At 45.5% G+C, this 57,671-nt stretch carries 45 protein-coding genes, 1 other RNA gene and 2 pseudogenes (1 of these 48 running past the window's edge); 26 read left to right on the top strand and 22 right to left on the bottom strand.

Annotated features, from left to right (window positions below):
* Together holA and QUA01_RS17295 are read left to right on the top strand one after the other, a co-directional pair.
* Window positions 1-391, top strand: the final stretch of a protein-coding gene (gene holA / locus QUA01_RS17300) for a DNA polymerase III subunit delta (protein WP_333091234.1). 587 nt of this gene lie to the left of the window's left edge; only the last 391 of its 978 coding nucleotides appear in the window; its start codon lies beyond the left edge, outside the window; the stop codon is at window positions 389-391.
* A 373-nt stretch (window positions 392-764) separates the two neighbouring features.
* Window positions 765-1,778, top strand: coding sequence for a hypothetical protein (locus QUA01_RS17295; RefSeq protein WP_333091229.1), 1,014 nt, complete (start codon window positions 765-767; stop codon window positions 1,776-1,778).
* Window positions 1,779-2,315: 537 nt separating this feature from the next.
* On the opposite strand, the gene QUA01_RS17290 is transcribed toward QUA01_RS17295, so the two are convergent.
* From QUA01_RS17290 to rpmI, 6 genes are all read right to left on the bottom strand, one after another.
* Complete coding sequence (locus tag QUA01_RS17290; protein WP_333091226.1) at window positions 2,316-4,508, bottom strand: sensor domain-containing diguanylate cyclase; 2,193 nt, start codon at window positions 4,506-4,508, stop codon at window positions 2,316-2,318.
* On the bottom strand, window positions 4,505-5,113 hold the full coding sequence (locus tag QUA01_RS17285) for a chemotaxis protein CheC (protein WP_333091225.1): 609 nt from the start codon (window positions 5,111-5,113) through the stop codon (window positions 4,505-4,507). The genes QUA01_RS17290 and QUA01_RS17285 overlap by 4 nt, the downstream gene beginning before the upstream one ends.
* Window positions 5,110-5,487, bottom strand: a complete 378-nt coding sequence (locus tag QUA01_RS17280; RefSeq protein ID WP_333091223.1) for a response regulator — start codon at window positions 5,485-5,487, stop codon at window positions 5,110-5,112. The genes QUA01_RS17285 and QUA01_RS17280 overlap by 4 nt, the downstream gene beginning before the upstream one ends.
* Before the next feature lie 239 nt (window positions 5,488-5,726).
* Window positions 5,727-6,257, bottom strand: coding sequence for a tetratricopeptide repeat protein (locus tag QUA01_RS17275; RefSeq protein ID WP_194009997.1), 531 nt, complete (start codon window positions 6,255-6,257; stop codon window positions 5,727-5,729).
* A gap of 265 nt (window positions 6,258-6,522) precedes the next feature.
* On the bottom strand, window positions 6,523-6,879 hold the full coding sequence (gene rplT / locus QUA01_RS17270; protein ID WP_333091222.1) for a 50S ribosomal protein L20: 357 nt from the start codon (window positions 6,877-6,879) through the stop codon (window positions 6,523-6,525).
* Window positions 6,880-6,898: 19 nt separating this feature from the next.
* On the bottom strand, window positions 6,899-7,096 hold the full coding sequence (gene rpmI / locus QUA01_RS17265) for a 50S ribosomal protein L35 (RefSeq protein ID WP_194009999.1): 198 nt from the start codon (window positions 7,094-7,096) through the stop codon (window positions 6,899-6,901).
* A gap of 262 nt (window positions 7,097-7,358) precedes the next feature.
* Here rpmI and QUA01_RS17260 point away from each other — a divergent pair, with 262 nt between their 5' ends.
* Complete coding sequence (locus QUA01_RS17260; RefSeq protein ID WP_333091220.1) at window positions 7,359-8,357, top strand: MrcB family domain-containing protein; 999 nt, start codon at window positions 7,359-7,361, stop codon at window positions 8,355-8,357.
* 76 nt (window positions 8,358-8,433) lie between these two features.
* Here the strand turns inward: QUA01_RS17260 and ssrS are convergent.
* From ssrS to QUA01_RS17245, 3 genes are all read right to left on the bottom strand, one after another.
* Window positions 8,434-8,621: non-coding RNA, 6S RNA (ssrS, locus tag QUA01_RS17255), on the bottom strand.
* Window positions 8,622-8,671: 50 nt separating this feature from the next.
* Window positions 8,672-9,988 carry a 5-(carboxyamino)imidazole ribonucleotide synthase gene (locus QUA01_RS17250; protein ID WP_333091219.1) on the bottom strand — a complete coding sequence of 439 codons (1,317 nt, stop codon included), beginning with the start codon at window positions 9,986-9,988 and terminating at the stop codon, window positions 8,672-8,674.
* Window positions 9,989-10,070: 82 nt separating this feature from the next.
* Complete coding sequence (locus tag QUA01_RS17245; protein ID WP_333091218.1) at window positions 10,071-10,208, bottom strand: hypothetical protein; 138 nt, start codon at window positions 10,206-10,208, stop codon at window positions 10,071-10,073.
* Window positions 10,209-10,325: 117 nt separating this feature from the next.
* Here QUA01_RS17245 and purD point away from each other — a divergent pair, with 117 nt between their 5' ends.
* The 3 genes from purD to QUA01_RS17230 all read left to right on the top strand — a co-directional run bounded on the left by purD (window position 10,326) and on the right by QUA01_RS17230 (window position 14,156).
* Complete coding sequence (purD, locus tag QUA01_RS17240; RefSeq protein WP_333091216.1) at window positions 10,326-11,609, top strand: phosphoribosylamine--glycine ligase; 1,284 nt, start codon at window positions 10,326-10,328, stop codon at window positions 11,607-11,609.
* A 58-nt stretch (window positions 11,610-11,667) separates the two neighbouring features.
* Complete coding sequence (locus QUA01_RS17235) at window positions 11,668-11,835, top strand: hypothetical protein (protein ID WP_333091215.1); 168 nt, start codon at window positions 11,668-11,670, stop codon at window positions 11,833-11,835.
* Window positions 11,836-11,990: 155 nt separating this feature from the next.
* A complete protein-coding gene (locus tag QUA01_RS17230; protein WP_333091213.1) occupies window positions 11,991-14,156 on the top strand; it encodes an ATP-binding protein in 2,166 nt (721 codons plus the stop codon).
* Between the two features lie 247 nt (window positions 14,157-14,403).
* Here the strand turns inward: QUA01_RS17230 and QUA01_RS17225 are convergent, their stop codons facing one another.
* Window positions 14,404-15,750 (bottom strand): O-antigen ligase family protein, encoded by a 1,347-nt coding sequence (locus QUA01_RS17225; protein ID WP_333091212.1) that lies wholly within the window; start codon window positions 15,748-15,750, stop codon window positions 14,404-14,406.
* A 34-nt stretch (window positions 15,751-15,784) separates the two neighbouring features.
* On the opposite strand from QUA01_RS17225, the gene QUA01_RS17220 reads away from it, so the two are divergent.
* Window positions 15,785-17,215: an SLBB domain-containing protein gene (locus QUA01_RS17220; protein ID WP_333091210.1), complete on the top strand. Its 1,431-nt coding sequence runs from the start codon at window positions 15,785-15,787 to the stop codon at window positions 17,213-17,215.
* A gap of 21 nt (window positions 17,216-17,236) precedes the next feature.
* Window positions 17,237-19,474 carry a GumC family protein gene (locus tag QUA01_RS17215; protein WP_333091209.1) on the top strand — a complete coding sequence of 746 codons (2,238 nt, stop codon included), beginning with the start codon at window positions 17,237-17,239 and terminating at the stop codon, window positions 19,472-19,474.
* Between the two features lie 305 nt (window positions 19,475-19,779).
* On the opposite strand, the gene QUA01_RS17210 is transcribed toward QUA01_RS17215, so the two are convergent.
* From QUA01_RS17210 to QUA01_RS17200, 3 genes are all read right to left on the bottom strand, one after another.
* A complete protein-coding gene (locus QUA01_RS17210) occupies window positions 19,780-20,679 on the bottom strand; it encodes a S1 RNA-binding domain-containing protein (protein ID WP_333091208.1) in 900 nt (299 codons plus the stop codon).
* 166 nt (window positions 20,680-20,845) lie between these two features.
* Window positions 20,846-21,592: a dienelactone hydrolase family protein gene (locus QUA01_RS17205; protein WP_333091205.1), complete on the bottom strand. Its 747-nt coding sequence runs from the start codon at window positions 21,590-21,592 to the stop codon at window positions 20,846-20,848.
* A 169-nt stretch (window positions 21,593-21,761) separates the two neighbouring features.
* Window positions 21,762-24,218 (bottom strand): ATP-dependent helicase, encoded by a 2,457-nt coding sequence (locus QUA01_RS17200; RefSeq protein ID WP_333091203.1) that lies wholly within the window; start codon window positions 24,216-24,218, stop codon window positions 21,762-21,764.
* Between the two features lie 165 nt (window positions 24,219-24,383).
* Between QUA01_RS17200 and QUA01_RS17195 the strand changes: the two genes are divergently transcribed.
* Complete coding sequence (locus QUA01_RS17195) at window positions 24,384-25,400, top strand: DUF4349 domain-containing protein (protein ID WP_333091202.1); 1,017 nt, start codon at window positions 24,384-24,386, stop codon at window positions 25,398-25,400.
* A 445-nt stretch (window positions 25,401-25,845) separates the two neighbouring features.
* Here the strand turns inward: QUA01_RS17195 and QUA01_RS17190 are convergent, their stop codons facing one another.
* Window positions 25,846-26,940: a RuBisCO accumulation factor 1 gene (locus QUA01_RS17190; RefSeq protein ID WP_333091201.1), complete on the bottom strand. Its 1,095-nt coding sequence runs from the start codon at window positions 26,938-26,940 to the stop codon at window positions 25,846-25,848.
* A 156-nt stretch (window positions 26,941-27,096) separates the two neighbouring features.
* On the opposite strand from QUA01_RS17190, the gene QUA01_RS17185 reads away from it, so the two are divergent.
* The 7 genes from QUA01_RS17185 (at window position 27,097) to QUA01_RS17155 (ending at window position 35,392) form a co-directional block, all read left to right on the top strand.
* On the top strand, window positions 27,097-28,041 hold the full coding sequence (locus tag QUA01_RS17185; protein WP_333091200.1) for a response regulator: 945 nt from the start codon (window positions 27,097-27,099) through the stop codon (window positions 28,039-28,041).
* A gap of 288 nt (window positions 28,042-28,329) precedes the next feature.
* Complete coding sequence (gene ubiE / locus QUA01_RS17180) at window positions 28,330-29,031, top strand: bifunctional demethylmenaquinone methyltransferase/2-methoxy-6-polyprenyl-1,4-benzoquinol methylase UbiE (protein ID WP_333091199.1); 702 nt, start codon at window positions 28,330-28,332, stop codon at window positions 29,029-29,031.
* A 143-nt stretch (window positions 29,032-29,174) separates the two neighbouring features.
* The gene (locus QUA01_RS17175; protein ID WP_194010015.1) at window positions 29,175-30,407 is read left to right on the top strand and encodes a DUF445 domain-containing protein; all 1,233 of its coding nucleotides are present in this window, start codon (window positions 29,175-29,177) and stop codon (window positions 30,405-30,407) included.
* A 201-nt stretch (window positions 30,408-30,608) separates the two neighbouring features.
* Window positions 30,609-30,914, top strand: a complete 306-nt coding sequence (locus QUA01_RS17170; protein ID WP_333091197.1) for a DUF3493 domain-containing protein — start codon at window positions 30,609-30,611, stop codon at window positions 30,912-30,914.
* 452 nt (window positions 30,915-31,366) lie between these two features.
* On the top strand, window positions 31,367-31,942 hold the full coding sequence (locus tag QUA01_RS17165; protein WP_333091196.1) for an alpha/beta hydrolase: 576 nt from the start codon (window positions 31,367-31,369) through the stop codon (window positions 31,940-31,942).
* Window positions 31,943-32,558: 616 nt separating this feature from the next.
* A complete protein-coding gene (locus QUA01_RS17160) occupies window positions 32,559-33,767 on the top strand; it encodes a DegT/DnrJ/EryC1/StrS family aminotransferase (RefSeq protein ID WP_333091194.1) in 1,209 nt (402 codons plus the stop codon).
* A gap of 497 nt (window positions 33,768-34,264) precedes the next feature.
* The gene (locus QUA01_RS17155) at window positions 34,265-35,392 is read left to right on the top strand and encodes a glycosyltransferase family 4 protein (RefSeq protein ID WP_333091192.1); all 1,128 of its coding nucleotides are present in this window, start codon (window positions 34,265-34,267) and stop codon (window positions 35,390-35,392) included.
* Window positions 35,393-35,501: 109 nt separating this feature from the next.
* On the opposite strand, the pseudogene QUA01_RS17150 reads toward QUA01_RS17155, so the two are convergent.
* Together QUA01_RS17150 and QUA01_RS17145 are read right to left on the bottom strand one after the other, a co-directional pair.
* Window positions 35,502-36,221: pseudogene (locus QUA01_RS17150) on the bottom strand (IS1 family transposase).
* 151 nt (window positions 36,222-36,372) lie between these two features.
* The gene (locus QUA01_RS17145) at window positions 36,373-39,252 is read right to left on the bottom strand and encodes a CBS domain-containing protein (RefSeq protein ID WP_333091191.1); all 2,880 of its coding nucleotides are present in this window, start codon (window positions 39,250-39,252) and stop codon (window positions 36,373-36,375) included.
* 559 nt (window positions 39,253-39,811) lie between these two features.
* Here QUA01_RS17145 and psbZ point away from each other — a divergent pair.
* The 5 genes from psbZ to QUA01_RS17120 all read left to right on the top strand — a co-directional run bounded on the left by psbZ (window position 39,812) and on the right by QUA01_RS17120 (window position 45,723).
* Window positions 39,812-40,003: a photosystem II reaction center protein PsbZ gene (gene psbZ, locus QUA01_RS17140; RefSeq protein WP_333091190.1), complete on the top strand. Its 192-nt coding sequence runs from the start codon at window positions 39,812-39,814 to the stop codon at window positions 40,001-40,003.
* Between the two features lie 220 nt (window positions 40,004-40,223).
* Window positions 40,224-40,808: a 6,7-dimethyl-8-ribityllumazine synthase gene (gene ribH, locus QUA01_RS17135; protein WP_333091188.1), complete on the top strand. Its 585-nt coding sequence runs from the start codon at window positions 40,224-40,226 to the stop codon at window positions 40,806-40,808.
* 426 nt (window positions 40,809-41,234) lie between these two features.
* Window positions 41,235-41,858: a Uma2 family endonuclease gene (locus QUA01_RS17130; protein WP_333091187.1), complete on the top strand. Its 624-nt coding sequence runs from the start codon at window positions 41,235-41,237 to the stop codon at window positions 41,856-41,858.
* 160 nt (window positions 41,859-42,018) lie between these two features.
* Window positions 42,019-43,335 (top strand): 30S ribosomal protein S12 methylthiotransferase RimO, encoded by a 1,317-nt coding sequence (gene rimO, locus QUA01_RS17125; protein WP_333091186.1) that lies wholly within the window; start codon window positions 42,019-42,021, stop codon window positions 43,333-43,335.
* Window positions 43,336-44,268: 933 nt separating this feature from the next.
* Complete coding sequence (locus QUA01_RS17120) at window positions 44,269-45,723, top strand: DEAD/DEAH box helicase (protein WP_333091184.1); 1,455 nt, start codon at window positions 44,269-44,271, stop codon at window positions 45,721-45,723.
* Between the two features lie 328 nt (window positions 45,724-46,051).
* Here the strand turns inward: QUA01_RS17120 and QUA01_RS17115 are convergent, their stop codons facing one another.
* Window positions 46,052-46,612, bottom strand: coding sequence for a hypothetical protein (locus QUA01_RS17115; RefSeq protein WP_333091183.1), 561 nt, complete (start codon window positions 46,610-46,612; stop codon window positions 46,052-46,054).
* 215 nt (window positions 46,613-46,827) lie between these two features.
* On the opposite strand from QUA01_RS17115, the gene QUA01_RS17110 reads away from it, so the two are divergent.
* Both QUA01_RS17110 and QUA01_RS17105 read left to right on the top strand, forming a co-directional pair.
* Window positions 46,828-48,027, top strand: coding sequence for a Coenzyme F420 hydrogenase/dehydrogenase, beta subunit C-terminal domain (locus tag QUA01_RS17110; RefSeq protein ID WP_333091182.1), 1,200 nt, complete (start codon window positions 46,828-46,830; stop codon window positions 48,025-48,027).
* 181 nt (window positions 48,028-48,208) lie between these two features.
* Window positions 48,209-49,030 carry a leucine-rich repeat domain-containing protein gene (locus tag QUA01_RS17105; protein ID WP_333091180.1) on the top strand — a complete coding sequence of 274 codons (822 nt, stop codon included), beginning with the start codon at window positions 48,209-48,211 and terminating at the stop codon, window positions 49,028-49,030.
* A 116-nt stretch (window positions 49,031-49,146) separates the two neighbouring features.
* On the opposite strand, the gene QUA01_RS17100 is transcribed toward QUA01_RS17105, so the two are convergent.
* The 4 genes and pseudogenes from QUA01_RS17100 to QUA01_RS17085 all read right to left on the bottom strand — a co-directional run bounded on the left by QUA01_RS17100 (window position 49,147) and on the right by QUA01_RS17085 (window position 52,928).
* Window positions 49,147-51,336: an alkaline phosphatase D family protein gene (locus QUA01_RS17100; protein ID WP_333091178.1), complete on the bottom strand. Its 2,190-nt coding sequence runs from the start codon at window positions 51,334-51,336 to the stop codon at window positions 49,147-49,149.
* A gap of 337 nt (window positions 51,337-51,673) precedes the next feature.
* Window positions 51,674-51,823 (bottom strand): annotated as a pseudogene (locus tag QUA01_RS17095) (ABC transporter ATP-binding protein); the annotation flags it as partial.
* A 123-nt stretch (window positions 51,824-51,946) separates the two neighbouring features.
* Complete coding sequence (locus QUA01_RS17090) at window positions 51,947-52,318, bottom strand: DUF2237 family protein (RefSeq protein WP_333052718.1); 372 nt, start codon at window positions 52,316-52,318, stop codon at window positions 51,947-51,949.
* 49 nt (window positions 52,319-52,367) lie between these two features.
* Window positions 52,368-52,928 (bottom strand): GNAT family N-acetyltransferase, encoded by a 561-nt coding sequence (locus tag QUA01_RS17085; RefSeq protein WP_333091176.1) that lies wholly within the window; start codon window positions 52,926-52,928, stop codon window positions 52,368-52,370.
* Between the two features lie 82 nt (window positions 52,929-53,010).
* Here QUA01_RS17085 and QUA01_RS17080 point away from each other — a divergent pair, with 82 nt between their 5' ends.
* Window positions 53,011-53,643, top strand: coding sequence for a Vat family streptogramin A O-acetyltransferase (locus tag QUA01_RS17080; RefSeq protein ID WP_333091175.1), 633 nt, complete (start codon window positions 53,011-53,013; stop codon window positions 53,641-53,643).
* Between the two features lie 174 nt (window positions 53,644-53,817).
* On the opposite strand, the gene QUA01_RS17075 is transcribed toward QUA01_RS17080, so the two are convergent.
* On the bottom strand, window positions 53,818-55,050 hold the full coding sequence (locus QUA01_RS17075; protein WP_333091174.1) for a methionine gamma-lyase family protein: 1,233 nt from the start codon (window positions 55,048-55,050) through the stop codon (window positions 53,818-53,820).
* Between the two features lie 81 nt (window positions 55,051-55,131).
* On the opposite strand from QUA01_RS17075, the gene QUA01_RS17070 reads away from it, so the two are divergent.
* Both QUA01_RS17070 and QUA01_RS17065 read left to right on the top strand, forming a co-directional pair.
* On the top strand, window positions 55,132-55,944 hold the full coding sequence (locus tag QUA01_RS17070) for an acyl-CoA desaturase (protein WP_333091172.1): 813 nt from the start codon (window positions 55,132-55,134) through the stop codon (window positions 55,942-55,944).
* Window positions 55,945-56,585: 641 nt separating this feature from the next.
* Window positions 56,586-57,401 carry an acyl-CoA desaturase gene (locus QUA01_RS17065; RefSeq protein ID WP_194070899.1) on the top strand — a complete coding sequence of 272 codons (816 nt, stop codon included), beginning with the start codon at window positions 56,586-56,588 and terminating at the stop codon, window positions 57,399-57,401.
* Window positions 57,402-57,671: the final 270 nt, after the last annotated feature.

Here is a 57,671-nt window from a genome sequence, read left to right as displayed (position 1 = left end):
GCACTGTCACGCCCAGAATACCTTCCAACTAGCCGATGCAATTCGCGAGGGCAATACGGGAGGTGCTTTGGAGTTATTGGCGGGCTTAGCGGCCAAAAACGAGCCTGGTTTGAGGATTGTGGCAGGCTTGACTGGTAAGTTTCGGATTTGGCTGTGGGTAAAGGCAATGATCCAAGCGGGCGAGGGCGACGATAAAATTGCTCGATCTCTAGACCTTGGCAATCCCAAACGGGTATACTATTTTCGTCAAGAAGTCAAGAACGCCAGCTTAGAAAAACTGCAAAAAAGTTTGCCGTTGCTCCTAGAATTAGAAGCTTCTTTAAAACGGGGGCGGGAAGAAGTCTCAACTCTGCAAATCAAAGTTATAGAACTTTCTAGCTTGTTTCACTGATGTCTTATTTTTCCTGCATCTGCAGCCCGAAGCGTCGTTTTTAGATTTTATTTAGATTTTCAATGCACTCCACAAATGAATCAAGGGAGCTTGCAGGAAATACTAAAAATTGGGGCGGATGGCGACTCTGTGACAGCAAATATCAGTGTTGGGCGGGATGAGTGTAAATTTTTACAACAAATTTTGCTGGCGCGTAGGTGCTTAATGCCCGATCGCAGGTCAAAAGGTTTTGAATAGATACGAGAAATAGTCTCAGAATGCCACACTAGAAGCTAATGTGGTAAATAAATATTGTCCGCGGCCTAACGCCGATCGGTTAATAATATTATTTGCCGGCTCTCCACCCCCCCCCAAAAAAAAAAGAGCGCTACCCATGACACAACAAAACCTGCAGGAACTTCTCAAGCAGGGCGATCCAGATACGATCGCATCTAGCATCAACCGTACACTCCAACCCAAAGGCATCAAAGCCGACGTGACGCGGGACAACGGCTGCCTCCACATAATTTTGGAGTCCAGCAAAGTACCGAGTCAAATGGCATTGGTCGATTTCATCCGCAACGGGATGACGAATTTGGGAGTCGAATCAATTCATACTGTCAAGGTTTACGGACGTCGAACAGGTGACGGCTCGGCTGCGTGGGAAGATGAAATAAATCTAATGCCCGAAGAGTCGCTTTACCCCTCCGAGAGTGGAATACCTGATGATTCTATAGGTTTAGATGATGTCGAACCCGAAGACGAAGACTATTATCAAGAATCAGAATTCGATCGAGATGACGGCGACGAAGACGAAGACGAAGACGAACACGAAGATATAGCCACGCCTGCGAAAAAACAATTCCCCAAATGGGTAATACCTGTGGGTATCTTAGTGCCTGTGGTGGCGATCGCAGGGCTTTACTTCACGGGAAATTTGCCCTTCGGCGGCTCGAACCCAGAACCAAGCGTCCCCGAAGCTGCTTCCCCCTCCCCCAAAGCCTCATCTGGCGCATCAAAAACCCCCACCGCACCCTCTCCAAACGCATCTGGCGCAACTCCAAAGCCAGTCTCTCCTGTACCCAAAGCCTCTCCCACAGCAGCGCCCGCCAGCCCAGCTCCGACATCTCCAGCGCCCAAGGCAGCTTCTCCTGCACCAAAAGCCGTCGCGCCTAAGCCAGATCCTTGGAGAGAAGGCGTTAACAACGCTCAGAAGGCGGCTGTGTTGGCCCAGACGGCTCAGTCTCAAAATGAGTGGATTGCAGTAGCAAGCGAGTGGCAGAAAGCAGTTGGGCTGATGAGAGCCGTGCCGTCAACTAGCCCGAACTATCAAAAGGCTCAGCAAAAAGCGACAGAGTATCAGGCTAATCTGATTGTGGCCAACCGCAGGGCGGCGGCAGCGCCTTAAGCTTTTCTGTTTCAAGATGCACTCGTTGGGTGGGGGATTTCTTGGGATGATGTGAAAGCCCAAAATTAGACTGGGTATGGGCAGACGGGGATACTGTTAAATGTATCAATGGGTAGGAGCATCTGGTGTTTTGCAAAAAGCATTTTTTGATGATAGTGCGATCACATCAAGTGCTCGCACGCTAAAATGCAAAACACCAGATGCTCCCCAATGGCTTTACTGGATTTAAATCCTATATTTCTGGAATCCATCAAAAATTGTTAAGCCCGCTCCCGATCGCCATTTCGATCGCCACACACAATCTTTCTGACGCAACAGCTTATATGGTTTCCAATCGATTGACCGAGCTCGCGATTGGTTCCTAGGCTCACACCAGGATGCACTACGAACCGTTTTTGTTATGTTAAATCGATCGCCCAGGATATTATTGCCAATTATTCAATTATTTAATTTTTAATCTAAAGTCTTCAATCTCAGACGGTATTGCTCCGGCATTCTTGCCAGTGTCTCTTCCCAATGCACAAATATTGGCAGAAGTCAAACGCTTGTGGGTGACGGGAAATTAGTATTGGGCCGGGAAAACTCCTCCCGGTGCGCGGGAGTTGCTGTGCCGTTGGTTTTGGGTGAGGCAGGGTCTACTTGGTAAACTTGGATGCGATCGCGCCCAAGTCGTTTAGCTTCATATAGCGCTCGATCGGCTGCGGCAATCAGAATCGAGGCCCCCGATTCAAAGGCAGGAACCATACTCGCTACACCCAGACTGACGGTGACGTATTGGCTCACCTGAGAACCAGCGTGAGGAAGCTGCAAAGCTGCGATTGTGAGCTGTATGTGTTCCGCTACTCGCACGGCTCCTTGAATCTCGGTATTTGGCAAAATTACGGCAAATTCTTCGCCTCCGTAGCGAGCTACTAAATCGGCGGGACGATCGACTGAACGGCCGATCGCGCTGGCGACTTGCCGCAAACATTCGTCTCCCCCTGGATGTCCGTAGGTATCGTTGTAACTTTTAAAAGAATCAATATCGCACAGAATCAGCGACAGAGGCGTTTGTTCCCTGGCTTGTCTGCGCCACTCAATGTCTAAATACTGATCGAACCGGCGGCGGTTTGCTAGCTGGGTGAGTGCGTCCAAAGTAGCCAAACGCTCTAACTTGAGGTTGGCTGCTTGCAATTGCTGGTAGAGTTCTGCTTGCTTGATCGCGATCGCCAACTGGGCGGCCAGATTCGACAGCAACTCCACCTCTAACTGCATCCACTGTCGGGGACGAGACTGGTGCGCCATCAGCAGCCCCCACAACTCCTCTCCTTGTACTAGTGGCACTACCAAATAAGCTTTCACGGCGAATTGTGCGAGCCAGTCAATTTGATATGGCGGCAAATCGGCCGCCGAGACATCGGCCACGGGTCGGATTGCTCGATGTTGGTACGCTTCGATATAGAACTCGTCAAAAGAGAAATTGTCTAGGGTTTCGCCCAGCATCGGCTTGCAGTTGGGAGCTACCGATTCTACTGTTACTGACCCCGTGGGTGCAGCGCAGAGATTGCCACTACAGGGGTGGAAGCGGACGATCATCACTCGATCGGCTTGAAGGAACTGGCGTACTTCGTTGACAGTCGTGCTGAGCACTTCGCCCAAATCCAGAGACTGGCGGATGTGCTGAGTAATTGTCGCCATCAGCAGTTCCCGTTCGTTTTGCTGTCGCAGCGCTTCTTCTGCCCGCTTGTACTCGGTAATATCTTGAGCGGTGCCGAAAATTTGTTCGGGTTCACCTGATGCTGTGCGGGCGAACACTTGATCGCGACAGCGGAACCAGCACCATTCGCCCGATCGATGTTTCAGTCGGTACTCCAACTCAACAATGCTGCCGTCTTGAGCCTGGGGAAATTTTTGCAGGTGGGCGGAAACCTTCTCCAAATCTTCTGGGTACACCAAACTGGAAAACAAAGCCGTTTCCATCTGTAAAATTTCTTGGGGATGGTAGCCGAGCAATTTAAAAGCCTGACCGTTAACGTAGACGTTACGCTGTTCAGTCAAATCGTAGATGTAGAGCAAATAAGGTGCCGCGTCTGCAATCTGCTGGATGAAATGTTGGCTCTCGCGCAATTCTTCCTCGACGCGCTGCCGCACTTGCACTTCTTCCAAAGCTTGATCCCGCATCGTGCGGTAAGCTTGGATGCGGTGAGTGAGGTCGGTCACGTCTTGAATCACCAACAGGGCGTAAAACGATTGGCCGTTCGATCCCAAAAAGTCGTAAGGCCAAATTGAACTCCCACTCTTTGAGGGCGCTGGAGAACCAACTGCTTCTGCTGGTGGTGCGATACCTTCTGGTTCCAACTCCACAGTCGATCGAACCAAGCCGATGACATCCAGTTCGGCAACGCCCGGTGGGAGTGCAGGGACAGCCGTCACAGTAGTTTGCTGGATGCGCTGCTGGCCGTCTTGCCAAGTTGCTGGAATCAGGTGCTTGTGAATTTGAGAAGAAAAAATTGTTGGCGGGCCTCCTGCAAAGATTTGCTCGAAGCGAGTTGCGTACTTTAGCTGGCTTAGGTGAGGAAAATGAGTTTTGATATTTGTTCCCAAGATTTGGTCGCGGGGAATTTTCGTCCAGTCTTCGAGACAGACATTCCAAAACAGCACCACAAAATCGTCTCGCAGCAAACACGCGCCGACTGGTACGCTGTCGAGAACTCCAAACTTTTCCTCAATAGTTTTGCTCTCTTGGATCATAGACCCCCGGCAAGTTGATTGATTGCAGTCAATAAGGTGTCAAAGGAATTGACATTGAAAATGAGGATGATATCTCCTTCAACGTGGAGTCTTTCAATAATGAAACGGGTCTGGGCTAATAAAACAACTGTATCAGTAGCCACACCGCCAGATGTCAGCAAAGTAGCGATCGTCCCTTCCATGTAATTGGGAATTGAGTAATTCAGGCGTTGTTGAAGTACGTTGCTGATTGCACCCATTACCCCGTTAATAACAATATTTCCCACTTCACTCAGCGTACCAATTTTGACTGCATCTAGGTCGTGAGTTCCGGCTTCTTCCCCGGTCAGCATGGTGACTAGACTGGCTGCGCTGTTGGTAGGAAAGACTAGCTGAGCAATGCCTCCAAAGGAGCCTGTAAATTTGAGCTGGACGGCGGCGATTTGTTCGCCATTGAGGTGTCCCTCTAATTGTGCTTGTACATCGGCGGGACAAAGGATTTGGAGGGAGGGGATTTGCAAGCGAATGGGAGATTCGATCATATCGTTCAAAATCCCCGCAGCTTGACCGATACCGATGTTAACAAGTTCTTGCAAAGCATCGATCTGTCGATCGGTTAATTTCATTGGGTACTCTCCTCGCTGGGACTGAGAGCTTTTTTGATCCACCCGAGCAGTTCGTCTGAGTTGGGCATTTTGTGTATGACTGCTAGGGCTCCGAGATCGATACACTCGCAACGGGTGGTGGATTGAATGTCTGCGGTAATTACGATGACTGGAATTTTATATCCTCGATCGCGCATGGCTTGCAGGACTTCCCTACCTTCCATTTCCGGCATCAACAGATCCAAGAGCATACAGTTTGGGGTTTTAGTGGCCAGCACTTCTAGAGCTTCCGGGCCGCTCGATGCTTCCCAAGTCTCGTATCCTTCTGCTCGCAGGATTTTGCAGATTACCCTGCGAGTCAACCACGAATCTTCGACAACGAGAATTGATGTCACTACGTTCTCCTCCTTCTATTGTTTAGGACTGACCGGCGTTGCAGGTACTGTTTTTATCTTGACAGTAGTTTAAACTGCACCGAGGGCGCGCGATCGAGCGATCGGTCGAATTGCTGTTCTTAAAAATTAACGCATTAATGTATTGAATAGTTGAGTATCTTTTTCTCTGAAAATAAAAAACCCGGTTTCTGAGAGAAACCAGGTTTGCGGGAACTGTATTGCTCCGTGCGAACCGGCGCTCAGTTATAGATTACCAAACGCTTTTTGAGGGACTCTACTCGTCCTTTAGCAGTGGCATTATCTGGATCGCAGGCGAGAGCTTGTTCGTACATTTCCAAGGCTTGAGATATTAATTTTTTGCGCTCGTAAGCGTGACCCAGATTATTGAGAGATGTAACGTATTCGGGATCCAACTTCAGGGCTTCTTTGTAATTGCGGATCGCGATGTCGTACTGTTCTTGGCCGAAGTGTGCAAAACCCAGAGCGTTGTAAATAAACGCTGGATTTTCATCGCCTTCTAATTCTTGGGCTTTCAGAGCTTTTTGAAACAGTACGGTAGCCTGCGAATAAAGCTTCTTATCTACATAGATACTTCCTAGTTGGTAGTATTCCTGTGCTGTGCCTTTTTCGGTGGTCAGCTTATTTTCTAAGCGTTCCAGAGACATTTCCAGCTTCCGAGTTTTGAGAATTTGGCGGACAATAAACCAGGAACTGCTGCCAAGTATAGCCAGCAGAACTGACAGGTAAACAATCAGCAAATTACTATCCATGTTTTTTTTAAATTAGGTAGGTCTGTGGAGGGTTTTATTTATTTTAATGCGCCAGCAATCTTGAAAATTTGCTGCAACTGTATAAAAAACACGTAGCGATCGAATAGGGCGATCGCGATGGCGGAGAAAGCAAGAATTCAGAAGTAAGAACAAAGAAGGAAAAGTTAGTCTCAACCTCCTAAATTTATCAGGAGTTTTCCTTCTCTGGCAGATAGCTAAATCTTTCCTACTTCTGCTTTTTTCCTGCTCAAAACCGATCGAGCTTTCAAGCAGCAGCTCGGTTGGCCATTTCTACCACTTTACCGAAAGTTGCCGGGTCAATGATTGCCATTTGTGCCAGCATTTTGCGGTTGATTTCGATATTAGCCTTCTTCATGTTGCCGATCAGCTTGCTGTAACTTGTACCGTGTAGGCGAGATGCGGCATTGATCCGAGCAATCCACAGGCGGCGGAAATCGCGCTTGCGTTTTTTGCGATCTCGATAACTGTTACGCAGGGCCTGCATCACCCGCTGGTTAGCTGTGCGGAACTGTTTCGACTGTGCGCCTCGGAAACCCTTGGCCAATTTGAGAATTTTTTTGCGGCGCGCTCTGGCGACATTACCGCGTTTTACCCGTGTCATTTTTAATTTCCGTTAAACTTTACAAGTATGGAAGCATTAACCGGACGTTAGCGTCGTTGGTCTCATCAATGACGACCAGCTTAGATAGACGGCTTTTGCGAGCTGAACTTTTGTGTTGCAGCAAGTGGCTTTTGTAGGCTTTGCGGCGCACAATTTTACCGGTGCCGGTCGCTCTAAAGCGCTTTGCGGCTGCTTTGCGAGTTTTGAGTTTTGGCATGAGCTGGTGTTATTTGGACACAAGGCTCAAAGGTATCACGTTTTTGGTACTTTCTGCAAGGGAGATTTGCGGCGATATGTCAGGATGGGCGATCGGCTAATCTTGCAGTTGTTGGTGGCAGTTGACACCGCGCAAACGAATGTGAGACCGCAGTAGCGGTATAATTAAGGGTTATACCCCTGGGTTATCCGCAGGGTTAATATTTGAAAGCTGCTGGTGAGGCACGATAATTAAATTGAAGATGCAACATTAATTATTGATTATGGCGCTTAGAGAGTCCCTTGAAAAAATCATGTTTGAATATCCAGTGGTCAGTAACGACAACTTCAAGGGACATTCATTTGCTCGTTATGTCAGAAATGTAGTGCCGAAATCAATAAGTGGTTCGTTAAAATTACCAGAAATCTATAGGGTAAAAGCTTCTGCAGGTAATGGCTCTTGGGCTAAAGTTCCTTGGATAGCAATATTTAACAAGCTTGTGACTGAGAGTGTCATGTCGGGGTTTTACTGTGTTTATTTATTTCGCGCTGACTTCTCTGGCGTTTATCTTTCTCTCAATCAAGGAATAGCAGATAAAAGAGATCAGTTCGGACTTGGGGTGTCGAGAGAAATTTTAAGGGGTCAAGCAAAACTATTTAAAGATAAGCTTGGTTCTGACAAGCTCAGGGAATTTTCAGATCCTCTCGATCTTAAGCTTGATTCGATTCCAAAGACAACTACTGCTCGAAGGCTTGGAGTTGCGTATGAAGCAGGAAACATAGCATCGAAGTTTTATTCAAGGGAATCACTTCCTGACGATAAGAAGTTGGTAGGCGATGTTATGAAAATGCTTGAAATTTACTTCTCCCTGTTTGAGGAGGTTTCTTTGAAGAAGGAGGCTGATTCTGATTTGTTCCAGGAGGTTTCGTTGAAGAAGGAGGCTAAGAACAATGAAGCAGAAAGAGAATGGTTTGAAGATCCGACAAAGTATAGACTTCATCGAGTAACAGAACGAAATCAGACGTTATCTAGAAAAGTTAAAGAGTTGCAAGGATATGAGTGCAAAGCTTGCGGTTTTGATTTTGAGTCTCGATACGGAGAAATAGGCAGAGGATACATAGAAGCTCATCATAATGTTCCAATTTCCAACTTGAGCGGGGCAAAGATTCAACTAGATCCGCTTAATGATTTTACTGTGCTACGCTCAAATTGCCATAGTATGATTCATCGAATTAAACCAACGCCAACCGTAGAGGAGTTTAGGCAAAACTTGAAGATGTAGTATGAGTAAAGGCGTTTATATCAAAAAAAAATAGGCTAGCCGTATTTCACAGCGCCTATCTCAATCAAAATTATAATGGCTCCCCGCAACGCCGTCTTACCTCAGCTTTTGACCTGGTATTTTACCAGGTGGGCACCGTTGGCTCGGACTTAAAGTTTCTGGGTACAAGCCCAGTTTACTGCTGTCCAAACATCTTGATTCCCGAGAGTTAAGAGTTATAGATCAAAAAAACATTATTGGCAGTCACCAACGTCGCAGTAGAACCTTTATTTAATATACAGCAACTAACCACATTTTGGCAAGCTTCGAGCAATTTAAGCTGCATACCAGATGGATTCTACGGTTTGAGCGATCGCACTCGCGGACGTTTCCCCATTTTGCACCGATTCTGCGTCGAGTACAACTGTAACGTGACCGAGTTTGCGACCGGGACGCGATAGTTTCTTACCATACCAATGTACAAAAGCGCCACTAATTTGTGCCAGTTGTTTTCGTTTTTCTACATAATCGGACTCGGCAGACTCGTAGCCGAGCAAATTTACCATTACAGCACCTGCACATTTCAAATCGCAATTGCCTAAAGGGAGTTGACAAACTGCGCGCAAATGCTGTTCAAATTGTGAAGTTTCGCAAGCATCGATGGTGAAATGTCCCGAGTTGTGGGTGCGGGGGGCAATTTCATTGACTAACAGCTTATTGTCGGCGGTTAAAAATAATTCTATGCCGAATACGCCGACAGCTTCCAAACTGTTGAGGAGAGTGCGGGCGATCGCACCAGCTTCGGCTTTCACATCTAAACTAATATCGGCGGGCGCGATTACCACCCGACAAACCTGATTTTGCTGTTGGGTTTCGACAATCGGATAGATCGCTATTTCTCCAGCGGGCGATCGAGCAGCAATCACGGCCAACTCGCGATCGAACGGCACATACTCTTCTACCAGTAAAGACTGACCTTTAAGTTTAGCACTAATCGACTCAAAGCTCTCCCGATCCTTGACAATAAAAGTACCTTGGCCGTCATAACCGTGGCGGCGAACTTTGACGACAAAGGGAAAATCTCTCGCCCAAAAATCCGAGTCTCCTTGCATCTGTGCGCTGTCGGAAACAGAAATTGCCAAATTGTCGATCGCCACTTCACTCAGGATGCGATCGTCCCCCGCACCCGTTTGCATCTGCTTCCCCTGCGATTTCCGCCTCAAATCTAGGTGCAAAGAAGCCAGATTGTCGATCGCCATAAACCTCGGAATTGGCAAACCTAAATCTTTTAAATAACAGCGCTGCACGTACTTATCCAACAACGGAGACAGTGACAACAAACCAGGCAAGAATAACACACCTTGCTGTTCCAAAACACGCAAACCATCCAAATCTACAAACTCATTTTCAAAAGTAACAACATCACAGTCATCCGCCAAATGAGCCGTAGCCAAAACATCATCAACAGCCGCCAAAACAGCACCCGCAGCCACAGCAACAGCCGGGTCAGTAGCCTCGGGAGTTTGCACTACCAATTCCACGCCAAGCGCCCTAGCAGCATCCCCCATCATCGCAGCTAGCTGGCCGCCACCGACAACGCCCACCCGCTTAAATTTGGCAGGCGAACTTGCAGCGGTTAGATTTGATTTCATCTGAATAAAATTCCTTGTATCAACCTGACTATTTTATCCCAATTTGTCCCCAGATGAATTACATTAATTGAACATTTGATAGCTAGAAAATAGTTTGATTTACTAGCTGTTTTAGAAGTTCTACCTCTAAAATATCTGCGGTGAAACTCTTTAAATATTGCACGAACCCAGCCGTTGGGAAACAGCGGTTGAGTCGCAGCATTGCAGGAAAGTGCCACATCTAGCAATTGCCTAGCGCCAAGCATGGCATAATTGAGGGCGCTGCAAAAAGCAGATAGACAGGTGCAAACACTGAAAATCAAACATTCAGAGAACAAAATTTATAGGTGAGGATGCTGTGAAAGTTTTGGTTGTGGGGAATGGAGGTCGCGAACACGCGATCGTAAAAAAACTGCTAGAATCTACGCGGATTAAACAAGTCTTCTGCGTACCGGGCAACGGTGGCACAGCTACCACCAAAGGCTGTCAAAATCTGTCGCTCAACATCGACGACTTCCAAGGCATCGAACGCTTTGTGATGGTCAACAACATCGGATTAGTGATCGTCGGGCCCGAATTGCCCCTATCGCTAGGCATCGTTGACTACTTCCAACAAAAAAAAGTGATGATTTTTGGCCCCACTAAAGCCGGTGCCCAAATAGAATCGAGCAAATCCTGGGCCAAACAATTGATGCTCGACGAAGGCATCCCCACACCCAAAGCTGCCGTATTTACAAACGCAGAAGCCGCCAAAGCCTACGTTGTGGAGCAAGGAATTCCCATAGTCATCAAAGCAGACGGACTCGCATCAGGCAAAGGAGTCACCGTTGCTACTACCATCAAAATGGCTCACAGTGCCATCCACACCATTTTCCGCGGCGAATTCGGCAGCGATAACATCCGAGTCGTTGTCGAAGAATTTTTAACAGGTCAAGAAGTCTCGATTCTCGCCCTCACCGACGGAATCGTAGTAGAACCCCTGCTGCCGGCCCAAGACCACAAAGCCATCGGCGAAGGCGACAAGGGAGCCAACACAGGCGGTATGGGAGCCTACGCCCCAGCCCCAATTGTCACCCCGGAACTGATGGAAAGGATTCAAACAGAAATTCTTGAACCTACCGTCGCAGCGCTGCAAAAACGCAATATCGACTACCGGGGCGTTCTCTACGCAGGTTTAATGATTACAGCGGAAGGAGAACCGAAAGTCTTAGAATTTAACTGCCGTTTCGGAGATCCCGAAACTCAAGCGGTTTTGTCCCTCTTGGAAACTCCCCTGGAAGATTTGGTGCTGGCTTGCTGTCAGCAGCGTCTCGGCGAATATCCCAACATTCGCTGGAAGTCGGGGGCTGCTGTGTGCGTAGTTTTGGCTTCGGGGGGCTATCCTGGAAGTTACCAAAAAGGCAAAGTTATTACAGGTATTGAGGAAGCTGAAGCCAAAGGTGCAGAGGTGTTTCACGCCGGTACTCAGTTGAAGCAGCAGTTAGTTACCGAGGGCGGCCGCGTTTTGGGCGTGACTGCGACGGGGGAAACTTTGGAACAAGCTATAAACAAAGCTTACACAGCGGTAGATTGCATCCAATTTGAAGGTGTCTACTGTCGCCGCGACATCGGCCGTCGAGCGCTGGGCGATAGCAGCAATTAGGCATTGCGCGATCGACCGCCATCGGAAAGCCAAGCATTCTCAAAGTAGAAGTGTAACAATGAAGTTTGGCATCTCTGCGGTGGCGGTAGCGGACAAGTCGCAGCAGAAAATTCGATCGACCAAAAACTCTATTAAGCAAATTTACCTAATTAAACGTGAAATATCGATCGCTAAAAAGATTGCTGTGTATATCTTCTTCCCTTTTACCTTGTTGCCCGATCGCTAATGACCCATGACCCATGCCCCATGACGAAAAGCGAGCGGGGACACCCGCACTACTGTTAACTGTTAACTGATGACTAATGACTACTGACTACTGACTACTGACTACTGACTAATGACTTAATCTTGTTTTTAATATTGAACTGGTGAACTGGTAAAATGCTGGCCATACTAAACAAAATCGGAGAAATTATTGCCCGCTGGTGGTCGGATTTTACCCTCCAGACTCGCCTGATGGCTGCTGCTACCCTCGTAGTTTCGTTAATTATGAGCGGCTTGACTTTCTGGGCCGTGAATACTATCCAGGAAGATGCCCGACTTAACGATACCCGCTACGGTCGCGACCTCGGCTTGCTGTTATCGGCAAATGTGGCGCCAATGATTGCGAAGAACGATCGCTCCGAAGTCGCCCGCTTTTCCCGACAATTTTACAGCAGCACCTCCAGCGTCCGCTATATGCTGTACGCCGACGAAGGAGGAGATATTTTTCTGGGGATACCTTTCTCCGAATCCGAGGTGCGTACTTCCCTGACACTGCGCCGCCAAATTAAACTCCCGGATAATTTTATCGCCGACATTGAGGCGAGAAATTTGACTTCTGTGCCTTTGGTGCGGCAGCATTTGACGCCCGATGGAGAAGTTACCGACGTATTTGTGCCGCTAATTCACGAAGACAAGTATTTGGGAGTTTTGGCGATCGGCATTAACCCCAATCCCGCAGCAGTTATCTCTTCAAATCTGACTAGGGATGTCACATTAGCAGTATTTGTCACGATTTGGGTGATGGTAATTTTGGGCGCTGTATTTAATGCCCTGACCATAACTCACCCGATCAAACAATTAGTTTTCGGAGTCAAAAATATCGCGGGCGGGAATTTCAAGCAGCGAGTTGACCTGCCTTTAGGAGGAGAATTGGGTGAGTTAATCGGCAGTTTTAACGAGATGGCTGAAAAACTCGAAAGTTATGAAGAACAAAATATTGAAGAGTTGACAGCGGAAAAAGCGAAGTTAGAAACTTTGGTTTCAACTATTGCTGACGGGGCGCTGTTGTTGGATGCGAATTTGCAGGTAATTTTAGTCAACCCAACGGGCCGACGGATTTTTGGATGGGAAGGTAAAAATGCGATGGGAATTAATGTCCTGCAGATTTTACCAGCAGAAGTGCAGCGCGATTTGGCAAGACCCCTGCAGGAAATAGCTGCGGGCGATCGCGAAGGCGGCGAATTTCGGATTTCTCTAAAAGAACCAGTCAACCGCACAATTCGGATTCTGCTAACCACCGTAATTCTCCACAAAGCCCCTGGTGCAGAACCGCTTTGCAAAAGCTGCGTCCGTGACGAAGAAAATACCTGTACCGAGTCGCAACGCCCGATCGCAGTAGAGTGTACTTTCTACGAAGAAGCCTCCAAAAATCAAGGTTCTGGACAGTACCGAGAAAGTCTCAAAGGCATCGCCATGACAGTTCAGGACATCACCCGCGAAGTAGAATTAAATGAGGCTAAAAGCAATTTTATTAGTAATATTTCTCACGAATTGAGAACGCCTTTATTTAATATCAAATCTTTTATTGAAACTCTCTACGAGTACGGAGAAGACCTGCAAGAAAGCGAACGCCGGGAATTCCTAGAAATTGCCAATCGAGAAACCGATCGACTCACCCGTTTAGTCAACGACGTGTTAGACTTGTCGCGCCTGGAATCCTGCCGAATCTATGAATTAGAGGCGGTTGACCTCCCGCAAGCAGTTGAACAAACCCTGCGGACTTATCAGTTAAATGCCAAGGATAAAGGCATCGAATTAGAGCAACAAGTTGACCCGTGTTTGCCGCCCGCTTTAGGTCATTACGATTTGCTGCTGCAAGTATTTGCAAATTTAGTAGGAAATGCCTTAAAGTTTACCGAGGCTGGCGGCAAGGTGGCAATTCGAGCGTATTTGATAGAGTCGGAGGAGACAACCCACAAAGACGACACATCCGGGAATCACAACTTATTACCTAATTCCATAGATTTTCCGGTAGTGCGGATAGAAATTTCTGATACTGGTATTGGTATAGATACCGCAGACCAAAAAGCAATTTTCGAGCGCTTTTTCCGGGTAGAAAACCGAGTTCACACTCTAGAAGGAACGGGATTAGGTCTTTCGATTGTCCGCAACATTATTGACAAGCACCACACTAAAATTAATTTAGTGAGCGAAGTTAATGTGGGTACGACTTTCTGGTTTGACTTAGCAGTTTATCAGCCGAAACAATCACTAGATATGGAAAATACTTGGCCGGTGCAAGCACAGGTTGAGACTGAAACAACTTCGAGTCATGTTAAGTAAACTAGACCTACGCACACCATTCTATATATAACAGTTCTCAAAAAAATGAGGTCTTGACTGACCGATATACGTCAGGTTCGATCGTTCGGAATGCGAGTTTTTTCTACATCAGACTCGCATTCCGCACGTGCGATCCGCTTTTGTTATGGTAATTAACCGGACATGGTATTAGTTATTATTGGAGTTCAGGCTAAACGTTGTGCGATCGAGTCTCCGGATTAATCAGTCTGACAAAATACGGACATCATCATTTTTTATGATCCTTATCTGTCGTATCTAAGCTCAATTTTACCGATAAAACTACATACCAACACCAACAAGTCCCAATCCCAAATAATCCCGTCTCTGTCAAATTAGTCATTAGCATAAATGTTAATAAATACAAAGGCAAAGCTGACTCGGGAAAACTTTCTTTAACTAGGTACTTTATACCTCTAAATATATTATTAAAAAATGATAAAATAAACAACAACAATCCGACCCAACCCAGTTCGCAAAGTAGATCGATAAAACCATTGTGAGAGTGGGGTGGCACAAAACCAGTTTTAACTACCACAATTCCGTAAGCTGGATTGTCCAAGCCACGCCAAGGCTGCCAAAATCCTGCCATCCCATAACCAAATAGGGGATTATTTTGATTAATTCGATCAATAATTAAAGGCCAAAAATCGGTTCTACCCGTTAAAGTCATATCTTTTTGCAAACCATCGACAACAATAGCCTCTAAATTATTTAATACTAAAATACTTATACCTATACTCGTCACCAAAAATAATATAAAGCAGACAAAAGCCCATTTTACAGGTAATTTTTTTAATAGGGCTAGATAACTCCACAAACTGATTAATACCACTGTCAAAATTCGACTAGCACCACTACAACCTTTTTGCAACCCCACTAAAGCTATTAGGGTTATAAATAAGGAGAAATATCGATATTTCTTTTCTTTAAAAGCATATAATATCCATAAAGAAGCAGTATTAGCCATTTGAAAAGAAAAAGGGTTTTTATGACCGACAACTCCTCTCCAACAACCGTCCGCTGCTTGATTTGTTTTCACAACTCCCCACAAAGCTAATATAGCACTTAGCCATCTCAATAATCCATAAATTTCCGACCAACTATACTGTTTACCGACATAAATAGAAACCAGTGTTATTTGCCACAGAGCACAAACAGCCCGTAAAGTAATTTCAGGAGTTTGTGACCACAAGCCAGATAGAGTCACCATCAACAAAAACAAACCCAAAAAAGGGTCTCCTGATATCCATTTAATGACTAGATAAACTGTTTTATGGAGAGTTTTAGTTAAGCGAGGAAATAACATTAATATCATCGCACTATAAATAGCAATTTGACCAATAATTGTTGGGGGTGTAGTGTTAAAGTTATATAAAACGCTAGGATGGAGTTTAGGAAAGGGCATGGCAGTGATACCAGTGAAGGTTAAAAAAAATATCACCACAAAAATCTTTTCTAATGTGACACCAAATTTGGGATAGCGTGCGACTAAAATATAAAGAGTTACACAGAAGATGGCCGCTAAACAGAAAAGCATCAACGCAAACATCGGCACCCTTAAAATATCTTTCATGGCTTTACCTCTATCATCAAATGTGTTACTACCTATGAAATGGCTTACCGTTCGTGCCTTAAAAGTGCCACTGCTGGTGCTGGTACTCACTCTCTCCTACCCTCAAACCAACTTCGCTCAGTCCGGCTCCCCCGCAATCAGGATTAATACTGACTATTATTTAGGTGGTGGAGACAATATCAAAATTGATATCTACGATTTGCCCCAGCTTAGTGGGGAGTATCAAATTCCCGCTGGGGGAGCTATTCAAATCCCGATTATTGGTAGTGTTTCCCTTCAAGGATTAACTTTAGAACAGGCCGCCCAAGTTATCACTAAAGCTTATGGTCGCATCGTCAAAAGACCTTTAGTTACCATCAGCTTACAAGCTGCCCGCCCGCTAAATATTTGGTTGTCTGGTGAAATAAGTCGTCCTGGCTCCTACTTATTACCTCTAGCTAATGGAGGTGGAACTAGCCCATCGGTGCAGTTTCCCACACTTCCTCAAGCTTTAGAAAAAGCTGGGGGTATTCGAGCTAGCGCCGATATCCGCCGAGTAATTGTCCGACGTCGGGTCAATGGCAACCAACAAATAACTATAACTTATAACCTATGGGATTATTTACAAACTGGTCAAACAACCCAAGATATAACGTTGCGAGATGGAGATCAAATATTGGTTCCCCCTCAAGAAACAATTAACTTAGCAGAAGTAAATCAAGTTAGTGAATCTAACTTTTCTCAACCAGCAGAGCAACCCCGTACTGTGTCAGTATTCGGAGAGGTGAAGCGCCCGGGTAGGTATGTAGTGATCGGTGGTGATACCCAAAATGGTCAAAGAACCAACGGACAACCGACCATCATTCGAGCTTTACAACTAGCTGGGGGCATCACATCAATCGCTGATATTCGCCAAATCCAACTTCAACGTTATACTAGAAGCGGCAAACAACAAATCAGCACTATTAACCTCTGGCAATATTTGCAAGAACAAGATACATCTCAAGATACTATGCTACAAGAAGGGGATATTATTTTTGTCCCGACCGCGACGGCGATCGACCCAGGAGAAGTTTCTGTTCTAGCTAATGCTAGCTTTGCTCCGGGGACTGTGCAAGTGAGTGTTATCGGAGAAGTCAATACTCCGGGGGGACTCAAATTACCTCCTAATACTACTTTAAATCAAGCAATTATGAGTGCGGGGGGTTTCAGAGCAAGTCGCGCTAACTCTAGAGCTGTGGAACTGATCAGGCTGAATCCTAATGGCACTATATCCCGTTCCCAAATACAAATTAATTTGAATCAAGGAATCGATGCTCAAACCAACCCACTTATTCAAGATAATGATATAATTATAGTGGCACGTTCCAGGGCTGCTATCTGGGGGGACAATATTAATACGATTCTCGCACCATTTGGTAATATCATTGGTGGAATTCTCGTTCCTACCAGGCTCATAGAGCTGTTCAAGCTATTAGGAAATTAGTAATCAAATAACATTTGTCTTATGGATAAAAAACTGTTTTCTTCCATCAAGAATGACCTTAATGCTCAATATCTGTCTGTCCCCTCCGCTAATTACCTAGCTGGTACCCCAGAAGAGGATGACCAAGTCCTTGATATGAATTGGGTAATAGCTGTCGTCAAGCGTCGTCTTATGGTGATGACCATAGTAGCTGCTAGTATAGCTACTTTGAGCGGTAGTTTCATTATCTGGAATGCCAAAAAGATTGTTTCTGATTACGAAGGAAAATTTACTGTTTTAGTAGAACCTCTTACGACGGACGATCGGCTATCAAAGCTCTTAGTCCAAGCTCAAAATAATAGTTTAGGTATAACAGACTTGAACAAAATCAAATCATCAGCGGAAGACGGTTCCTCAGTGGATTATCAAAGTTTGACGCGGGTTTTGAAAACTGCAGAAGTGCTAATGCCATTAATTAATAAATTACAAAAAAGATATCCAAATATTGAATATAAAACTCTCAAAAATCGCTTAACTATCGAACGTGTGACTTTCTTGCGAGATGGAAAGCAGGGGGGTACTAAACTCCTAGATATTAGATACCGCGATCCAAACCCCAAGCGCATAAAATATGTGCTGGAAGAAATGGCCAAATATTACGTAGAATATATGGGCCAAGAGCGTTTAAGAGTTGGCAAACAAAGTATAGATTTTATTGCTAAACAAATATCACCCCTCCAGCAGAAAGTAGATAACTTGCAACAAGAATTACAAGTATTAAGAGTTAAGTATAACTTTAATCAACCAGAACTACGCAGCCGCAGCCTATCAGATCAACTAGATAGTTTAGCTAATCGTCGCCTCGAAGTACAAGCACAACTAGCAGAAAGTAGGCAGCAATATGAAAGCTATAAAAAAATATCTTTAACGGGCGATAATCGCTGGATTGTTGATGTTAGACCAAAGTCTTATGAAAGTTTAATGAGCAAAGTAAATGAAATAGAGTCGCAATTAGCTTTAAGCTCTACTCAATTTTATGAAAATAGCCTTCCCATTCAATCTTTGCGGGAAAAACAGCAAAGTTTGCGCGATTTAATGCAAAAAGAAGCTGAGTCTGTCCTCCTTCAGATGAAATCACAACTAGAACAGTTGGAAGCTCGCGAGCGATTGATAACTAATAGCCAAAATTCACTGCAAGCAAAAATCACTCAAATGCCCCAAGCTCAACGTGGCTATGATGACATACAATTAAAACTAGAACTAGCTAAAGATACTCTCAAACTGTTCCTAGAAAAACAAAAAACCTTACAACTAGATGCTGGTCAAATTGATGGCTCTTGGCAAATTATATCTAAACCACAGTTACTCACGGAAGACAATGGCGATCTCCATGTAGTCATACCAAAACCAACCAAGCGCCACTTAGCTATAGCGATCGTGATTAGTAGTTTACTAGGTATTGCTGTAGGTTTCTTAGTAGAAGTTTTAAATACTGTTTTCCATACTCCCGAAGAAATTAAATCCTTAGCTAAACGTCCCCTTTTGGGAGTTATCCCGATCGCCAAAGCAATGAAAATTAAATCTCGTAGGAGGCAAAGGATATCAAGTAAGTTCACTAGCGTAAATTCAACAACTCACAGCGCAGGTTTAAGACAAATAATAATGTCTAATGATAAGGATTTTCCTTTAATTGAGGCATTTCATTACTTATATGCAAATATTCAGTTATTAAATGCTGAAGATCCGATAAGTTCTTTAACTATCACTTCGACTGCTAAAGGTGAGGGTAAATCCACTGTAGCAGTTTATTTAGCTAAAACTGCTTCTGCTGTAGGTAAGCGAGTATTATTAGTAGATGCTAATATGCGTTTCCCTCAACTGCACACATACCTTGGCATATCAAATATGAGAGGTTTAAGTGATGCTTTGACTTCTGATTTAAGTTTAAATGAGGCTATTCAGCGATTACCTGACGATGAGAATCTTTTTGTCCTCACTGCTGGTACTATTCCCCCAGATCAAATTAAATTACTTTCTTCAAAAAAAATGCACTATTTAATGGAGCAGTTCCTGGTATTATTTGATTTAGTAATTTACGATACGCCACCTTTAATTGGTTTAGCTGATGGTCATTTAGTAGCTTCTCAAACTAATGGTACAGTGCTGATAGTAAAAATAGAAAAGACCGATAGAGACATGGTAAGCAAAGCTTTAGATCAACTAAATGCAGCCGATATTAAAGTATTTGGAGTAGTAGCTAATGGGGTTAAGGGAAGATAAATGAGAGCCCCGACTGCTTTAAAAAGTGGGGTGATAAGCAGGGCTGATTCATTCTACAAAAAATGATAATTTTGTAGGGTCGTGTCCCGTGCCGACCCTCTTCACCGACGATTTGTCCTCATTTCATGGGCTGGAGTAACCACGGGGTGATTACCCCTACAAGAGAATAAATCAGTCCTGGGGTAGTAAGCTGTCGCCCATTTAAATTGCATATTCGGGACGCTGCTCAGAGCAACATCCCACTAATGGTTTGATTGATTCTTGACACACAATTTAAATGGAGAACAGCTTAATTATATTAAGACCTAAGAAAGAGTCTTTCTAGCACGTTCCGATCGCTCTTCTGCGGTATCCATCACATCAGCCATTTTATCCACCATTTCCCCTGGATAATTTTCCAGTACCCGAGTGGAAAGGGAAATCCGCCCGCGACCTTCGTCGAGGTCAACTACCAGCGCCTTTATAGGTTGACCGGGAGCAAAAACCTGTGCCAGGTTATCAATATATTTTTGGCTGATTTGCTTGATGTGGAGTAAACCGCTAACTCCTTCCAAGTCCACAAACACGCCAAAAGGCTTGAGGCTGCTAACTTTTCCTTCCACTAACTGACCGATTTGCAACTGACTGAAGGCGATCGATTGAGCGGCCATCCGCTGGGAAAGTACGAGTTTGTCTCGATCGCGATCCACTTCCAAAAAATTCACCGTCAAAGATTGACCAATTAACGATTCTATGTTATCGCGTTGAGCTAAGTGCGATCGGGGAATAAAACCGCGCATTCCCTCAACGTCCACCGTCACCCCGCCCTTATTCGCGCCAGAAACCCGCACCTGAAGCACTTTACCGGTTTCCTGCAATGCAACTAAATCTTCCCAAGCTTGCTGAACTTGTAACTGTTTCAGAGACAGAGTAACTTGGCCGTCTGCGTCTTGTTCCCGGATAATTAAAAAGTCCTGTTCCTCGTTTAGCGGAACCACTTCCGACAAATCCGTTACCGTTCTCAAAGCAGCCTCTGCGATCGGCAAAAAAGCCGAAGACTTGCCACCGATATCAACATACGCACCGTTTGAGTCGTACTCGAACACTTTGCCGCGCACGACTTGTCCCTTTTGGAACTCGTAATTGTGCTGTTCGAGGGCTTTAGCAAAATCATCCATTGAAAAAGATGCTTTTGCGCTTTGAGAACCTGTAGATTTGGAATTCATGTCAGTTTATTTATCAGTTGTCAGTTGTCAGTTGTCAGTTGTCAGTTGACAGTTGTCAGTTGTCAGTTGTCAGTTGTCAAAATATATTGAAGGAAGAAGGAAGATGTTCCCCCACTCTCCCACTCTCCTATTCTCCCACTCTCCCCATCTCCCCATCTTCCACTCTCTAAACAGGTTGAAGTTCCTGTTGAAATAGGTGCTTGACTTGCACCCACGACTCAGCTGCGGCGGTAGCGTCGAAACTGCCGCGATGGTCGCAGAAAAAGCCATGATCCGCATTGTACTGGAAAATTTGGTGAGGAATTCTGTGTTTTTCCAATTCGGCGGCGATTTGGTCAACTTGTTCTTTGGGAATACTGGGGTCTTGAGTGCCAAAAAAGGCGTAGAGAGTGCCTTTAATGTCGGCTGTACGGGCGATCGTCCGAGTATCGCCACCGGGGGTATTCGTAGCGATACCAGCGCCGTAGAAAGACGCTGTAGCCTTGATTTCGGGCAAAGTAGCGGCAAGGTAGGCTACGTGTCCGCCGAAGCAGAAACCGATGCAGCCAAAACCTTGTTGTTTGACGAAGGGTAAAGTTTTGAGGTAATCGATGGTGGCTTGAATGTCACTGAGGAGTTCGGATGCGGTAGTTTGTTCTTTGTATTCTCTGCCGATTTTGATATCTTCCGGCGCGTAACCGGTTTCAAAGTTGGGGGCTTGGCGCTGGTAGATGGCCGGGGCGATCGCCACATATCCTTCCTTTGCTATTCTGTCAGTAACTTCGCGGATGTGCGAGTTAACACCAAAGATTTCTTGAATCACAATAACTGCGGGAAATTCGCCGGAGGTGGCGGGTTGGGCTAGGTAAGCGGCAATTTGTAAATCTTTGTTAGGAATTGTGACGTTAGCTGTGCGAATTTCTGGGTTGGCCATAGTGAGTTTGAGTGCAATTATATTTCATTTGTGAATGAGATTTTTTTTAAAACGAACCGCGAAGGCGCTAAGAACACAAAGGAAGAAAGAGAAGTTTTTTTGGGCGCAAGTCTTTTTTTTATTCTCTTCGCGTCCTTTGCGTCTTCGCGGTTCGTTTCAAAAATCTATTTTACAACATCACATTCCCAGGAAATCTCTGTTTCAAAACTGGCATCACCGGACAAGGTTTTTGAGTTTGCAAATTCTCTGGTTTGTTCCAAGTAAAAGGCCCTTTATTCTCCGCCGCCATCCACAGCAAACTTTTTGCCCTAGTCATTGCTACGTAAAGCAATCTAAACTCTTCTGCTGTTTTCAAATAACCTGCTTGTTCCCATGCTTCACCGAGATTTGGTAAAGGATATTTTTCGTGCAAACTCGCTCTAATTTTTGCTCTCGCTACCTCTGCTAAGGTGAAATCTCCTAAAAATCTAGTTTGTGGCAAAACTCGCAAACTTCCGGGGATAGTTTGTTCGTGCAGAAATGGCAAAAATACACAATCCCAATCTAAGCCTTTAGCTTTGTGCATGGTAATAATTGTGAGTTGACCTTTGCTGGTATAACGTTCTTCTATTTTGTCGTCTGCATCTACAGGTTCAAATCTTTCGGAACTGACAATTTCGCTCAGTACGTCTAATATATTGTGCATTGAATTGTTGCCGGCGGTTTGGATTGCTACTCGTTCTGCTAATTTGTCGGCTGTGGCTAATTCTGTTTGGTCGTATTGCAGCGCTAAGGCTAAAAATGAGATAATTTGGTATGGTGGTAATTCTAAGCGTGCTTGCAGTAAACTGCAGCAAAAATAGCGACATTTCTGCACGGGATCTGACTGCTGCGGGTCTAGGGGGCCTGGGTAGAGGAATTGTTCGGGGCTTGTGGTAAAGGCATTGTAGTCTTGTTTGGGGATGAGTTGCCGATCGCTCAAAATCTTTAAGGCTGCTTTCAGATAATCTGGTGAGTGCGGGCGATCGAGAAATTGCAGCAATGTTAAGATTTCCCAAGGTACTTGAGAATGTCTGTCGCGTTCTCCCACATCCTCAATTTTAATTCCGTATTTACGCAAATCAAAGCTTAATCCGTGTTTTTGCGGATTTTCTAGAACTTCTTTGATAAACTTGCCTTGTTTGTTTTCCCGCACCAAAACTGCCATTGATTTGAGATGTTCTAAGGGCAATTTAGGGCTATTCTCTGCATCCCTTGCTTCACCGCCTGATTCGATATTTTGGTCAGGGTTTACCCATTCAAAATCCGCAGGCAAAAATTGCTCAACTAACTCAATTACCCGCTTACCAATTAATTCAACACTATGGTAAATATCCCTGGGAGTACACAATTCTAAACCGCGCCCAATGGGATCGGGATTGGCATTTTGTTGGGGGTCATCGCTGGGAACTGTTTGAATAATTTGGTTGCGAAAAGGCTGTTCGGTTCCGGCTAATTCCGAGCGATTTACCCATTGCAACATAAAATTAGCTGCATCTATAATTACCTGGCTGCTGCGACCTGCACCGTCCATTGTCGCTAACTTATTTTCAACTTCGCACTCGTCACAAAAATTGTTAAAATAAATCGGGTCTGCGGGAGTGAATGTAGAATTAATCGCTTGATTTGGATCGCCAACTCTGATAAAATTTGGAGGGGAGTTACGATTGTCTGGATCTTGAGCTAATGTTTGCAAAAGTTCAGTCTGCAAAGGTGTTGAATCCTGGGCTTCGTCCTCGAAAACGGCAAATACTTGCTTTTGCTCGATCGCCTTTGCTCCCGGATTGTCCAACACTCGCAAAGCTGCTAAAATCATTTCGTCGTAATCGATAAATTCTCGACTCCTCAACAAAACCTGATATTTTTGATATAAACCGCCAGCTACGGCTAAAATTCCATAGGCGTCGTCTGAATCTAAAGCGCTCATTTCTAACAACTCTTGGGGAGACAAACCAGAAGATTTTGCCTCGTGAATCACAGTTTTAGCTAACTGCGGCAAAATCTCCGTTCGCAAAACCGATTGTCGCCGCAGCCTCTCTGTTTCCTCTCCATCAAATTGCTGTCCTTCTAGCAAAATTTGATATCGGCGGGGATTTTCTGCGATCCAAAGTTCTACACAAGTGCGAATTAAGCGGTGACTTTGAGTCGGAGTCACTAAGGTAGAATTTTCTAAATTTAAACCCGATAAATCGGGATGGCGCATGGCAATGTTTAAAGCTAAACCGTGCAATGTGTGTACTGCAAAACCGCCTTGAGATAAAGACAATTCTCCTAATCTTTGGCGAATTTTAGCTTTAATATTAGCAGCAGCCGATCGCGTAAATGTCACCACAATTAACTGGCGGCGGTTGTGAAGCCGATGGCGGGCGATCGCAATTGCGGACGCAGCGGCCATTCCCGTAGACTTCCCGGCCCCTGGAACGGCGGAAACGGCAAGGGGGCCGCCTGTCCAATCTGCCATCTCGTGCTGCCCCTTACGCAGGCTGTCACGAATTTTACCGCAAGCTGCAGCCAAAAAAGCCGCCGGCTCTAACTCGGAGAAAGCGCTGTCAGGGCGATCGAGCTCAGTAGTCGATCGGCTAAAATCAGAATCAAATTCATCAGTCATTATTACATCCGCGTTTATCTGCGTTCATCTGCGGTTAAAAATCTAAAAATCTTCAACCCCAACCGTTTCCATTTTTGTATCGGCTAAACTAACACCATCTATCCGAGCTTAAATTAAAACCAGCATAAAATTCAATACCGAAACCTGTTTACAGGAAAAACCCTAATGAAAACTCAACTCAAAACCAATTCCCGGCCGCACCAGCCCCACCCAAACCAACCCAACAACAGCACAACTCGTTTTGCTGTGGCGGCATTTTTAACTTTATCTTCAGCTATTGCTTTACCGAGTTGTGCCGCAAATTCGCCCTCCAGCGCTGGAGGTAGCGCGGATTCATCCAGCAGTCGCGAAAACCAAATTGTCGCATCTGCACCCCAACAGGCGCCCGCCCCAGTCACAAGACAAGGCGCACAGCCAAAAACTTCTGCTGTATCCAAAACAGCACCTCCAGAAACTCCAGCAACTACTCCCCAACTGATTAAAAAAGCCGAGCTCAGTGTCGTTGTCAAATCAATTGACACTAGCACTAAATCTGTTACCGAGATTGTGAAAAAGCAGCAAGGCGATATCTTGGGTTTCCAAAACCAAAAGCCACCGGATTCTAGTATCCGCCCAACCGCAACGTTGGAGATTCGAGTACCTCAAGCAAAGTTAGAAACTACTTTAGATGCTTTAGCAAAACTCGGAAGCGTACAGAATCGAGGGCTTACGGCTGAGGATGTTACTACTCAATTAGTTGATAATGACGCTAGGCTGCGGAATCTTCGCAAATCGGAAGAAGTTGTGTTAAAAATTATGGAGCGATCTGGTTCTGTGGGGGATGTGTTGAAAGCTGCTCAAGAGTTGAGCAATATTCGGGAGTCGATCGAGCGGATTGATGCTGAGTTAAAAAGTTTGCGGAATCAAGTAGCTTATTCGACAATTAGTTTAACTTTAGAAGCCGCAGTCTCGGCTCAGCAAGATCCCGAACCTTCTCTCGGTTTGCGGGCGCAGGAAACTTGGGGGAAAGCGACTCATTCTGTGGGCGAATTGACGCTCGGTTTGTTTGCTTTGGGTATTTGGATGTTGGCTTACAGTCCTTATTTTCTGCTAATTGCTGCTGCGGTTTACGGTGTTGTTCGATTTAAGAAACAGCATTCGGCTGCGAAGATTTCTGAAGGGAAACCGCCTACTGTAAATTAGTTATTTGTTATTTGTTATTTGTTATTTGTTAGTTGTTAGTTGTTAGTTGTTATTTGTTAGTTGTCATTAGTCATTAGTGCTGTCGCCTCCGAGCTTTCCGTACAATGTCATCAGGAAAATGGAAGAAGTTTGTAGGGTGTGTCGTTTGCAGACCAGATTTGGAACAAATCGACAATCGGTAGCGACGCACCAAACGCCGAAATGTTGCGATAGATAGGACTTGATATCCTTCCTAATTTAAAATGGCCAATGGTAGAAGGTGCGTCGCGCGGAGATTGCCGATTGGCTCCAAATATCGTCTGCAAGCGACACACCCTACTGCTACTAATGACAACTAACAACTGAGGGCCCGCACGCACCATCCACCGCCCCTACCAACTAACAACTACCAACTAACAACTAACAACTAACAACTAACAACTAACAACTGACAACTAACAACTGACTAATCGTCTATTTGCCATCCATCTTTGGTATAATCTTCATCCAGAATCTTCTTCGGTCTCATCACGAGCACGACTCGTCCCAAAATCGACAACTGCGGGGATGTTTCAAACCATTGCAATTCTAAATTGCCTGCGTTGTCGGTGAGGAAATAACTCTCAGCATCCCACTGTCTTTGGGCCCGATCGGCAATAATCAAAACTTCTTCAACTTTACCTTGCAGCGGTACCGGCAATCGATCGCTCATTTCCAAAATCGCCACTGGATCTTCGGCTTTCAAAATTACCTGCCATCCGGGAATCGCCACCCAAGCTCCGGCTCCGGCAAATTTTACCATTCGGAACGGCTCGATTTCCTCCGGTAAAGGCACTGCTATCAAATCTGACGCAGTAAGCGGCAATTTGCCGGCAACCGGGACAATCCGGGGCAGTTGTTCCTCAGAATCGACTCTGTAGGTAGGTAAGCGGGGCGCTTCGCGTCTCGGAACTACGGTAAAATCTACGAGCAATTGCTCGATTTGCCCCCTAGCTGTTTGGCTGCTAGCTAATTTTAAGCCGCGAGCAATTAAGCGCGATCGCTCTTGCAAATCGCTTTTCTGTCTCGCCAACTGCCAGCACTGGTATGCTACAGCATCCCCTGGAGTGTCTGTGAACCCCTGCGGGAGACTCCCGAAGTGCGAAAACTCCTTCATGGCTTTGGCAACTTGACGAGCATCGTCAACATCCAAATTGTGGGCTAGGATCAAAGCTGCTGCTCCGGCTCGCTCTGTCTGAGACAAAATCCGAAATTCGTATAAAATATCACTTCCTTTGCGTAGAAAGTGCGATCGAACTTCTTCCGAACCGCCAGCGTTGACCATGCTGGTGTAAACTTGGGCTGCGACGCTGACTTGATTTTGCTGAATTGGCTCAAAACCAGTTGCTTCAAAAATCTTCTGAGAGCTCCAGCCTGCTTGCTGCAAGGCGGTGCAGGCTTGTCCCCACTCTACCCAAGTGCCTTCCTTGCGGCGGAGCGATCGAATTAACTTTTCGACATCCACAGCATTAGTGGAGGGTGCAGGTGCAGAAGGCAAGGAATCTTGAGGTGTATCAGTCATAATTTAATCAAAAACCAGTGCTAATTTATGTGTGATTCGATATCAGCAAGCATCGTGTCGCGGCAGAGCGATCGATTGATAGTAAGGGAAGTATGAGACTATTGTTACAGAATAGTTGCTCGCCTAAATTTACCAAGGGGAGTTTATCGTATTGTTATGGATAATGCCATTCCAGAGCTCGATCAAATTAAACGCCAGCTCATGACCCTACACCGACCGAAAAAACCCAAAATGTTGGTAGTAGACGATGAACCAGACAATCTGGATTTACTCTACCGCACTTTCCGACGAGATTTTAACGTACTCAAAGCTGATAGCGGGATTCGCGCCTTGGAAGTCCTCGGTATCGAGGGCGAGGTCGCCGTCATCATTTCCGACCAGCGGATGCCTGAAATGAAGGGAACAGAGTTTCTCAGCAAGACCGTACCACAGTTTCCGAATACCGTCAGAATTATTTTGACGGGTTTTACTGACATTGAAGACTTAGTGGATGCAATTAACTCTGGACAGGTTTACAAGTATATCACCAAGCCTTGGGACCCTAACGAATTGAAAATGGTGGTGCAAAAAGCTGCCGAGACTTATGAAGTTCTCAAGCAGCGGACTGAGGAATTGCACCGCGCCCAAAATCAAATACAACTGTTAGCAACAATCATGCAGGCGGCTGTGGATTATGCGAATTTGGAACTTAGTTTAGAACCAATGGCTACTGCTGTTAGCGATAATTTTTTGGCGGATGTTTGCATTTTGCAAATGTTGGAAGAAAGTGTTTTAATGCCAGTCCAAGGCACTCACACCAGCGGACAAACTGTGGAAAATTGGCTGGCTGATGACCCTCTGGTGGGAGAGGCAATTTCCTCTCAAACTATTCAGGGTGCTGTTAATATTGCCAGCGACGCAGCCCTAGCTAGTCTGCCGCACTATCAAAAATCTGGCGTTCAAGCTCACTTGATCGTGCCGGTGATTCACAAAGGTCGATCGCTCGCCCTGATGTCCCTCCAGTGGAAACAACCTTGTTCCCTGCGCCCCGACGAACTCACAACAGTTCACCTCGCCGCTCAAGAAGTTGCTTTGGTACTGACGAGTTTTCAAGGTGGTTAGTCATTGGTCTTTGGTTATGGGTTATTAGTCATTGAGTCATTAGTCATTAGTCATTAGTCATTAGTCATTAGTCATTGGTCATTGGTCATTAGTCATTGGTTATTGGTTAGTTGCTACCAATTCCCAATTCCCAATTCCCAATTCCCAATTCCCAATTCCCAATTCCCAATTCCCAAATAACAAACAACCAATAACAAACAAAAAACAACCACTAACAAACAACCAATAACAAATAACAAATAACCAATGACTAATAACCAATGACTAATAACCAATGACTAATAACCAATGACTAATAACGCCGAACAAATTAAAAATATCTTTAACCGAATTGCACCAGTTTACAACCAAATGAACGACTGGTTGAGCTTGGGGCAGCACCGGATTTGGAAGCAAATGGCGGTGAATTGGAGCAGTGCGGGCCCGGGAAATACTTGTTTGGACTTGTGCTGCGGTAGCGGGGATTTAGCTTTGCTGCTGGCCAAACAAGCAGGGCCTACCGGCTGTGTGTTTGGAGTAGATTTTTCCGCCGAACAATTGGCTGTTGCGGCTTTGCGCGATCGACCTTTGCTTACCCCTACAAGTCCCATAACCTGGATAGAAGCTGACGCCCTAGACTTGCCTTTTACCGACAATTACTTTGACTGCGCCACAATGGGTTACGGCTTGCGTAACGTGACGGACATCCCCCGCAGCCTTCAAGAATTGCACCGCGTGCTCAAACCGGGCGCAAAAGCGGCGATTCTTGACCTCCACCGCCCCAGTAATTCCCTCATGCGGAGCTTTCAGCAGTTTTATCTCGACAGTCTCGTGGTGCCAATTGCTCAGCAATTTGGGATGACTCAAGAATATGCCTACATTAATCCTAGTTTAGAAAAATTCCCGATCGGTCAGCAGCAAGTCGCGATCGCCCGCGAAGCCGGATTTGCCCGGGCCACCCACTATCCCATTGCTGGAGCTATGATGGGAGTATTGGTATTAGTCAGTTGACTGTTAACTGTTGACTGTTAACTGTTGACTGTTAACTAATGACTACCAACTACCAACTACCGACTACTGACTGCTGACTGCTGACTGCTGACTGCTGACTGCTGACTACTGACTACTGACTAATTCCCAATTCCCAATTATTGATGAACCAGTCTGACATTTGGCTGTTGTTTGCTCCGCCTGTAGTGGGAGGCATTATTGGCTATTTTACTAACGACATAGCCATCAAAATGCTGTTTCGCCCCTATCGAGCTATTTATATCAAAGGGCGGCAATTGCCTTTCACTCCCGGCTTGATCCCCCGCAACCAAGAACGCTTGGCCAAGCGAATTTCTGACACAATTATGGGTTCGCTGCTGACACCACAAGAATTGCAAAATTTGGCGCGCCGCCTTTTGCAAACCGAGCGGATGCAGTCGATAATTCTCTGGCTGCTGCAGTTGGCGCTGGATCAGGTAAAAGCAGATGCAGAACAAAAAACATCTAAAATTCTCGCTAACATTCTGCGAGATTTGCTGGGAGAATCTGTGCCGCGAATTCTCAAAGTTTTGGCGCGCCGGGAAGATTTTTTAGAAGCTCAGCTAAATCAAATTTTTGACCAAGTTTTGCTAGAAATTCAGCTAACAGAAGCTCAGGCGGCTCAGTTGGCTGATTGGCTGTTGCAGGTAGTAATACCGCCGGAAGTGCTGCGGCAGGCTTTAATTGACTTTTTGACCGATCGCAATATTTCGATTATCGATGAAGGGTTTAGAGAAAAAACCAGCGGCACTTATTGGGTTGTTGCCAATTTGTTTGGTTTGCGGAACACTTTAACTCGGCTGCGGACTTTTTGTCTCGACGACAGAGAAGCAACAAATAAGCGGTTAGCAGAGTTAACAGTTTCTTTGGGAATTCGCGGGCGACTTCAGGAATGGCTGCAAAATTTGTCAATGCAAAACTTACCGGTTTCCACTGTAAGACAGTTGCGAAAAACAATGCGCGACAGCGTTCGCACCTACGTTCAACAGCGGGGTACAGAGGTACTTGATGGGTTGAGCAAATCTATTGACTGGGAAAATATTTCGCGGTTGATTCTGAATCGATTGCAAACTTCAGCGGTAATGAGCGCTTCGCTTGAAATTGTCAGCAAAGAACTAGCTTTGGTTTTAGATCGTTATTTAGAGCGGGATTTAGAAAAAATTGTAGCTCAGGCTATCCCGATTTTAAATATCGACCAGGTGATTGTCGATCGAGTAAAAGGCACTTCTCCCGAAGAATTAGAGCTAGCAATTCAGGGAATTGTCAAAAGTGAGTTGCAGGGAATTGTAAATTTAGGGGGCATTTTAGGTGTTTTTGTCGGCTGTTTGCAGACAGTCATACTTTTGCTGCAGCGATGATTTCTCTCGGCAGTTGTGAGATATTTAGTTGTAATATGATATCGAGCGCAGAATTTGCACGCACAGTAGACTTGCATTGCATTCCTACGTTTCCTCAGCATCAAATTATCTGCGTTTGTCTTTGTTGCATCTGCCTTTCGCCTGCGGTTAGTCGATCGGTTATTTTTGACCCAATCCCTAATTTACTTATTTTCTAAATCTATGCCACTTCCCAATTCGGACGATCGCACCGCCCCCAAAAACCCCCGCAACCTCAGCCGCCAACAATACGAGCGTTTAACCGCAGAAATAGCCACTCCCTACCGGCCTCTGCGACAGTTGGTCTACGTAGCTTGTGGCGCTTCGGGCTTTATCGGCGGTCTGGTTTTCCTCGCTCAAATTGCCTCTGGCCGGGAAATAGGCTCTGCTTTGCCAAATTTTGCCCTCCAAGTCGGAGTCGTCGCTCTGATGGTCTTCCTGTTTCGCCTAGAGCAACGCGCCGAAGCCCGATCGCCCAAGTCGAAGTAACAAAAATTTACCAATCGACACAAAAATATATTTAAGGTAAAGAAAAGTTAGAATAATAAAGAAATTATTACGAAATCCTGGTTTGCGATCGATCCCTGTCATGATTAAAGGGTGGGTTCAATTGGGGTCAGCACATTTAAAGACCCTAATCATAAGCCGCTGTTACTTCGTTCAATTGGGGTCAGCTTTGATAAAGACCCTAAATATATAAAACAAATTTCAGCCCAGCGCCAGCCTTCATTCATAGAAAAGCTGGCGTTTGGCATTTGGGGCAGTAGGGCGCGCGCCAAGCCAAGCACAGTTCCCCAAAAATAATGCCACAGCAGGAAAGCTGCAAATCCTGGTTATCGTCTGTCATCCCAATCCCGAATCCCCAATCCCCAAATCTAAAATCTAAAATCTAATCAGATGTGTCAAAGTCTAATTAGAAAAAGTTGTTGGGAGATTTTACTATGAGCAGGTCATTTTACAAAGTGCGGTGGACGCTATTTTTAGCTGCCGGTGCGGGAATTGTATTTTACAGCAGTGCGGCGGCGGCGGCCGAAAAGGTAGTGCTCAAATACAGTGTGATCCGAATGACTTTACCAGTCAGCGAATTAGAAGTTTTTGCAGGAACTGGGAAAATGTCGCCCGGGTTAGAAATGCTGTTGTCCCAGGCAAAACAAGACCCGGAAGCGGTTCGCAGAAATCTTACCAGACCGGTCAAAGTCAATCAAAGGTTTTTGGATGGGACGCTTAACAGTAAGGTTGGGGAAATTATTCTCGATGAAGTGGGTCAGGTAATTCGGACTCCTTCTGGGAATGCAAATCGAGAAGCTTTGAAATCGGCTTTGGTGCTGTCTGCAACTAATGATAACGAGATTACGCTGCTGGAAGCAATGAGGAATTATCCGGCTGCAGAAGTTTATGTTGAGGGCGATCGTTTAGTTGAAGCTTACGGCAAACTTGTGGCTTTGTCAGAACAATTGGGCGGCGTTTCGGAACGGCTGCAAGACATTTTGAACAAGATTCGTCTGCCTCGATTGTAGGGGATTGTGTCAAGGATCGTTGATTTGTGCGATCGCACAATTTTTCGGAACCTGCATAAATTACACCAGACTCACATTTTATTTTTGCAAAATTTCCTGATTTTAACACCAGTCTAAAACAAGAATGCAGCGCTATACAAGCTCCCAACCCAACGGGAATCAGTTAGTCCCAAATCTCATATCGAAAAGCAGCCAATCTCACATGGTATAATTTTGCTCTTAAATCTATCCCTGGATAGATGTTATACAGTTAATAAAAAGTTGACAATAATGTTTCTTTTTGGGGTGTTTTGAGCAAAAAATGCGGCTGAGAGCTTCTGTATCTTCCATAAATAGAAATACGATCTGCTGGACATTACAGATTATGTGTTTTAAGATATGGAAATGCTGTCAGAATTAGGCACTTGCAAAAAAAATGACCAGTCATTAGTAAGCTAGTGCTATCACAGATAACATTACGCAACGCATTCCCCAAAACTTTTGACAAAAAAAAGTTAAAAACGGAAAGGGTGAGAGACTGGATTAATTAACAGCACCTCACATCCAAATAAAATCGTAAGTTCAGGGTAGTACACTTTCATTCCATCGACTCTATATACTGGCTAAAAATAGCAACATGAAAAACGATCCTATTCGTCCAAAAGACCGTTTCTTGGTGTTCGGCGCTCCGGCGATCGAAGATGCTGAAATTCAAGAAGTGGTGGCAACCATGAAAACAGGTTGGTTGGGTACCGGCCCGAAAGTCAGGCTTTTTCAAGACGAATTCAATGCTTACAAGGGTTCTCAGTACGCGGTTGCGGTTAATTCCTGTACGGCGGGACTGCACTTGAGCGTCCTCGCTGCTGGCTTGCAACCGGGGGATGAAGTCATTACTACTCCAATGACTTTTTGCGCTACAGTTAATGCGATTATTCACGCCGGAGCAACACCGGTACTGGCGGATGTAGATCCGGTGACAATGAATATTGACCCGGCTCAAGTCGAAGCTAAAATAACTCCCAAAACTAAGGCAATTTTGCCGGTTCACTTCGCCGGTCGTCCCTGCGATATGGATGCGCTTTGTTCCATTGCTAGCCATCACAATTTGAAGTTGATTGAAGACTGCGCTCACGCGATCGAAACACAGTACAAGGGACGGAAAGCAGGCACTTTTGGCGACTTCGGATGTTTCAGCTTTTATGTCACCAAAAACATCACGACGGGCGAAGGAGGTATGATTCTGGCTCGCGCTCAAGCAGACTCTGACAGGCTCAACATTTTAGCGCTGCACGGTATGAGCAAAGATGCTTGGAAGCGCTTCAGCGACTCGGGTTACAAGCACTACGAAGTGGTGGAAGTCGGCTTTAAATACAATATGATGGATCTGCAAGCTGCGATCGGCATTCATCAATTAAAACGAGTCACCCCTTATTGGCAGCGGCGGGAGCAGATTTGGCAGCGCTACAATGAAGCATTTGTAGATTTGCCGATTACTGTACCGGCGAACCCAGAACCGGATACGATTCACGCTTATCACCTGTACACAATTCTGGTAGATGAAGCCAAAACAGGTATCAGCCGCGACGAGTTTCTCAACGCTATTAATGCTGAAAATATTGGTGTCGGCGTACATTACATGAGTATGCCGGAACATCCTGTCTATCAAAAAATGTTTGGATGGCAGACTGCAGACTATCCGAATGCTAGCTACATTGGGCGGCATACAGTTAGCTTGCCGATTTCAGCTAAATTAACAGATGCAGATGTGGAAGATGTAATTGCTGGTGTTAAAAAATGTTTGGCCCTGGGCAAAGCTAAAAATCCTGTTTTAGCAACTGTCGGCTAAAGTCCTGAGATAGGATGATTGATTCTCTCCTTAAGAATTAAACATCCTAGTCCTGACTTTTGACTCCCGCTCTCAAATCAGGCTGCATTTAGATGATTAGCTTTCTTTGTAATTCGTAATTGGTCTGTAAACCTACCGAAAAAACAGAATACCCAGATCCCGGCGGTAGTTAAAAACATCGGGTATCTGGGAGGAGATAGCTTTTTAGCTTTAATTGGTTTACCTATAGGCTTTCGAGTTAAAAATGAGGTAATTTGTTGGGTTTGATCCATCTTTAGAGTTGTTATATAGCAATAGGGCAGCGTCTAATAACTTTATTTACAGTCATTTGCGAATCTAAGGTGTTATACATTTAAATTGTGCATCAAAAATCCATCAATATATTGTATGATGGGTACGCGAAACCGTTCCGAATATCCAATTTAAATACAAAATAGCTTATGTGAGAATAGCTATACTTCATTATCCTGATTCCTTGAGTAATATTGCTGATTAATATGTTAAAATTGAGTGCTTTATTCCCAATACATTCCCGAAACCGAGGAATTAGCGACGTATTTTTTTCAGTGTGCAAAGAATGGCAAGGCCCTGAATTGAAGGCTCGCATGGTTGTCCCGAGTTGCGATCGCGAATGTCGCGGCCCCAATGTAGTGGAAGCAATTCCTTCATTTCTGACAAAACTATATTACCGCAGCCCTAGTCTTCCCATAATCAAGACAGAGAAGCGTTTTCTCAAAGATTTCAAAGATTTTGATCTGGCATACTTGTGGCCTGGTATATCATTAGATTTTGTAAAGAGGGTTAACAACCAGAACAAGCCAATTGTTTTGGAGCGAGTTAATAGTTATCAAAGCGAATCTAAGAGAATCCTTGACGATGCTTACTCTCGCTTGGGGTTGGAACCTCAACACAACGTTACTCCAGAAAATATTCAGGATGAAAAGGAAAAACTCAAGCTAATTGATTTTCTGTTTTGTCCTAGTCCGATAGTAGCAAAATCGTTTCAAGAAGTCGGGGTTCCTGAAGAGAAACTACTGGTAACGACAGAAGGTTGGTGGCCCGATCGTTTCCCCAATTATCAATCTCAAAAACCGCCGCAGGATGAAGTTAACGTCCTTTTCCTAGGTTTTGCCTGCGTTCGCAAAGGGGTTCATTTGCTTTTGAAGGCTTGGGAGCTAGCTGGGATTAAGGGAACGCTGACAATTTTTGGAGCGATGGAGCCTGCGATCGCTCAAACTTGCAGTCATTGGCTGAAACGTCCTGATGTAGTTCAATTTGATTATGCTGTTGACTACAGTTTTGCCTATCGCAAAGCTGACTTTTTTGCCTTTCCCAGTCTTGAGGAAGGTAGCGCACTCGTCATCTATGAAGCAATGGGTCATGGTTTGCCGATTCTTACTTCGCCGATGGGAGGAGGCGGTGTGGTGCGTGATGGTATTGACGGCATAATTCTCGATCCCTACGATACGGATGCCTGGGTGGAGGGACTGCGAAAATTATCTAATTCTCCTGATTTGCGCGCTCAGATGGGAGCCTCCGCCCGCCAGCGAGCTTTGGAGTTGACTTGGCCCCAAGTTGCTGCTAGGCGCAAAGAGCAGATTCTGCAAAAAATGAAAATTAAATAACCCTTTACCTGGGTTCCCTTTAGATAAATCTGATGTAACAGAAATACTGTCCCCTGCAATTACTCCGAATTTGAAAGTGGCACTAACCTAGCTTTTTGGCGTTGCTGAATTAAGGTATGAATGCCCCGGTCATGGGAATATCGTCATATTTCAAGTAATGTATTAATAACTTAATAGAATTCTTGAGCATTTGCTCACATTTAGAATAACAAAGAGTCTGGGGATGTAGCCTAGCTAAATAATGTCTTAGTATTGTATTTTATCATTCTAAGGAGTGTCATCTAAGTCTTGCTAACAATCCGATATCCATCAGGAATAAACATGGGATATATAGACCATCCATCAGTTACATAAAAATAACATTTCCATGCACTTACTTTGTCCCATAATGCTTCAAATGTCTTAGTGCTACGATCCCCTAATACCAATCCTAAAATTCCTGGACTAAAGTCGTTAACCGCTGTCCAAAGCCAGATTTTGTCTATTTTTTGCATAATTTTGTAATTCATCGAGTTCACCAACTTCTGGAATTACTTCCGAATCATAAACATCTGGTAACAGTTTCCCGATTTATTTTACCAAATTTATTACCGTGGTATTATCAACTTTATTAACTCGTTCTATCGCCCGTAAACCTATGCCATTAACGTACATTTTTAGGCAATCACGTTTGATGGTTTAGCGCTTGACCTCGCTGGGCATACTCATTGATGAATTGACGACAACATTGGACACAAATGTGGTTCTGTTTTCCTTTTTTCTTGCCATTTTTACGGATATGAGTTGATGTACATTCGCTGGCGTTGCATAAATTATGCCTCCTATTCATACTCTAATATCAATTCCGGTTGCACTCCTCATGATGTTAACAGTCAACAGTCAACAGTCAACAGTTAACTGTTAACAGTCAACAGTCAACAGTCAACAGTGAATTTACTATTTTGATGAAGAGAGGATTTGATATAACTCAGCAACGCCCCCTAAGTTTGAGGATAATGTTGTGCTAAAAAAGCGATCGCACTAGCCCGATCGCCCAAATGGCCATCCAACAAAGCCGCCAACAAGTCATCTAACATCCGTTTAAATGCTGGCCCGGGCTTGTAACCCAAAGCCTTCAAGTCGTTACCGTTTAAAGGCGGCTCGACATTCGCCCATTTGGTGAGATATTCCAAAATCTGACGGCGGATACTGCGGGGACTTTGGAGGGCGATCGCAATTAATACCGGCAACTCATAATTCCTCAGTAGCAGCACCAATTGACTAGGTAACTTGCACTTCGGCAAATTTTCTGCTAATTCCTGATTTGCCGCTTCCAAATTTTGTAGCCGCTTGATACTGTCGGCAGGTAACAGAAGATTTGCAGCTACTTTACCCCGATATTCTGGTGCTAAATAAGCGATCGACACTTCGAGCCGCATCAGCCAATCAGGAATATTGATCATGGGGAATGGGGAATGGGGAATGGGGAAGGGGGAATTGTCTCTTCCCTCTTCCTTCTTCCCTCTTCCTTCTTCCCTCTTCCTTCTTCCCTCTTCCTTCTTCCTTCTTCCCTCTTCCTTCTTCCTTCCATTCAAACATCGATCGAGCAAACGCAGCCGCCGCCACAAATTTCGATCCAACTCCAAAGTAGGATGAATACAGCGCAAAGCCTGCAAATCTCCCAACATTTGCAGAGCAAGCTTCCAGTAAGGAGCTTGCAAAATGTACCTCAATTCACTTTTGAGGCGAGTTTCCAAAGCCGGAGTTCGGCCGCTTTCCCCTTGAATGCGGTAATAAATCCCGCTTTCGGTAGCGTGGCGGATGTATTCTTCAGTTTGCGGCTCGATCGCAAATCCCAACCGCACCGCAAACCTCACAGCCCGATAAATTCGCGTGGGATCTTCAATAAAACTGTTAGCGTGCAAAACTCGAATTTGGCGCGCTTTCAAGTCTAGTAAACCGCCAAAAAAATCTAACAATTCGCCACTACGAGGCTCTCCCAACCGCACAGCCAGCGCATTAATTGTAAAATCCCTGCGGTACAAATCTTGACGGATCGAACTAGCTTCAACTTCAGGATTTGCAGCCGGATAAGGATAAAATTCAGTACGAGCCGTAGCGATATCCAGCCACAGGGAGCCGAAAACAGAGTCTTTGTGCCACAATAGCGCGGCGGTTTTAAAATCACCGTGAACGTCCAAACGCGAGTCTGGGTATAGTTTTTGTAGCGATGAAGCTAACTCGACACCGGCACCGGAATCGTCGGCGCTGCGGTTTCCATCGACTACCAAATCAATGTCTGTTAGCGCCACTTTATCGTCCGTTGCTAAGAGTAAATCCCGCACTGCTCCGCCGACAATATAAAGTTGCCACCCGCGCTCTCTGGCAATATTGGCTGCGATCGACAATAACTGCCATAATTCTGGACTAATGCCCGATCGCAACAACTGTTCAACAGATTCGGGCAAGGGACAATAGGATAATTCAATATTATTTCCCCTGTCTCGCGTTTTTTGTTGGTGCAATTCCCGCAATACGTCGGTGCGAGTCACAATTCCCAGGAGTTCGCCGTTTTCCAATACTGGCAAACGCCCGATATCATATGTCACCATTAAAGCTTCAATTTCTGGCAGCAAGGTATCAGGGGCGATGGTTTTTAGCTGCGGAGTCATGTAACCCTTAGCCGGGGCGTGGCTGAAACCGTGGTGCAGGGCAATGTCAATGTCGCGGCGGGAAATAATGCCCGTCAGCCGATCGCCCGCATCGACCACAGGCAGCCCAGAATGCCCGTAACGTAGGAGGATGCGGTGAGCTTCTCCCACGGAGGTTTCCGGGCGAATGCTCCGCACTGGAGAGGACATTAACTCGCGGGCGGTGGGAGGGTGGGGAATTTGAGCTTTTAATTCATCAGCTAACTGATTTAAAATCAGCATGGGGTCAACATCGCGGGTGGCGAGGGATGCGGCGCTGGCGTGGCCTCCGCCGCCAAAAGGTTTGAACAGTTCGCTGAGGTTTGTGCCTTCGATGCGCGATCGACCGATAATAGCTAAGCGGTTGGAAACTGTCGGTTCAGCGATGTTGCGGTTGCTGTCGTTTTCGCTAAAGTTATAAACATTGCCTAAAAGTAGAGCATCGGTTTCAGTCAAATCGAGCAAGCGGGAAGCTAGGGAAGAAAGTCCGGGAACATAGTTGTCAGTAGATAGCAGCACCCAAGCTACTGTACAACCGTGCAAGGTTTCCGATCGCAAATTCTTGAGCGATTCTTGCATCAAATCCTGCAATTGAGGAGACAAACCGGGTTCTACATACTCAGCGATGACCCCCAAACTCGCTCCCTGTTCCATCAACCACGCCAAAGCCATTGCATCTCGCGCCGTTGCGCCCTCAAAGGTGAGGGAACCAGTATCGACGTGGATACCCAGGGCCATGACTGTGGCTTCTGAAGGTAGCAGGCGGGATGCTGTGTCGCCGTTTTCTGTTGAATTATTGAGCTTTTCCCGCAGTTTTTCGACAATTAATGTAGTGGTTGCTCCGACTGCTTCTATCTGGGTGAGTGTGGCGGGTATGTCTAAATCGGCTTGCAGGTGGTGGTCGAAAACGGCTATTTGCTTGATATGTGGCAAGTCTAGCCATTCGGCGGCTTTTCCCAAACGATCGCGCTGGGAGGAGTCTACTATACTAATCGATCGAATTTGTGACGGATTGACCGATCGGCGTTCGATCAGCGGATACTCGTCGCGGTGTAGCGCCAAAAAATCCCGCACTGTGGGGTGACACCCCCCCGTCAGCACAATTCTGGTACCTGGGTGCAGCACGCAAAGTCCCACCGCCGCGCCCAAGCTGTCAAAATCTGCCGTTGTGTGGCACAAAACTAAGTCCATAGCCGAAAATTCCCCTTCTCTCACTCCCACAGTAGCAATTTCTCGCGCTCTGATACGCGATCGGGCGATCGGGCTTTCACTCTTGGTTTCAGCTTAGCCCGAAAAGCCGCCAGGAATTGAATGTCCCCTCTTATAGCGAAAGTCCTCAACCGAGGACTTCAGCTTTGAGACAGGGACTTCACTCCCTCTCCGAATGCGGGTTTGGCCTAGTTGTTGACACCGCCTGGGACTGTAACTTAACCTTTCCAGTTTTCTGTGGAGTAGCGAACAATGATAAAATTAGTCAAAATCTCAAGAGTCGCTGACTCAACCGACAATTTCTCGATCGACCATCAGGATACTGTCATTCGATTTTAGATTTTAGATTTTAGATTTTAGATTTACTCCACGGATAAATCTGCGAGCTTAAATTTTTATCTGAAATCTTGAGATATCCACTCAAAAGTGTCGGGGTACGATACCCGTTTTGGGCGGAATCAGAAACTATAATCTGGAATGTTTATCCAGATTATGGGCAACTATTTGTCAACAACGCACGGCTATATCGACAGGAGAAAAAATGTTATCAATTCTGTTTCAATTGGTTTTACTGGCTTTGGTACTGCTATCTTTTGTGATGGTAGTTGGCGTGCCGGTTGCCTATGCAACTCCCCAAAACTGGAATCAGTCTAAAACTCTGATTTATGCAGGTTCTGGTCTGTGGTTTTTGCTGGTTATTGCAGTGGGCGTTTTAAACTTTTTGGTGGTTTAATATCGTCCGAAGCGATCGAAAAAAGAAGGTAAAAGGTATAAGATAGAAGGCATTTATCAGAATCTTGAAGGTATCCGGCGTTCGGAAAAATCTAAAATAATGACCGAACGCTGGATTATGTATGTTTTTAAACTTGAGATTAAGATGAGATGTTTCTGTTGTATAACTTTTGCCTTCAGGTCTAAAAAAATCTAAAATCTAAAATCTAAAATCTACAAATATGACAGTTTTCGAGGGAACTTTTACTCAAACAGAATCTTTGCGCTTTGCTATTGTCATCGGTCGTTTTAACGATTTGGTTGTCGGCAAACTTTTGGAAGGATGTCAAGATTGTTTGAAGCGCCACGGGGTTGATATTGATCCTCATGGGGATCAAGTAGATTTTTATTGGGTTCCGGGATGTTTTGAAATTCCTTTGGTGGCCCGCCAAGCTGCTCTTTCTCGTCGCTACGATGCCGTAATCTGTCTGGGTGCGGTGATTCGCGGCCAAACTCCGCATTTCGATTTTGTAGCTGGTGAGGTTTCTAAGGGAATTGCTGCGGCTGCTTTTCAAACAGGTGTGCCGGTGATTTTTGGGGTGGTGACGACAGACACGATGCAGCAAGCTTTGGAAAGGGCGGGAATTAAGAGCAATTTGGGCTGGAATTATGGGATGAGTGCTCTGGAAATGGGCAGTTTGATGCGTCAAGTTAATGGTTTGGGCGCAAATTCTTACGGCCAATTGGCTGCTGCGTCTGCTTCAGTGATTTCGGGTGAGGCTAATCGGGCGATCGCCCCTGATGTATCCTCGAATCAAACGGTGTAGTTTCGCCGCAGAAACCGGGTTTCTTGGAGTTTTGTCGCCAGTTACGAGAAATTAAGGCAGAAACCCGGTTTCTTCAGACTACCGCCGCGCCTAGAAACCGGGTTTCTTGGAGTTTAATCGCCAGTTACGAGAAATCTACAGAAACCCGGTTTCTCCAGACAATAAAACCGACACCTGGCAAAAAAAATCGCCTTGTGTGGTACGAAAAAACGTTCTTAGAAATAGCGCAACACTAACAATTACTTCATCGCCTAGATACTGATTTCTGATTCGGTCGATCGGTGCGATCAGTATTTTGATATTATGGACGCGAGATCATACCAAACTTCACTTCCTATGTCAAGGATTACGAACAACGTTGTCCTAAGTCCTTGTGTAATATTTGAGCTTTCCGCATACTAATCACCAGACAGAGGAAACCACAACATGATCCAAACCATATCCAAAACAATCACGTTTGATGAGTTCGTTGCTTGGTATCCAGAGAACTCTGTCCATAAGTACGAATTACACAATGGAGTAATTGTTGAAATACCTTTAGGAACCGGCGACCATTCGGAAGTTACGGGTTTTATAACCTCAAAACTAGCGGTTGAAATTGACCGTCGTGAATTACCCTACTCAATTCCAGGTGACTGCTTACTCAAGCTTTCCCGTGACGAAGCAGGTTATCAGCCAGACGTAATAGTCCTAGACAGAACCGCACTTGCAAACGAGCCGCGCTGGAAAAAAGAATCTATCATCACGATGGGGTCTTCGGTGCGACTGGCTGTAGAAGTAGTCAGTACGAACTGGCAAGATGATTACCTGGTTAAAGTAGCTGATTATGAAAGACTGGGTATCCCGGAATATTGGGTTGTAGATTATGCTGCTTTGGGCGGCAGACGCTTCATTGGCAATCCGAAACAACCTACTATCTCGGTTTACCAGTTGGTTGACGGGGAATATCAAATCAACCAGTTTGGGGGAGATGACATAGTTGAGTCGCTGGCTTTTCCAGAGTTGAGGTTGACGGCCGACCAGATTTTTGTCGCTGGCTTGCCGAACTAGCGAGTCGAAATTATGCTTGCGGGCGATCGATATTCTATGTGACGATCATCGCATACGGACACGACAACAGTCGATAGCTTTCACTTACACATTGCAGATTATCAAATTGTGTGGTACGATAAAACGTTCTTGAAAATAGCGCAACACTAACAATTACTTCATGGCAACGAAGCCAACGATCGCATTTACTCACCTCGGCTGCGAAAAAAATCGCATCGATACCGAACACATGATTGGCTTGCTGGCTCAAGCGGGCTATCAAGTGGATTCTAATGAAGAATTAGCCGATTATGTTGTAGTCAATACTTGCAGTTTTATCCAGGCCGCGCGAGAAGAGTCAGTCCGCACTTTGGTAGAATTGGCAGAAGCTAATAAAAAAGTAGTCATCACTGGCTGCATGGCACAGCATTTTCAGCAGCAATTGCTCGACGAATTGCCGGAAGCCGTCGCCATAGTCGGCACGGGCGACTATCATAAAATAGTCGGCGTGATGGAGCAGGTCGAAAAGGGCGATCGAGTTTCCCTCGTCTCTAGCGAACCTACTTACATCGCTGACGAAACAACTCCCCGCTACCGCACGACATCGGAAGGTGTCGCCTACCTGCGAATAGCAGAAGGCTGTGACTACCGCTGTGCATTTTGCATTATCCCGCACTTGCGCGGAAATCAACGATCGCGCACGATCGAATCAATTGTCGCCGAAGCTAAGCAATTAGCATCCGAAGGTGTCAAAGAAATTATCTTAATTTCTCAAATTACCACGAATTACGGCAAAGATATCTACGGCGAACCGAAGCTAGCCGAACTGCTGCGCGCTTTGGGCCAAGTAGATGTACCCTGGATTCGGATGCACTACGCCTATCCTACAGGTTTGACTCAGCAAGTTGTCGCGGCAATCCGCGAAACGCCGAACGTTCTACCCTATTTGGATTTACCCCTGCAACACTCGCACCCGGAAATTCTGCGGGCGATGAACAGACCTTTTCAAGCTGGGATTAATGATGCTATAGTCGATCGGCTCAAAGCAGAAATTCCCAACGCCGTGATGCGGACAACTTTTATTGTCGGCTTCCCCGGCGAAACAGAAGAACACGCAGCACATTTGCTGGAATTTGTCAAGCGCCACGAATTCGATCACGTCGGAGTTTTCGTGTTTTCGCCAGAAGAAGGAACCCCAGCCTTCAGCTTGCCGCAGCAAATACCAGCAGAAATCATGGAAATGCGGCGCAATTCGGTAATGGCGGCACAACAAGCTATATCATTGAAAAAGAATCAAGAGTCTGTCGGTCAGGTAGTTGATGTCCTGATAGAACAAGAACAGCCAGAGACAGGCGAGTTGATTGGTAGATCCGCCAGATTTTCCCCAGAAGTAGATGGACTCGTCTATGTGACAGGAGAAGCACGGCTGGGATCGATCGTATCGGTGAAAATTACGAGTGCCGATGTCTATGACCTCTACGGTCAAGTAGAAGTATAGCTCGAACTGTCCCGCCCGCCAAAGCAGCATCAGCCTCGCGCTAAGAGTGTAGCCTCGCGTCGGGATGAGTGCCAGTGAGTTGACGATTCCACTCCCGTGAGTCGAATTCCAAGCCGTGCTGTGGAACAGCGACGGGGTGGATGAGGAAACGAGCAATTCTTCTGATAAAATTGGTACATCTTGACCACCAATGCCGTAAGCGAAAACCAAGCTCAAAGGTACGTGTTGCCAGAAAAAGTATGGGTCTTGGGAACCAGGACTCCTGCCCTTGGAGGCAATGTAAGACCAATAGAATTACGGAGTTCTGGCGGTTGTTGCCAATGAATTGGGAAGCCCGTGGTGTAACGCAGGTCACCGTCGGGTAGTTCACTGTTTTGTTTCTGAATGTAAAGAGTTATGCTAATATAAAGTCAGAAACCAGCGGGGAGAATTTGAGATTGCTTCGCCGTCCGCCCTACACGACAACGGTATCCCGAAAGAGTGTTGAGATGGATAGGCAGTAACGGTCGCTGCATCCCCTGTTGAATCCCGCAGACGACGGATTGCGGGATAGCGCCTGAACTAACAAACCTGTAACTACTACTATTATGTAGTGCAGTTCAGTGGGGCTGGTCATCATCCTCACTATAAAACGCCCTAGAGAGAAAGCTTGCAAGTACCTCAAAGGAAGTCCAATGTACTATTTTAAGAATGTTGGAAGTCGATAACCCGATCGCTGGCGGTTGGTATCGGTGATGTCACAAAATCAAAGACGGCTGTCGAATTGGTAAATTAGTCACCATCGACGGAGCTGCCCTATACTCGATTGCTATTTAAAAAGGTGCGCGCAGGCGCAGCACCACACAGAACTCATAATGAGTTCCTGCCGCCGAGCAGAAATCCGCATCCGAGTTGGGCGACTTAGAAGGCTAAGACTCGTTATTAGGAGCATTAATGAATTTATTGTTTGAAGGCTTAGGTCTTTCGGAAGAACTCGTTCTCCATCTGGAAACACTAGGCTTTACAGAACCTACTCCCATCCAAGTACAAGCAATTCCGCACTTGCTAGCAGGTCGCGACGTTGTGGGTCAAGCCCAAACAGGAACGGGCAAAACGGCAGCATTCTCGTTGCCAATCTTGGAGCGGATCGATCTAGATTTAATTGCGGTGCAAGCACTGGTGCTGACACCGACCCGCGAATTGGCGATGCAGGTAACAGAAGCTATCCGCGATTTGAGCGGTATCAGCAAGGAAGGCCCGGTAAAAGTAGGTCGCTCTCTGCAAGTTCTGACAGTGTACGGCGGTCAATCGATCGATCGCCAAATGCAGCGTTTGAAGCGCGGCGTTCACATAGTTGTCGGGACACCCGGACGCATATTAGATATGCTCAGCCGTGGCAGCCTGAAACTAGACAAAATACAATGGCTGGTTTTGGACGAAGCTGACGAAATGCTCAGCATGGGCTTTATCCAAGATGTGGAAAAAATCTTGGATGCTGCACCAAAAGATCGTCAAACGGCATTTTTCTCGGCGACGATGGAAGCTTCCATTCGGAAATTGGTAGCGCGCCATTTGCGTAACCCAGTCAACGTCACCGTCGAACAGCCAAAAGCAACGCCGAAGCGCATCAGCCAAGGCGTGTACATGATTCCCCGCGGCTGGTCTAAAGCAAGAGCTTTGCAGCCAATTCTAGAAATGGAAGACCCGGAATCGGCGCTGATTTTTGTGCGGACGCGGCAGTCGGCGGCGGAACTTACCAGCCAACTGCAAGCAGCAGGCCACAGCGTGGACGAGTATCACGGTAATTTGAACCAGGCACAGCGGGAACGCTTGCTGCATCGGTTCCGCCAATGTCAAGTCCGCTGGGTAGTAGCGACTGATATTGCGGCGCGGGGCTTGGACGTGGATCACTTGACTCACGTAATTAACTACGATTTACCCGATAGCGTAGAAAGCTACGTGCACCGGATCGGACGCACGGGTCGGGCCGGTCGCGAAGGAACGGCGATTACGCTGATTCAACCGGTAGATCGCCGCAAATTGCGTTTGATTGAACGCCACGTTCGATCGAGCTTGACAGTGCGGAACATTCCGACACGGGCACAAATTGAAGCACGTCAGTTGGAAAAAATGCAGGGTAAAGTTCGCGAAGCTTTGGCTGGCGAACGGATGGCATCTTTCTTACCTCTGGTGTCTGAGTTGTCCGAGGAATACGACTCCCACGCGATCGCCGCTGCAGCATTGCAAATGGCCTTCGATCAAAGCCGTCCGGCTTGGATGGGCGCGGATTACGCTCAACAAGAAGATCCCCCGATTGGTGGAGAAAACAGCGTCAAGCCAATCTTGATCAAGAAGCGGGCTAAGGTGGGTGCGCCCAGCGTTGGTTCTCCTGTTCCTCAGAACAGCTAATTAGTAGGGTGCGCCTCGGCGCGCCTTATTTTCTAATTGAAAAGGTACGCACTGCGTACCTTTTTTTTATCAGAAAATTGGGTTGAATGAAAACCCTGCGACTTTAGTCCAGGGATGAAAGGGCATTTCTAATCGCAAAGATGCAAGTCCTGACTGCAAACCTGTACGCGGGAATTCTTGGACTGTTGTGTAATATCGTTTCCCGTTGCATCGGAATAATAAAATCGAGTCAACAGTTAACACTCAACCATGCAGTTTTTTGACCCGCCCGTCAACAGTCAACAATCAACAATCATTGTATGAGTGCAACCAGAATTGATATAATATTTTAGTCTAGCTGCGTCCCGACAAGAATCTTTTGCACGCGATCGCCCTTAAGTTCCAAAACCAAATTAGAAGCCTTTTGGTCATTCCTGTAAGTCAACCGAGTGGCTTCACCATGCACAGATTGCCACCCGTAACCGTAAGTTTTAACAACTTTTTGCCTGCCATCTCCTACCTTGATACCATCAATTGTCGCCAACTTGGGATTAGTAGTAGAAATTAAATAAACTTTGCCTTCCCATGCTGCTACCGTCAATTTTGAGTAGGTTAACGTGCGAATCTTGCCACCAATTACAGAACCAGCAGATTTAGTTTCGTCTCGCTGCGGTTTTCCCAACTTGCGTTTAGCTTCTTCTACAGACATCCCCAATTTCATGCCGCTAATCTCCAAGCGCGAATAGTCGATCGCTGTGGGCTTTTGTGTGGCGCTCAGCATTGTTTCTAGGGCGATAACAGTTTTATTCATACCCGCCACAGGGCGAACTAAAGCAGCAAATCCTAAGCTCGAAATTGCGATATTGAGTATGATGCTAGCGACGGCTGTTGTCAGGAACAATTTTACCATTTTTTTATAGCTTTATTTAGAAAATTCTTCGCCCGATCGCCCGATCGATCCGGAGCAATACTAATAATTTCGAGCCGAGAGAAGTCGCACAACAGGTAAAGCCCGCTTGCTGCTGGCTGTTGTTTGCAGGGCGATCGGGCGTTGATGATAATTAATCACCGGAATTGGTGTGATATCCTAACAAAAGCCATTGCTCCATAAAATCCGCAATTTAGATGACCGCCATAGATTCCACTAAACACCAAAAATCTAAAGCCCTCAAACCCGGAAGCCGCCGCCCCGCTAAAGAGCTTTGCAGCGAATGCGGTTTGTGCGATACATATTATATCCATTATGTCAAGGAAGCTTGCGCTTTCTTAACACAGCATATCGCAGAACTAGAAGCAGAGATTCACGGGCGATCGCGCAATCTCGACAATCCCGACGATTGGTACTTCGGAGTCAGTCAAAATATGATGGCGGCTAAGAAAAAAGAACCAATTGAAGGCGCTCAGTGGACGGGAATTGTCAGCTCAATTGCGATCGAAATGCTAGAAAAAGGCATTGTTGAAGGCGTTGTCTGCGTCCAAAACACCAAAGAAGACCGCTTTCAACCTCTGCCAATAATTGCTAGGAATCGCGAGGAGATTCTCGCAGCAAAAGTCAACAAACCAACTCTATCTCCCAACCTTTCAGTATTGGAACAAATCGAAAAATCTGGGATGAAGCGACTGTTAGTAATTGGCGTCGGCTGTCAAATTCAAGCTTTGCGAACAGTCGAGAAAAAACTCGGTTTAGAAAAGCTCTACGTTTTGGGAACTCCCTGCGTAGATAATGTCAGCCGCGCGGGCTTGCAGAAATTCCTAGATACGACTAGCCGCTCTCCTGAAACGGTGGTTTCTTACGAGTTTATGCAAGACTTTAACGTTCACTTCAAACACGAAGATGGTTCGGAAGAAAAAGTGCCGTTTTTTGGCTTGAATACTAAGGAATTGAAAGATGTTTTTGCTCCTTCTTGTTTGAGCTGTTTTGATTACGTCAATTCTTTAGCAGATTTAGTTGTGGGCTACATGGGCGCACCTTTTGGCTGGCAGTGGATTGTGGTGCGAAATGACACCGGGCAAGAGATGTTAGATTTGGTAACGGATCAGTTAAATACTCAGCCGGTGATGTCTCAGGGAAACCGAAAGGAAGCCGTTCAGCAAAGCATTCCGGCTTATGAAAAAGGAGTGACTTTGCCAATGTGGGCGGCGAAGTTAATGGGAGTTTTTATTGAGAGAATTGGGCCGAAGGGTTTGGAATATGCCCGTTTTTCAATTGATTCTCATTTCACTCGCAATTATCTGTACGTGAAGCGGAATTACCCTGAGAAATTGGAGGCTCATGTGCCGGAATATGCTAAGCGGATTGTGGGGCAGTATAAGTTGCCTGAGTGAGGTGATTCGGAGAGTTTTTAAGAGGTATTTTGCAGGGACATGATATTGCCCTCTTTCCTTCAGTCCGGCAGGGGTTGAAACCTCTGCCTCAAAGCTTAAGTCCTTTGAAAAAAACTGAATCAATTATTGGTTGTGTTTGTGGTGCAAGATGGCTTTAACTTTCAATTAGATATATAAGATTATGACACTTATAGTGGCACAGAAATATATCAATTTACCAAGGTCGATCGCACTTACTTGTTGTGTGCTTTTAGCATTATCTGGAAATGGACTGTCTGCGAAGGCTGCAGAAGTGCGATCGGGAAACAAAACATTTGCTGAATGGTGTCGCGAAAAAGATTCTTTGAGTCCAGAAGCTAAACATACAGTTGAGGTGCTGTTGAAGGAAGCAGAAACTACTGAGTGCGATGCGGCTAATCAGAAACTTTCGAGTCTCACCGCACTCTTCCTCTGGGGTAATCAAATCAGCGACATCAAACCTTTAGAATCTTTGAATAACCTGATTACACTCCACATTAGTAACAATCAAATCAGTGACATCAAACCGCTAGCATCTTTGCCTAACCTGATTACACTCTCCGTCGGCAACAATCAAATCAGCGACATCAAACCGCTAGCATCCTTGACTAACCTGACTACTCTCCAACTCAACAACAATCAAATCAGCGACATCAAACCGCTAGCATCTTGGACTAACCTGACTTGGTTAGACATCAGCAACAATCAAATTAGTGACATCAAACCGCTAGCATCCTTGACTAAACTGACTTGGTTAGACCTCAACAATAATAAAATCAGCGACATCAAACCATTGCTATCTTTGACTAAACTGGCTGCGATAAATCTCGAAAACAATCAAATCAATGACATCAAACGATTGCAATCCTTAACTAACCTGACTTGGTTACAACTCAGCGGAAATCCGATCGCTCCCAAAACTTGCCCACTCAAGCCAGAGTCTATCTGTAAGTGGAAACCACAATTTAAATTACGAAAATTCTAGCTACCAAATTAGGACATAAATCACCATAATTATTATTTGAAAGTCCGCGTAGGCGGACTTAGTTTTTGTTACTGCGATTTCAATCGCCTGGATATTTTTGCAATAAGTCTATTTCATCACTTAGGATTAACAACAAACTCACTGACAATAAACGGCTTTTGATTGATAATCGCACTGGGATTAGCATCAAGCTGAGACTGCGTGTAAGGTTCAATACCATAAGTTATTACCCGCAACTGACTCTCAGGAGCAATTTCAAACTCATTCCAGCCGTAGGTATGCACTCCTAAATACTCTCCCTGAATCAGTCTAGCGTCAATCCCAGAACCTTCCAAACCAACTGGATCATATCCTAGCGGCGCTGTCCGATTATCCAGAATATTGCGGACAAAGGCATCTTTTTCTTCCCTTGTCGGCAATGAGTTATAGCGATCTTTTTCCGATTGTGGCAGCAACGCGGTGGGCGTAAAAGCAACTGTTGCTGGACCAAAGGGGGCGGCAAACGGCCCTTGCCCGATGTTCAACTGAATAGCAACAGGACTCGTCATTACATCAATAACATCCGTAGGGATTTGCGGCTGACCTGCGGCTTCTTGATAGGTGACATTATTCACGACATATCCGTGAAAATCTCCGGTGGCAAAAACCACATTTTTGATGTTATTTTCTTTGATGAAACGCAGCAAATCTGTTCGTTCAGCAGCATAACCTTCCCAGCGATCGCCTGCAACCGCAATACCAAAATTTTGTATCGGATCGCTTGACATAATAAACTTCCAAGTTATGCCATTTTGTTGAGCTTTCAGTAAGTCATTTTTCAAGTCTTGAAGTTGCGCCCCCCCTAACATCGTGCGATTCGGCGTAAAGGCATCATTGAGAAACTTATTAACAGTAGCTTGGTCGGAAGTTTCCGCAATACTTTTCAAAGAATTATCTCGGAAAGAGCGCAAATCTAACACAAATGTAGCTGCATCGCTGCCGAAGGTATTATAGCGATAAAGTTTCTGCTCGTTAGCAGTGCGAGAGTCGCCTGTATTGCCATAAAAATCATTTCGCACCGGATTGTACGCTTGAAATGCTTGTAAAGCTGTGTCAAATACAGGCGTATCATTGACAAAGCCTCCCCCCGTCCCAAAAATTCCTTCTTTTTGCGGCGACTCACTAGGTGTTGCACCCCCGGCAAAATCATTCGTGAGTTCGTGGTCATCCCAGCTAGCATAGATGGTGGTAGAAGCCTGCAAATCAGCCCAGGTATTGAGGCCATAACGTTGACCGTAGACTTCGTTATATTTGGTGCTAAACTCTTCAAAAGTTTTAGGTTGTCTGACTCCCGGCAAATCCGGCGATAGATCGTCTACATAAGCGGAGTCGCCGATGCGAACAAAAAAGTCGAGATTGCGTTCCGCCGCATTTGCGATCGCCGGGAAAGGAGTAAGTTGGCCCTGCCAGTCGCCTGCTACTCCAAATCGTAAACCTTTGCGACTTCCCAACTCAGCAGCAGTGCGGAATTGCCCAACTGCTGAAGTGCCAGCGGCATCACGCACTCGATAAAAATATTGAGTACCAGGGTTTAAATTCGTCAGTTCGGCTTTCACGGGTACGGTAACATTGGTGACGGTATCTGTGAGAGTGCCGAGACTGTTACTGAAGTTTGGATCGGTGGAGTATTCAAAGACAACATTACCCAGAACTGTACTGCGAGTCCACAAAACAGTTGAAGTTTGGGTGGTATCTCCAGAAGCAACGCCATTTGGCAAGGTTGAGTCACCAGACTTAATAAATGGGGTGACATCTCGCCCTTCAGCAGCGCCAAACTTGATAAAGTGTTCAATGCCAGTGAGTTCGTCGCGCTCAACAGCAGCAGTAATATCTGGGTTTTTTGCCAGATAATAGCTATCGTTATATAAAGGGCTAGGGCTGCGGTTTTCCGATTCACCAAATTGGATGAAGTGACCAATACCAGTAATTTCATCGCGATCGACAGCCGCAGCAACATCGAGATTTTTCCCTAGATAATAGCTGTTGTTATAGAATGGGCTAGGATTGCGGCCTTCGGATTCTCCAAAATTAATGAAGTGTTGTATTGCTGTGGTAGCTTTGCTGTTGACAGCGGTAGCGACATCAGGGTTATTTAGGAGATAATAATTAGTATCGAATAGGGCGCTAGGGTTGCGGCCCTCAAATTGACCAAATTTGCTAAAGTGTTCAAATCCGTTTTGGAAGCTTCCTTGAGCTACAGCGGTGGCTACCTCTGAGTTTTTTGCCAAATAGTAGCTTTCTTGAAATAGAGTTTTAGGATCTAACATAAGGGAAAAGATGAAGTGTTGTTGTTTAATGACCCTGGTGGCTCAAAATAGCCTTCACAGGATTATACAGTGTGGCGATCGCGATCGTTAAGTAGAAGGAAGAAGGAAGAAGACTTACACAGCAAGATTTTTAGTGAGACTTAAACATTTTCTAGCCCCTTTAGAAGCTGAAACCCCATCTAGACAATGCAAAAAAATGTCTGAAACCCTTGGTATAACTACATTCATAGCCATTTGAGCTAAAAGTATTTCTCTATCTGGGTTTGAATTCAAAAGGGGTTCAGTTTTTGTCTAAGTCCCGTTAGTCATCCTTGTTTTACCTTTAATATCACGTCCGATCATCCAAACGGTGAGTCACCCACAAAGCCGTCAGCCCGCAATTTTTGACCAAACGCTGCACTGCAGGTACCAAATTTAACTGAGAATCAGGAGCGAGTAAAGCCGTAGGTTCATCTAATAGTAAAACCTCGAAATGACGAGGGATTGCACTTAAATATTTGAGTGGCGATCGATCTAAAATCTAATAAAATCTCAAATCCATTGACTTGATGTTCACCAGAAAAACCCGATCGCCCTTATTGACTAAAAGCGATCGCACACCCACATCCTCCTACAAATCAGCAGCGTGCTGCTTCAATTCATCCAAAGAAACGTATTCCAAAGTCAGGGCGTGAGTCGCACCCAAAACCACAAGCGGCGCACATCCCGCATCCATTGCTTCCTTCCAGCGAGAAGCGCACAAACACCAGCAATCCCCAGGCTTCAAACCGGGGAAATTAAATTCAGGAACCGGAGTGCTCAAATCATTTCCATTCGACTTGGTGAATTGCAAAAACTCTTCTGTAAGTTGAGCACAAACAGTGTGAGCCCCAAAGTCGCCACCACCTGTATTGCATTTGCCGTCCCGATAATATCCTGTCATTGGGGAAGTGCAGCAAGTCTCTAACTTTCCGCCCAGCACATTTGTAGCTTCCGTCACCATCGCAACTCCTGGATAAAACTCTTCGATCTAATTTTACACAAATCGTTGTTTATATATTTTTTTCCATCGCAAAGTTGATGAATTTTTGTCCTCTGCGTTCTACTTCTTGTTTTCTAATCACAATAAATCCCTGGGTTTCAAAAAAAGGTCGAGCTGTAATGCTGGCTTCGGTAAATAACTTGTTAATTCCTAAATCTTTGGCTTTTGACTCAATTTGTTTTAAAATTAGCCTACCAACTCCTTGCCTTTGAAAATCTTGATGACAGTAAAAGCGATCGATGTGGCCGTTGGCTTCTAATTCTCCAAAACCTGCGATTATATCGCCCTCTTCTGCTACAAAAGTAAATTTACTGCTTAAACTTTGCATCCAATTTTGAATGTCGGTGTCTGCCGGTGCCCAAGCATCTACTTGGGCTGTTGTATAATCGCGGATATTGACTTCGCGCACTGTGTCGTAAAAGAGTTGGGCAATTTTTTCGGTGTCGCTGATTTCGTAGTTTCGGATTTTCACTTGCAGGTGCAGATTGGTAGGATAGGTAAGTTTTGTCTGGGGATTGATGGCGTGTTTGGGATGCGAGGGCGGGTAAGCGCTGCTAGAATATTTTAGCAAGGAAATGATTTCCAAAATTATGGATATAAAGAATTTTGCAGGTATAATTAACAATTAAAAACTCAATATTTATTTAAAAAAGATGCCAGAATTTGGGCCCGATCCAAACCGACCTTATCCGATGGTAGACCAGCGCCGGGTTTGCTTTATCAAAAATTTTGTTAAGTCGCCAAATATTATTGTCGGCGATTACTCGTACTACGACGATCCGATCGCCCCGGAAGACTTCGAGAAAAATGTACTTTACAATTACGGAAATGAGAAATTAATTATTGGTAAATTTTGTGCGATCGCCACCAACGTCAAATTTATCATGAACGGTGCAAATCACAAACTAGATGGCATTTCTACCTACCCATTCCCGATTTTTGGCAACGGTTGGGAAACAGCGATGAATTTATTGATGGAACTGCCAAGTAAAGGCGATACTGTCATTGGTAATGATGTTTGGATTGGTTACGAATCGGTGATTTTGCCGGGAGTTAAAATCGGCGACGGTGCAATTATTGCTGCTAAATCTGTTGTCACGAAAGATGTTCCCGCTTATCGGGTTGTTGGTGGAAATCCTGCAGGTATAATTAAGCAGCGTTTCAGCGATGCCGAGATTGCACAATTGTTGAAAATTGGTTGGTGGGATTGGGAAATTGATAAGATTTCGCGCAACATTCACTTAATTATGCAATCCGATCTTCAAGCGCTGAATCATGCTGAGTAAAATTTATGCAGATTGATTTTGACCGCAGTTACGCATACCGGTTCACGATCGATCGCCCTGCACAAACTCCAAACAGCACACCCTGCAGACATCTTCTAATCTGCCTTTGTCAGCGTAAATCTGCCAGCATCAGCGCTCAAAACACTGCAAAATCAGGTCAACAATCAAAAAAACTTACCTGGCCGGGCCTACAGCATCGATCGCAGCTTCGAGGGCGATAGATACATGAGTCCAATGAGTTCCCCCCTGACAAAAAGCCACATAGGGCTCGCGCAGAGGCCCGTCAGCCGAAAACTCGGAGGTACTCCCATCAATAAAAGTACCTCCAGCCATCACCAATTGACTCTCGTACCCCGGCATCGGTGCCGGCACCGGATCTAAATAGGAACCCACCGGAGAATTTTGCTGAACTGCCCTACAAAAAGCAATTAACTTATCAGCAGAACCGAATTCGATCGCCTGAATCACATCCCTGCGCCTCGCCAAGGGAATCGGATTCACCCGATAACCCAACTTATAAAAAACGTAAGCCGTCAAATGATTGCCCTTCATCGCCTCCCCCACAAACCCAGGGGCCAAAAATAAACCCTGAAACAGCAAGCGATTCAAATCAAAAGTTGCGCCTCCGCTGCTGCCAATTCCCGGTGCCGTCAAGCGACAAGTTGCCGCTTCCACCAGATCGGCCCTCCCGGCGATGTAACCTCCTGTGGGGACGATCGTACCCCCCGGATTTTTGATCAAAGAACCAGCCATCAGATCCGCACCCACAGCAGTAGGTTCGCAATCCTCAACAAACTCGCCGTAACAATTATCCACAAAGCAAATTGTGTTAGGATTCTGATGTTTGACTAGATCGATGATTTTTTTAATCTCTGAAATAGACAGACTCGATCGCCAAGAATAACCGCAAGAGCGCTGGATCAAAACCAGGCGAGTCTTTGCTGAAATAGTAGAGCTCAATGTCTGCCAATCCACACTTCCTTCGCGAGTTAGAGGCAACTCACGGTAACTAATGCCAAACTCAATCAGTGAACCTTGACCTTGCCCCCGCAAGCCGATCACTTCTTCTAAAGTATCGTAGGGAGAACCAGCCACTGCCAACATTTCGTCACCGGGACGCAGGATGCCAAAAAGAGCACAGGCGATCGCGTGAGTACCCGAAACAAACTGTACCCGCACAGCCGCCGCCTCTGCCCCTACCACCGCGGCAAACACCGCGTCCAAAGTTTCCCGACCCAAATCGTCGTGGCCGTAACCCGTAACCCCTGCAAAATGCTGGACTCCAACCCGGTGGCTGCGAAAAGCTTTTAAGACTCGTTGAAGATTTTGCTTGACTGTCGCGTCAATACCAGAAAAAATCTGAAAGAGTGCCTGTTCTGCTTCCTGTAGCCGTGAAACGCTATTCATCTATAACCTCGCTCACCATTTGCGTGCGCGCCGTCGATTATCGCGTAAATACGGCCTCTAGTTTGTAAACATAATATATTCATGACGATTGCAACTTCCAAAAAAACTTCTCCTGATTGGCCTGTCATAGGCTTTATGGCCTTTCTGCACATCGGCGCTTTATTTGCTTTGCTGCCGAGTAATTTTAGCTGGTCTGCTGTCGGCTTAGCAGTATTCCTGCACTGGGTAACAGGTGGTTTAGGGATTACTCTAGGATTTCACCGTCTCGTTACGCACCGCAGTTTTCAAACACCCAAATGGCTAGAGTATTTTCTAGTTATTTGTGGCACCCTGTCCTGTGAAGGCGGCCCGATCGACTGGGTAGGAATGCACCGATTACACCACATACATTCTGACACCGAAACAGACCCCCACGATTCTAATCAAGGCTTCTGGTGGAGCCACATGGGCTGGATGCTCTCGGATCTACCGATCAGAGTTGAAATTCCTCGCTTTACCAAAGACATCGGCGACGACCCAGTATACAAGTTTCTCCAAGCATATTTTATACCCATCCAAGTCGTGTTCGGTGTGTTGCTTTATTTATTAGGCGGCTGGTCTTTCGTGGTTTGGGGCGTATTTATGCGGATCGTGGTGGTGTTCCACTGCACTTGGCTGGTTAACAGCGCTACCCACAAATTTGGCTACCGCACCTACGAGTCGGGCGATGGCTCGACCAACTGCTGGTGGGTTGCTGTCCTCACCTACGGTGAAGGCTGGCACAACAACCACCACGCCTTTCAATACTCCGCTCGCCACGGTCTCCAATGGTGGGAAATCGACATCACTTGGATGACTATTCAACTGCTACAATCGCTGGGTTTGGCAACCAAAGTGAAATTAGCAGAAAAATAGGGCGATCCGCACTTAGTCATTGGTTGTCGGTCATCGGTTTTGGATTAATGGCTCGTTACCGCCCAAAAAATAGGTACCGCGCCCCCGACGCTAGCTTAGGCTCGATGATCGGAAAATTTTAGACGATAGTTCAAGCTGCGATGATTCAATGCTGCAAGTAAATCTAAAATCTAAAACTTGTTCTGAGCGAAGTCGAAGAATCTAAAATCTAAAATCTAAAATCTAAAATCGACTGACCAATGTCTAATGCTTTTTTGGCGATCGGGTCAGGTTGCGTTGAACACAGATTGAATCATCTGGCGCGATCGACCCAACCAACACCACAATCAGTTATAATAGAACCAGAAACAAAAAATTTTGTTTTGCCGCCAAAATTTTTAATTTCACAATTAAATCGTAAATCTTTTTCGATCCTCATCCAAAATCTAGGGGAGCATCTGATTTTTTAAAAAAAGCATTTTTTACAAAGCGTGGTGTCGGGAACTCCCGATAGCACTATTAAATGCAAAACACAGATACTCCCAAATCTATCATTCATTCTCGCTCAGTTTGGGCAAGCGTGCACCAAAACAGTTCGCGACTCAATCCAAACTCTTATACGTGAATTCCAGTCTGCATCTCATCAGAAATCAAAAAAAAGAATGACAATAGCAACACAAGAAAAACTCCAATACAATTGGAAGCACGTTATTAGTTTAGCAGGACTGCATATCGGAGCTTTGTTCGCATTTTTGCCGAGTAACTTCAACTGGACAGCAGTTGGTTTAACAGTATTCATGCACTGGATCACCGGCGGTTTAGGAATAACTCTCGGATGGCACCGCCTACTCACCCACCGCAGCTTTCAGACACCAAAATTCGTAGAATACTTTCTAGCATTTTGCGGAGCCCTGGCCTGTCAAGGAGGAATAATTGATTGGGTTGGGCTGCACCGCTTGCACCACACCCACTCCGACCAAAATGCGATCGACCCTCACAATGCCCAGAATGGTTTTTGGTGGAGTCACCTCGGCTGGATGCTTTATAAAGGCCCCGCCCACGCTGAAATTGCTCGCTGCACAAAAGACATTTCCAGCGATCCGTTTTACCAATTTTTGCAAAACTACTTTCTCCCCATACAAATCGTCTTTGGCGTGTTGCTTTACTTCGCCGCAGGCTGGCCCTTTGTAGTTTGGGTGATTTTCGTCCGCTTAATTTTGGTGTATCACTGCACTTGGTTTGTAAACAGTGCAACTCACAAGTTTGGCTACCGCACCTACGAAACTAAAGATAGTTCTACTAATTGTTGGTGGGTTGCGGTTTTGACTTACGGCGAAGGCTGGCACAACAATCACCACGCTTTTCAATACTCTGCCCGTCACGGTATGAAATGGTGGGAAATTGACTTTACTTGGATGACAATTCAAGTCTTGGAAGCGCTAGGTTTGGCTAGTAAGGTTAAATTACCAGCAAAATAGCAGTAATTCAGTCCTAGAGGCAGAACCTCTTTAGGGTGTGCCGAACCGCGCACCTTACCGCTTCAGAAACCGGGTTTCTTTAATAAACCCGGTTTTTTTGTGACTAACAACCAGTTATAGCCTTTTTCAGAAAGATGAGGTACTATGCGGCATAGGGCATAGGGCATACCTAACTTTTTTGATAACCGCTATATACAGCACTTCCGGATGTTATGAGGTACAGTAGCAGCAATTAGTAAACCAGTTTTTAAGATGTTTCGGATTAATTAA

The sequence above is a fragment of the Microcoleus sp. S36a_B3 genome (assembly GCF_036700745.1).
Lineage (GTDB): Bacteria > Cyanobacteriota > Cyanobacteriia > Cyanobacteriales > Microcoleaceae > Microcoleus.
The sequence above is the reverse complement of the archived record's forward strand: the minus strand, read 5'-3'. Positions and strand labels throughout refer to the sequence as shown.

Bases quoted from the DNA above. Each gene is read 5' to 3' on its own strand.
- QUA01_RS17295 (WP_333091229.1), top strand. From the start codon at position 765: ATGACACAACAAAACCTGCAGGAACTTCTCAAGCAGGGCGATCCAGAT.
- QUA01_RS17290 (WP_333091226.1), bottom strand. From the start codon at position 4,508: ATGATCCAAGAGAGCAAAACTATTGAGGAAAAGTTTGGAGTTCTCGAC.
- QUA01_RS17285 (WP_333091225.1), bottom strand. From the start codon at position 5,113: ATGAAATTAACCGATCGACAGATCGATGCTTTGCAAGAACTTGTTAAC.
- QUA01_RS17275 (WP_194009997.1), bottom strand. From the start codon at position 6,257: ATGGATAGTAATTTGCTGATTGTTTACCTGTCAGTTCTGCTGGCTATA.
- rplT (WP_333091222.1), bottom strand. From the start codon at position 6,879: ATGACACGGGTAAAACGCGGTAATGTCGCCAGAGCGCGCCGCAAAAAA.
- rpmI (WP_194009999.1), bottom strand. From the start codon at position 7,096: ATGCCAAAACTCAAAACTCGCAAAGCAGCCGCAAAGCGCTTTAGAGCG.
- QUA01_RS17260 (WP_333091220.1), top strand. From the start codon at position 7,359: ATGGCGCTTAGAGAGTCCCTTGAAAAAATCATGTTTGAATATCCAGTG.
- QUA01_RS17250 (WP_333091219.1), bottom strand. From the start codon at position 9,988: ATGAAATCAAATCTAACCGCTGCAAGTTCGCCTGCCAAATTTAAGCGG.
- QUA01_RS17245 (WP_333091218.1), bottom strand. From the start codon at position 10,208: ATGTGGCACTTTCCTGCAATGCTGCGACTCAACCGCTGTTTCCCAACG.
- QUA01_RS17235 (WP_333091215.1), top strand. From the start codon at position 11,668: ATGAAGTTTGGCATCTCTGCGGTGGCGGTAGCGGACAAGTCGCAGCAG.
- QUA01_RS17230 (WP_333091213.1), top strand. From the start codon at position 11,991: ATGCTGGCCATACTAAACAAAATCGGAGAAATTATTGCCCGCTGGTGG.
- QUA01_RS17225 (WP_333091212.1), bottom strand. From the start codon at position 15,750: ATGAAAGATATTTTAAGGGTGCCGATGTTTGCGTTGATGCTTTTCTGT.
- QUA01_RS17220 (WP_333091210.1), top strand. From the start codon at position 15,785: ATGAAATGGCTTACCGTTCGTGCCTTAAAAGTGCCACTGCTGGTGCTG.
- QUA01_RS17215 (WP_333091209.1), top strand. From the start codon at position 17,237: ATGGATAAAAAACTGTTTTCTTCCATCAAGAATGACCTTAATGCTCAA.
- QUA01_RS17210 (WP_333091208.1), bottom strand. From the start codon at position 20,679: ATGAATTCCAAATCTACAGGTTCTCAAAGCGCAAAAGCATCTTTTTCA.
- QUA01_RS17205 (WP_333091205.1), bottom strand. From the start codon at position 21,592: ATGGCCAACCCAGAAATTCGCACAGCTAACGTCACAATTCCTAACAAA.
- QUA01_RS17200 (WP_333091203.1), bottom strand. From the start codon at position 24,218: ATGACTGATGAATTTGATTCTGATTTTAGCCGATCGACTACTGAGCTC.
- QUA01_RS17195 (WP_333091202.1), top strand. From the start codon at position 24,384: ATGAAAACTCAACTCAAAACCAATTCCCGGCCGCACCAGCCCCACCCA.
- QUA01_RS17190 (WP_333091201.1), bottom strand. From the start codon at position 26,940: ATGACTGATACACCTCAAGATTCCTTGCCTTCTGCACCTGCACCCTCC.
- QUA01_RS17185 (WP_333091200.1), top strand. From the start codon at position 27,097: ATGGATAATGCCATTCCAGAGCTCGATCAAATTAAACGCCAGCTCATG.
- ubiE (WP_333091199.1), top strand. From the start codon at position 28,330: ATGACTAATAACGCCGAACAAATTAAAAATATCTTTAACCGAATTGCA.
- QUA01_RS17175 (WP_194010015.1), top strand. From the start codon at position 29,175: ATGAACCAGTCTGACATTTGGCTGTTGTTTGCTCCGCCTGTAGTGGGA.
- QUA01_RS17170 (WP_333091197.1), top strand. From the start codon at position 30,609: ATGCCACTTCCCAATTCGGACGATCGCACCGCCCCCAAAAACCCCCGC.
- QUA01_RS17165 (WP_333091196.1), top strand. From the start codon at position 31,367: ATGAGCAGGTCATTTTACAAAGTGCGGTGGACGCTATTTTTAGCTGCC.
- QUA01_RS17160 (WP_333091194.1), top strand. From the start codon at position 32,559: ATGAAAAACGATCCTATTCGTCCAAAAGACCGTTTCTTGGTGTTCGGC.
- QUA01_RS17155 (WP_333091192.1), top strand. From the start codon at position 34,265: ATGTTAAAATTGAGTGCTTTATTCCCAATACATTCCCGAAACCGAGGA.
- QUA01_RS17145 (WP_333091191.1), bottom strand. From the start codon at position 39,252: ATGGACTTAGTTTTGTGCCACACAACGGCAGATTTTGACAGCTTGGGC.
- psbZ (WP_333091190.1), top strand. From the start codon at position 39,812: ATGTTATCAATTCTGTTTCAATTGGTTTTACTGGCTTTGGTACTGCTA.
- ribH (WP_333091188.1), top strand. From the start codon at position 40,224: ATGACAGTTTTCGAGGGAACTTTTACTCAAACAGAATCTTTGCGCTTT.
- QUA01_RS17130 (WP_333091187.1), top strand. From the start codon at position 41,235: ATGATCCAAACCATATCCAAAACAATCACGTTTGATGAGTTCGTTGCT.
- rimO (WP_333091186.1), top strand. From the start codon at position 42,019: ATGGCAACGAAGCCAACGATCGCATTTACTCACCTCGGCTGCGAAAAA.
- QUA01_RS17120 (WP_333091184.1), top strand. From the start codon at position 44,269: ATGAATTTATTGTTTGAAGGCTTAGGTCTTTCGGAAGAACTCGTTCTC.
- QUA01_RS17115 (WP_333091183.1), bottom strand. From the start codon at position 46,612: ATGGTAAAATTGTTCCTGACAACAGCCGTCGCTAGCATCATACTCAAT.
- QUA01_RS17110 (WP_333091182.1), top strand. From the start codon at position 46,828: ATGACCGCCATAGATTCCACTAAACACCAAAAATCTAAAGCCCTCAAA.
- QUA01_RS17105 (WP_333091180.1), top strand. From the start codon at position 48,209: ATGACACTTATAGTGGCACAGAAATATATCAATTTACCAAGGTCGATC.
- QUA01_RS17100 (WP_333091178.1), bottom strand. From the start codon at position 51,336: ATGTTAGATCCTAAAACTCTATTTCAAGAAAGCTACTATTTGGCAAAA.
- QUA01_RS17090 (WP_333052718.1), bottom strand. From the start codon at position 52,318: ATGGTGACGGAAGCTACAAATGTGCTGGGCGGAAAGTTAGAGACTTGC.
- QUA01_RS17080 (WP_333091175.1), top strand. From the start codon at position 53,011: ATGCCAGAATTTGGGCCCGATCCAAACCGACCTTATCCGATGGTAGAC.
- QUA01_RS17075 (WP_333091174.1), bottom strand. From the start codon at position 55,050: ATGAATAGCGTTTCACGGCTACAGGAAGCAGAACAGGCACTCTTTCAG.
- QUA01_RS17070 (WP_333091172.1), top strand. From the start codon at position 55,132: ATGACGATTGCAACTTCCAAAAAAACTTCTCCTGATTGGCCTGTCATA.
- QUA01_RS17065 (WP_194070899.1), top strand. From the start codon at position 56,586: ATGACAATAGCAACACAAGAAAAACTCCAATACAATTGGAAGCACGTT.